General features: G+C 37.5%; 47 protein-coding genes and 1 tRNA gene (2 of these 48 only partly in view). 19 read left to right on the forward strand and 29 right to left on the reverse strand.

What is annotated here, in order from left to right:
* Both QCQ61_RS05920 and QCQ61_RS05925 read right to left on the reverse strand, forming a co-directional pair.
* A protein-coding gene (locus tag QCQ61_RS05920; protein WP_279449850.1) for an inorganic phosphate transporter crosses the window boundary here: on the reverse strand, positions 1-642 show its start. Its footprint begins 1,602 nt before the window's first position; the window shows 642 of its 2,244 coding nt (coding positions 1-642); its start codon is at positions 640-642; its stop codon lies beyond the left edge, outside the window.
* Between the two features lie 79 nt (positions 643-721).
* Positions 722-1,831, reverse strand: coding sequence for a porin (locus QCQ61_RS05925; RefSeq protein WP_279449851.1), 1,110 nt, complete (start codon positions 1,829-1,831; stop codon positions 722-724).
* Between the two features lie 491 nt (positions 1,832-2,322).
* On the opposite strand from QCQ61_RS05925, the gene QCQ61_RS05930 reads away from it, so the two are divergent.
* Positions 2,323-2,658: a toxin-antitoxin system YwqK family antitoxin gene (locus tag QCQ61_RS05930; RefSeq protein WP_279449852.1), complete on the forward strand. Its 336-nt coding sequence runs from the start codon at positions 2,323-2,325 to the stop codon at positions 2,656-2,658.
* 89 nt (positions 2,659-2,747) lie between these two features.
* Here the strand turns inward: QCQ61_RS05930 and QCQ61_RS05935 are convergent, their stop codons facing one another.
* Both QCQ61_RS05935 and QCQ61_RS05940 read right to left on the reverse strand, forming a co-directional pair.
* On the reverse strand, positions 2,748-3,761 hold the full coding sequence (locus QCQ61_RS05935) for a hypothetical protein (protein ID WP_279449853.1): 1,014 nt from the start codon (positions 3,759-3,761) through the stop codon (positions 2,748-2,750).
* 33 nt (positions 3,762-3,794) lie between these two features.
* Positions 3,795-6,569: a TonB-dependent receptor gene (locus QCQ61_RS05940; RefSeq protein ID WP_279449854.1), complete on the reverse strand. Its 2,775-nt coding sequence runs from the start codon at positions 6,567-6,569 to the stop codon at positions 3,795-3,797.
* A 173-nt stretch (positions 6,570-6,742) separates the two neighbouring features.
* On the opposite strand from QCQ61_RS05940, the gene QCQ61_RS05945 reads away from it, so the two are divergent.
* Together QCQ61_RS05945 and QCQ61_RS05950 are read left to right on the forward strand one after the other, a co-directional pair.
* Positions 6,743-8,074 carry a deoxyguanosinetriphosphate triphosphohydrolase gene (locus QCQ61_RS05945; RefSeq protein ID WP_279450237.1) on the forward strand — a complete coding sequence of 444 codons (1,332 nt, stop codon included), beginning with the start codon at positions 6,743-6,745 and terminating at the stop codon, positions 8,072-8,074.
* Positions 8,075-8,236: 162 nt separating this feature from the next.
* Positions 8,237-10,840: a T9SS-dependent M36 family metallopeptidase gene (locus QCQ61_RS05950; protein ID WP_279449855.1), complete on the forward strand. Its 2,604-nt coding sequence runs from the start codon at positions 8,237-8,239 to the stop codon at positions 10,838-10,840.
* A 50-nt stretch (positions 10,841-10,890) separates the two neighbouring features.
* Here QCQ61_RS05950 and QCQ61_RS05955 read toward each other — a convergent pair whose 3' ends face one another.
* Positions 10,891-12,669: a 1-deoxy-D-xylulose-5-phosphate synthase gene (locus tag QCQ61_RS05955; protein ID WP_279449856.1), complete on the reverse strand. Its 1,779-nt coding sequence runs from the start codon at positions 12,667-12,669 to the stop codon at positions 10,891-10,893.
* 107 nt (positions 12,670-12,776) lie between these two features.
* Between QCQ61_RS05955 and QCQ61_RS05960 the strand changes: the two genes are divergently transcribed.
* Positions 12,777-13,223: a nucleoside deaminase gene (locus tag QCQ61_RS05960; RefSeq protein WP_279450238.1), complete on the forward strand. Its 447-nt coding sequence runs from the start codon at positions 12,777-12,779 to the stop codon at positions 13,221-13,223.
* Between the two features lie 82 nt (positions 13,224-13,305).
* On the opposite strand, the gene QCQ61_RS05965 is transcribed toward QCQ61_RS05960, so the two are convergent.
* The 8 genes from QCQ61_RS05965 to QCQ61_RS06000 all read right to left on the reverse strand — a co-directional run bounded on the left by QCQ61_RS05965 (position 13,306) and on the right by QCQ61_RS06000 (position 24,442).
* Positions 13,306-13,503, reverse strand: a complete 198-nt coding sequence (locus QCQ61_RS05965) for a cold-shock protein (protein WP_279449857.1) — start codon at positions 13,501-13,503, stop codon at positions 13,306-13,308.
* A gap of 95 nt (positions 13,504-13,598) precedes the next feature.
* A complete protein-coding gene (locus QCQ61_RS05970; protein ID WP_279449858.1) occupies positions 13,599-13,844 on the reverse strand; it encodes a hypothetical protein in 246 nt (81 codons plus the stop codon).
* A 19-nt stretch (positions 13,845-13,863) separates the two neighbouring features.
* On the reverse strand, positions 13,864-15,660 hold the full coding sequence (locus QCQ61_RS05975; protein WP_279450239.1) for a chloride channel protein: 1,797 nt from the start codon (positions 15,658-15,660) through the stop codon (positions 13,864-13,866).
* A gap of 42 nt (positions 15,661-15,702) precedes the next feature.
* A complete protein-coding gene (gene aspS, locus QCQ61_RS05980; RefSeq protein WP_279449859.1) occupies positions 15,703-17,457 on the reverse strand; it encodes an aspartate--tRNA ligase in 1,755 nt (584 codons plus the stop codon).
* A gap of 290 nt (positions 17,458-17,747) precedes the next feature.
* Positions 17,748-21,245, reverse strand: coding sequence for an efflux RND transporter permease subunit (locus QCQ61_RS05985; RefSeq protein WP_279449860.1), 3,498 nt, complete (start codon positions 21,243-21,245; stop codon positions 17,748-17,750).
* Between the two features lie 14 nt (positions 21,246-21,259).
* A complete protein-coding gene (locus QCQ61_RS05990) occupies positions 21,260-22,420 on the reverse strand; it encodes an efflux RND transporter periplasmic adaptor subunit (RefSeq protein WP_279449861.1) in 1,161 nt (386 codons plus the stop codon).
* A 38-nt stretch (positions 22,421-22,458) separates the two neighbouring features.
* Positions 22,459-23,838, reverse strand: a complete 1,380-nt coding sequence (locus QCQ61_RS05995) for a TolC family protein (RefSeq protein ID WP_279449862.1) — start codon at positions 23,836-23,838, stop codon at positions 22,459-22,461.
* Positions 23,831-24,442 carry a TetR/AcrR family transcriptional regulator gene (locus QCQ61_RS06000; RefSeq protein WP_279449863.1) on the reverse strand — a complete coding sequence of 204 codons (612 nt, stop codon included), beginning with the start codon at positions 24,440-24,442 and terminating at the stop codon, positions 23,831-23,833. The genes QCQ61_RS05995 and QCQ61_RS06000 overlap by 8 nt, the downstream gene beginning before the upstream one ends.
* A 158-nt stretch (positions 24,443-24,600) precedes the next feature.
* Between QCQ61_RS06000 and QCQ61_RS06005 the strand changes: the two genes are divergently transcribed.
* Entirely contained in the window at positions 24,601-25,575 is a 975-nt protein-coding gene (locus QCQ61_RS06005) for a polyprenyl synthetase family protein (protein ID WP_279449864.1), read from the forward strand.
* On the opposite strand, the gene QCQ61_RS06010 is transcribed toward QCQ61_RS06005, so the two are convergent.
* Complete coding sequence (locus QCQ61_RS06010) at positions 25,572-26,105, reverse strand: alpha-ketoglutarate decarboxylase (protein WP_279449865.1); 534 nt, start codon at positions 26,103-26,105, stop codon at positions 25,572-25,574. The two genes, QCQ61_RS06005 and QCQ61_RS06010, sit on opposite strands and share 4 nt — an antisense overlap.
* A 113-nt stretch (positions 26,106-26,218) precedes the next feature.
* Here QCQ61_RS06010 and QCQ61_RS06015 point away from each other — a divergent pair, with 113 nt between their 5' ends.
* Complete coding sequence (locus tag QCQ61_RS06015) at positions 26,219-28,990, forward strand: 2-oxoglutarate dehydrogenase E1 component (RefSeq protein ID WP_279449866.1); 2,772 nt, start codon at positions 26,219-26,221, stop codon at positions 28,988-28,990.
* A gap of 81 nt (positions 28,991-29,071) precedes the next feature.
* Positions 29,072-30,343, forward strand: a complete 1,272-nt coding sequence (gene odhB, locus QCQ61_RS06020; protein WP_279449867.1) for a 2-oxoglutarate dehydrogenase complex dihydrolipoyllysine-residue succinyltransferase — start codon at positions 29,072-29,074, stop codon at positions 30,341-30,343.
* Between the two features lie 291 nt (positions 30,344-30,634).
* On the opposite strand, the gene QCQ61_RS06025 is transcribed toward odhB, so the two are convergent.
* From QCQ61_RS06025 to QCQ61_RS06035, 3 genes are all read right to left on the reverse strand, one after another.
* On the reverse strand, positions 30,635-31,273 hold the full coding sequence (locus tag QCQ61_RS06025) for a response regulator (protein WP_279449868.1): 639 nt from the start codon (positions 31,271-31,273) through the stop codon (positions 30,635-30,637).
* Positions 31,270-33,279, reverse strand: a complete 2,010-nt coding sequence (locus QCQ61_RS06030; RefSeq protein WP_279449869.1) for an ATP-binding protein — start codon at positions 33,277-33,279, stop codon at positions 31,270-31,272. Before QCQ61_RS06030 ends, QCQ61_RS06025 begins: the two co-directional genes overlap by 4 nt.
* Positions 33,280-33,340: 61 nt before the next feature.
* On the reverse strand, positions 33,341-33,784 hold the full coding sequence (locus QCQ61_RS06035; protein WP_279449870.1) for a retropepsin-like aspartic protease family protein: 444 nt from the start codon (positions 33,782-33,784) through the stop codon (positions 33,341-33,343).
* Between the two features lie 50 nt (positions 33,785-33,834).
* Here QCQ61_RS06035 and QCQ61_RS06040 point away from each other — a divergent pair, with 50 nt between their 5' ends.
* From QCQ61_RS06040 to QCQ61_RS06075, 8 genes are all read left to right on the forward strand, one after another.
* Positions 33,835-34,599: a TatD family hydrolase gene (locus QCQ61_RS06040; protein ID WP_279449871.1), complete on the forward strand. Its 765-nt coding sequence runs from the start codon at positions 33,835-33,837 to the stop codon at positions 34,597-34,599.
* A gap of 95 nt (positions 34,600-34,694) precedes the next feature.
* Complete coding sequence (locus QCQ61_RS06045) at positions 34,695-35,723, forward strand: asparaginase (protein ID WP_279449872.1); 1,029 nt, start codon at positions 34,695-34,697, stop codon at positions 35,721-35,723.
* 162 nt (positions 35,724-35,885) lie between these two features.
* A tRNA-Ser gene (locus QCQ61_RS06050) sits at positions 35,886-35,973 on the forward strand.
* A gap of 121 nt (positions 35,974-36,094) precedes the next feature.
* Complete coding sequence (locus QCQ61_RS06055) at positions 36,095-36,901, forward strand: MotA/TolQ/ExbB proton channel family protein (protein WP_279449873.1); 807 nt, start codon at positions 36,095-36,097, stop codon at positions 36,899-36,901.
* A gap of 12 nt (positions 36,902-36,913) precedes the next feature.
* Positions 36,914-37,339 (forward strand): hypothetical protein, encoded by a 426-nt coding sequence (locus QCQ61_RS06060; RefSeq protein WP_279449874.1) that lies wholly within the window; start codon positions 36,914-36,916, stop codon positions 37,337-37,339.
* Entirely contained in the window at positions 37,339-37,965 is a 627-nt protein-coding gene (locus tag QCQ61_RS06065; protein WP_279449875.1) for an ExbD/TolR family protein, read from the forward strand. Before QCQ61_RS06060 ends, QCQ61_RS06065 begins: the two co-directional genes overlap by 1 nt.
* 10 nt (positions 37,966-37,975) lie before the next feature.
* A complete protein-coding gene (locus QCQ61_RS06070) occupies positions 37,976-38,449 on the forward strand; it encodes an ExbD/TolR family protein (RefSeq protein ID WP_279449876.1) in 474 nt (157 codons plus the stop codon).
* Between the two features lie 160 nt (positions 38,450-38,609).
* Complete coding sequence (locus tag QCQ61_RS06075; protein WP_279449877.1) at positions 38,610-39,254, forward strand: outer membrane beta-barrel protein; 645 nt, start codon at positions 38,610-38,612, stop codon at positions 39,252-39,254.
* Here the strand turns inward: QCQ61_RS06075 and QCQ61_RS06080 are convergent.
* The 7 genes from QCQ61_RS06080 to pyrH form a co-directional block, all read right to left on the reverse strand.
* The gene (locus tag QCQ61_RS06080; RefSeq protein WP_279449878.1) at positions 39,249-39,854 is read right to left on the reverse strand and encodes a hypothetical protein; all 606 of its coding nucleotides are present in this window, start codon (positions 39,852-39,854) and stop codon (positions 39,249-39,251) included. The two genes, QCQ61_RS06075 and QCQ61_RS06080, sit on opposite strands and share 6 nt — an antisense overlap.
* The gene (rpoN, locus tag QCQ61_RS06085; RefSeq protein WP_279449879.1) at positions 39,854-41,317 is read right to left on the reverse strand and encodes an RNA polymerase factor sigma-54; all 1,464 of its coding nucleotides are present in this window, start codon (positions 41,315-41,317) and stop codon (positions 39,854-39,856) included. The genes QCQ61_RS06080 and rpoN overlap by 1 nt, the downstream gene beginning before the upstream one ends.
* Positions 41,318-41,406: 89 nt before the next feature.
* Positions 41,407-42,849 carry an asparagine--tRNA ligase gene (gene asnS / locus QCQ61_RS06090; protein WP_279449880.1) on the reverse strand — a complete coding sequence of 481 codons (1,443 nt, stop codon included), beginning with the start codon at positions 42,847-42,849 and terminating at the stop codon, positions 41,407-41,409.
* 58 nt (positions 42,850-42,907) lie between these two features.
* On the reverse strand, positions 42,908-45,295 hold the full coding sequence (locus tag QCQ61_RS06095) for an efflux RND transporter permease subunit (RefSeq protein ID WP_279449881.1): 2,388 nt from the start codon (positions 45,293-45,295) through the stop codon (positions 42,908-42,910).
* 209 nt (positions 45,296-45,504) lie between these two features.
* Entirely contained in the window at positions 45,505-46,770 is a 1,266-nt protein-coding gene (locus QCQ61_RS06100) for a DUF5686 family protein (RefSeq protein WP_279449882.1), read from the reverse strand.
* An 88-nt stretch (positions 46,771-46,858) separates the two neighbouring features.
* Positions 46,859-47,413 carry a ribosome recycling factor gene (frr, locus tag QCQ61_RS06105; protein ID WP_279449883.1) on the reverse strand — a complete coding sequence of 185 codons (555 nt, stop codon included), beginning with the start codon at positions 47,411-47,413 and terminating at the stop codon, positions 46,859-46,861.
* A 139-nt stretch (positions 47,414-47,552) separates the two neighbouring features.
* Positions 47,553-48,260 (reverse strand): UMP kinase, encoded by a 708-nt coding sequence (pyrH, locus tag QCQ61_RS06110; protein ID WP_279449884.1) that lies wholly within the window; start codon positions 48,258-48,260, stop codon positions 47,553-47,555.
* 180 nt (positions 48,261-48,440) lie between these two features.
* Here pyrH and QCQ61_RS06115 point away from each other — a divergent pair, with 180 nt between their 5' ends.
* From QCQ61_RS06115 to QCQ61_RS06130, 4 genes are all read left to right on the forward strand, one after another.
* Positions 48,441-49,835 (forward strand): T9SS type A sorting domain-containing protein, encoded by a 1,395-nt coding sequence (locus QCQ61_RS06115; RefSeq protein ID WP_279449885.1) that lies wholly within the window; start codon positions 48,441-48,443, stop codon positions 49,833-49,835.
* 307 nt (positions 49,836-50,142) lie between these two features.
* Positions 50,143-50,856 (forward strand): T9SS type A sorting domain-containing protein, encoded by a 714-nt coding sequence (locus QCQ61_RS06120; RefSeq protein ID WP_279449886.1) that lies wholly within the window; start codon positions 50,143-50,145, stop codon positions 50,854-50,856.
* A 186-nt stretch (positions 50,857-51,042) separates the two neighbouring features.
* Positions 51,043-51,750 (forward strand): T9SS type A sorting domain-containing protein, encoded by a 708-nt coding sequence (locus QCQ61_RS06125; RefSeq protein ID WP_279449887.1) that lies wholly within the window; start codon positions 51,043-51,045, stop codon positions 51,748-51,750.
* Positions 51,747-52,613: a T9SS type A sorting domain-containing protein gene (locus QCQ61_RS06130; RefSeq protein WP_279449888.1), complete on the forward strand. Its 867-nt coding sequence runs from the start codon at positions 51,747-51,749 to the stop codon at positions 52,611-52,613. Before QCQ61_RS06125 ends, QCQ61_RS06130 begins: the two co-directional genes overlap by 4 nt.
* Positions 52,614-52,707: 94 nt before the next feature.
* On the opposite strand, the gene tsf is transcribed toward QCQ61_RS06130, so the two are convergent.
* From tsf to QCQ61_RS06155, 5 genes are all read right to left on the reverse strand, one after another.
* Complete coding sequence (gene tsf / locus QCQ61_RS06135) at positions 52,708-53,673, reverse strand: translation elongation factor Ts (protein WP_279449889.1); 966 nt, start codon at positions 53,671-53,673, stop codon at positions 52,708-52,710.
* 105 nt (positions 53,674-53,778) lie between these two features.
* Positions 53,779-54,669, reverse strand: a complete 891-nt coding sequence (gene rpsB / locus QCQ61_RS06140) for a 30S ribosomal protein S2 (RefSeq protein ID WP_279449890.1) — start codon at positions 54,667-54,669, stop codon at positions 53,779-53,781.
* 175 nt (positions 54,670-54,844) lie between these two features.
* A complete protein-coding gene (gene rpsI, locus QCQ61_RS06145; RefSeq protein ID WP_279449891.1) occupies positions 54,845-55,231 on the reverse strand; it encodes a 30S ribosomal protein S9 in 387 nt (128 codons plus the stop codon).
* Positions 55,231-55,686, reverse strand: coding sequence for a 50S ribosomal protein L13 (gene rplM, locus QCQ61_RS06150; protein WP_279449892.1), 456 nt, complete (start codon positions 55,684-55,686; stop codon positions 55,231-55,233). The genes rpsI and rplM overlap by 1 nt, the downstream gene beginning before the upstream one ends.
* 283 nt (positions 55,687-55,969) lie before the next feature.
* Positions 55,970-57,671, reverse strand: partial view of a pyruvate carboxylase gene (locus tag QCQ61_RS06155; RefSeq protein WP_279449893.1) — the end only. Its footprint extends 1,751 nt past the window's final position; 1,702 of the gene's 3,453 nt are visible here — the last part of the coding sequence; its start codon lies beyond the right edge, outside the window; it ends in the stop codon at positions 55,970-55,972.

Consider the following 57,671-nt stretch of genomic DNA (forward strand, 5'->3'; position numbering starts at 1 on the left):
GGTGCCTTTTAATCCTTTCATGAATATGAAATAACTTATTGCAGTAAGCGCAAGCCCGCCAAAAATAGCGCCGAAATATTTCATCTTTTGCTCAATATGAAAGGTGAAAATAAGTCGGGACAGATATTGTACAATGGCCCCAATTGTAAAGGCGATGACGACCGAGAGAATAATTCCTATAATAATTTCAACTGCTTTTTCGGTATTTATATATTTAGTTAGTGCCGAAAATGTTTCGCCATCGGTGTGGCTAATTTTTATTAATGCCATAATTACGGCGGCACCTAAAAGTTCAAAAACTATAGATACAGTAGTAGAAGTAGGTAAGCCAATAGTATTGAAAAAGTCAAGCAGTAAGATATCGGTTATCATTACCGCCATAAAAATTATCATAATTTCATCGAAGTAAAATTCGCTGGGAACAAAGATGCCCTTTCGGGCTACCTCCATCATTCCGCTGGAAAAAACGGCTCCTATAAAAATACCCAAACTGGCAATAATCATGATGTATTTGTAAGGGATTGCTTTGGAGCCTACCGCAGAGTTTAGGAAATTTACTGCGTCGTTGCTAACGCCCACAACCAAATCTGCTATGGCCAAGGCCACCAGTGCAACTATCATTAATAAATATAGATTTTCCATTTTAATTTTAAATTAAGTTGGTGCAAATTTCCTACATAAAATAGGATTTAATGTTACCAAATTGTTATCTGTAATTAGCTTAAAAATGAAGGTCGAAACCCAATCGATATTCTATAAAATCGCGGTTACTTCCTTCGGTTGCATACGTTAAATCTGTTTGTATTTTTAAATTGTGATTTACAATATATTTAGACCCACCAATTGTGTAAAAATTATGAGTTTCATTTAACGATAACGTCGTAGAAGGTTTGATGGTTGTAAATCTTCCAGCTATTTCCCATTTGGAAGGAAAAACATAACCACCTTGAAAATTTATACCTTCTCCTGTATACACCTCGTAGTCGGTAGTTGAGCCATCGCTATTTGTGGCAATTGGATTTTTGGCATCGCGATAACTGTATTCACCCATTAGTGAAAATCCGTTGTATTTAAACAATGCATCTACCAAAACAGTACTTATATTAGTCTTGTAAAACCCAAGGTCGTTGCGCATGTAACTACCTTGGTTACTCCGTGTTTTTACTGCGTCTACATTTAAATCGTAGGTAGCGCCAATAGATAGCTTTGGTTTTTCTTCGCGATAGAGGTCGCCGCCCATATAATCACCTTTTTTTGTGAATGCTCCAAAAGGCAAAACCTCAACTCGGCCAGTATATTCTATCCCGCCAAGGTTTCCTGTAATTACATTTCTACCTTCGCCTTGCGAAACTGCAAATGCCTCTCTAATAATGAAGTTATTGAAGGGTTGAAATTCATGACGCAGTTGAAGTCCTATTTCTCTACCCAAGTTAAATACTTTTGAAAGTTTTGAGCGATCAACAAATTGTAATTTGGCCGATGAGGTAGCATCTTCACGATTACCGGGTAGTTTGGTTTGTCCTGCCCAAAGTTCTACATTATTGTAAACTTCCCACATGACTACTGCGTCATAAATGATGCGAGGTGCATTGCCAGTAAATTCTGAAGCCCCTGCTATGTCTGAATTGGAAAGCCCAATTTGCAATTTATAGCGAAGTTTTGGCGAGTAGGCAAAGCCGCTAAATTTTAACCGTGCTTTGCGGATTAAAAAATCGTGTTCTGGTTTGCCAAATTTATCACCTTCGTAATCCCAGGTAGAGATAGTTCGAAATTGAATTCGCGGGGCAAACTTTACACTAAATGTACTGTCTTTTCCTACAAATTTGAGCATTCCATCTCCAAATTTTGGGGCGCTAATTTGAGCTTGAGATACGCAAACAACGAACAATAAGCTAATTACGAATGTAGCTTTTGATAACATTGAATAAATCGTTTATAGTTTTTGTCGGTGCAAAGAACTTAATTTAACTGCAATTTAATGTTTCCGTAATGTTAAGCGTGTCTATATTTCGAATTTTATTTTATATGAAAAAAGGCTGTCCAGATTGAACAGCCTTGTTTGAAAATCTAGTCGACAAAAACTAAACGATTTCAAAAATACCCTATAAAAATAGGCTTTTACAAATAAAATAAATGTATTTCGGGTGTATATGAAGCGAAGTTTATCAAATCATTAAATTGAAAATTTTTTTAAACGCCATTAATTTCAAACAACTAAAAATCAAGTAGTTATAGCTTTAATGTTAAGTTAATGTTTCTAAATTGTTTCTTATGTGTTAATTCTTTAAATTTGATTGTTATAAATAGTAAAAATTCAACCCTATGAAAAAGATAATCAGTTTATTACTTGTTGTATTTATATCAACTGTTGTGGTTGCTCAAAATAAAAATGAATATGTAATTCACGGTAATTTAATAAAGGCTACAATTTACAACCAAGATGGAAGTTTGGCACAAACTGGCTATTACACGAAGGATAACAAACCTACGGGCCAATGGATAAGCTACGACTTGCAAGGTAATAAAACAGCAGTTGCAACTTATAAAGATGGGGAAAAAGTGGGAACATGGTTTTTTTATCAAGATGATATTTTACAAGAAGTTTCGTTTGTAGCCTCGCGAATTGCAAAGGTTACCACCCTTAAAATTGAAAACTAATTTTAAATTTTCTTATTTTAAGAATGCTATAAACAAAAAAAGGTCTCTAATTTTAGAGACCCTTTTTGTTAACGTAGACTACGTTAGTATTAGTTGCTAATCCAATTCCATCCAGTAATATCTACTTGAGTACCGTTAAACACATCGTCTTCTGGCGAAGTTAATGGTGTGTTATCTACAATTACATTTTCAATCGGGCCATCATCTTTCATATCTACATTTTTAGAGTATCCACTTAAATGGATATTTGTAAAAGTTGCACCAGATTGTTTTTTAAACTGAAGCGCCGTTCCGTCAACAGTTGAAACCGCTGTAAAGTTTATAACTTTTGGGTTGCCGTTGTCGCCATCGGCTTCAATAGCTGTTGAAAATGGTTTGGTGTGGCTTACATACGTATTGGTAATGGTGCCATTCCAGCCTTCTGTCCAGTCTACTGAGTCATCTTCGTTGTTTTCAAAGTAAAGGTTTGATGCCGAAACAGTTCCGCCAAAAAACTCAATTCCGTCATCGGCACCATCAATAACGGCAACATTCGAGATTGAAGTTCCCGAACCTACCGCGTAAAGGGTAAGCCCGTTGTATTGCGATTCTGAATTTATTTGAGCACCCGCGCCACGAATAATTAAGTAGTTAATACTTCCCGAGTTATCGGTGTCATCAGTACCGCCGTAAATTAGGCCGCCTACTTCGGCGGTTACATTTACGCCTTCGGTGGTTGTTGCTTTTCCGCAAAGTAATAATCCGCCCCAGTCACCAGCTGAGTTGCCTTCTGAGCGCATAATAACAGGGTTTGAAGAAGTGCCTTGAATATCAATCTTTCCTCCTTGTTCTACGGCAATATATCGGTCTGTTCCATTTTGAGAAACTATTACAGTTCCTGCGGGAATGGTAAGTTTAACACCAGATTTTACCAAATACGGTCCAGTAACCGAATATTGAAGGTTTGCATCCAAAATTCTATCAGATGTTAAAGCGCCATTAAGTTCGGTGTTTTCTACCGGCTCTTCTTCAATTGGAGTAAAGTCGTCATCACTGCTACATCCTACAAAGAATATCGCGTTTATTGCGGCAAGTGTAATTGCAAATTTCTTAAAGTTTTTCATTTTTTGGTTTTAATTTAAATTAGACATTTGTTGTTAAAAAGTATAGTTGATATTTAAGCCTAAGCGCGTACCACGGGTGTAAGAGAGAACCGTTTCTTTAGTTTCAATATTTGTAGTACTCGGTTTTATTAGTTGGGTTCTTTTTATTTGGGGGTTTAAAATATTTTTTCCTGAAACACCTATTTTTAAATTTTTGGTTAGTTTTTTCTTCAGAATTAAATCGAGGGTTACAACGCCATTTTCCACGATGGCATCGTTGTAATTTACATCGCCAGACGATTGGAACTCGGGGGCGCCCAAGGCGTAAATTCTATCGGAGGCATAATTGGCAGAAAGTGTTGCCTCAAAGGGATTGTTTGTATTGGTATTAAAATTTAAAGCTCCGTTTACTATCCAATCTGAAGCTCCTTGTAGGCCGGTTTCAGTTAATCCTTTGTACCGAAATGTTCTTACAAAATTACCTGCGTTGTCATACACTTCTTTTAAATCTTGTTTATGCCACATTCTTGAAGCATTTACATTTAGTTTTAAATTTGGTTGTTCGTCGCCCGAAATTAAATTTATACGGCTTTCAACTTCAAAACCGTACACAGTTGCTTCATCGCCTGCATTGAAATATGAAAATACTCCTGCCGAACCTCTGTCTTGCACTTTATTAATAGGGTCTTCAATTAACTTGTAAAATCCGGTAAGTGACAGCAATTGATCGCGCGAAGGAAAAAACTCCCACTTTAAATCGAAGTTTCTGTTTAAGGAAGCCTCAATATTTGGGTTTCCACGGGTAACTTGCCCAACTGGCGAAACATATTCAAAAGGAGCAATTTCTTTAAATTCGGGAAGTGTAGTTGTATAGCTATTAGCAAAACGGATGCTGTGCTTTTCGCTCAAATTGTATTTTATATTAAACGATGGAAATATTCGGTTGTAATCTTTTGATACATCACCAATGCGTCCTGCGTAGTTATTTACATCCCAATTCACAAAAATATTATCGGTCTGAAATCGCAATCCGGCTTGTAAGGTGAAGTTGCCACGAACACCCGTAAAATTGGCATAACCCGCAGTGCTATTTAATTCACCGCGATAAAAATCGGGCGACAGCGAGTTTCGTTTTAAAAGTCCATTGTTGAAGTTTTGTGACGTAAAAATTTCTGAAATATCATCAATCGATGAAGGGTTTACAGCGTTGGTGATGGTTTCTTCTACCCCAAAAAATTGCGAACCAAAATCGCGGCTTTTATTTCTGTGAGTAGCTCCTGCATTAATATAAAATTGATCTTTTTCTTGGTCAATAATTTTAAATACACCATTTAAGCGCGCATTGTATTCAATACCTTCAATTTTTTGAACACTTTTGCGCTGTTGAAAACCACCGGTGCGTCCAAGTTGGACAATTTGATCGTTAAAATTAACTTCGTTTCTAATACGGTTAGGCTCGTCTGCGCTTAAATAATTGTAGCCAGCGGCCCACTGCACTTCATTTTTTTCACCAAAGTTGTGCTCACCACTAAGTTGCGTTACAGAGAGCAAAGTCTTCTTTAAATTTTGGTCTCGAATAAATTGTGATAGGCCTTCTTCGGGATCGGTTTCTTCGTAAATTACGGCTTCGCCAGCGCGGCCACCCTCAAAAACTTCGTCTTCAATCTTATTAATTAATAGTGAGTTGAACTTTAAATTGTTGTTGTCATTTGCTCTAAACCTAAGGTGAAATAAGCCAGAAGTTGCTACTTCTTTTTTCCAATTTATTGCATCGGGAATCATGTCGTCTAAATAGTTTGAGCGGTATTGGGCAAAGGCGCCTTTGCTATATTCAAAGTTTTCAGACTGCCCTGCAGTAAATAAAAGGCTAAGCTTATCGCCAAGCCGCTTCCCAACACTTAAAGAAAACGATTTGTTTATAGGGAAATCTTCAATTTGTGGGTTCCAGCTTTGTGCTACAATAGCCCTACTTGTAGCAGTATTTTTGTTGTAAAAACCAAATGAAACATCTCGGTAATTTGGCGATACTTTAAAATTGTTAAATACACCATTGCTTGTAACATTGGTATTTATTGAAGTGCTTGCGCTGGCCGATAAAAGTGAGCGTTTTGAAAGTTGTTTAGTATTTATATCAATATTTCCCGAAGCTTGATCTGCCGATAGTTTTGGCGAGGTAGTTTTACTTATATCAATACTTTCAATTAAACGGGTAGGAAAAAGGTTGAGATTTATGTTTTTTCTTTCAATATTATCTGAAGGAATAGGAAGACCGTTTAAAGTGGTGGATAAATACCTATCCCCTAGGCCGCGTACAAAAACATCGCCATTACCGTCGGTTTTTGAAACACCCGAAATTTTGGTTGTGGCACCAGCAGCATTTGAAACTCCTAGTTTAGACAATTGTTCGGCGCCAATACTTTCTATAATAGTTGTAGCTTTCTTTTGCTCAAGCAATAATGCTACTTCACTTTCTCTACGTACCTGCGTTTTAATTATTACTTCATCGAGGGCAGCGGCACTCGCTTTCATGGGTACATCTATATTAGTAACATTGTTTGCAGTAACTTCTACATGGGGGATTTCAACCGTTTCGTATCCCACATAGCTAAATACTAAGTTGTAAATTCCGGGTTTTAAATTCCCAATTTTATATAAGCCGTCAAAATCTGAAGTTACGCCTATTGTAGTTCCTTTAATAAAAACGTTTGCAAAAGGTAGTGGTTCATTATTGTATTGCGTATCGGTAAGTTTTCCCGCAATTGTTCCATTTTGCTGCGCAAAGGTTATTGCGGTAACAAAGTAAAAAGTTAGTTTTAAAATTGTTTTCATTTTTGTCGTTTGATTTGTTGGTGCAAAGAAACCAGGCGTGTGTAAAAATTGTGTTAATTGGCCATTACCAATTAGTCAAGTTAGGGTTAGCTATATGTTAAGTCAATTGAAAAAAAATGATTGAATTGCCTCCTGAAAATAGTATCTTGCCTACCAAATTTTTACATATTATGATGCAATGGGAACAGCTGCTTTCACTAAAAAAGCAGGGAGATAAAAACAAAAGACTTAGGATTGAAGAAGACGAAACTCGGTTGGGGTTTGAGGTAGACTACGACCGTGTAATTTTTTCGGCGGCATTCCGAAGTTTACAGGACAAGACGCAGGTTATTCCATTGTCTAAAACCTCCTTTGTACATACGCGCTTAACCCATAGTTTGGAAGTATCGGTCGTAGGCCGCTCTTTGGGCCGAACGGTGGGTAAAGCAATTTTAAAAAAGCATCCCCAATTGCAAAATGTGCACGGGTTTCAATTTAACGATTTTGGAGCCATTGTTGCGGCGGCGGCGCTTGCACATGATATAGGCAACCCTCCTTTTGGACACAGTGGTGAAAAAGCAATTGGCGATTACTTTTTAAACGGAAACGGCAAACGTTTTAAAGATAAACTCACCGAAAAACAATATCAGGATTTAGTTGCTTTTGAAGGCAATGCCAATGGATTTAAAATTTTAACGCAGTCTAAAAATGGAGTGGAAGGAGGTCTTCGGCTTACTTTTGCCACGTTGGGCGCATTTATGAAATACCCAAAACAATCGTTGCCTCACAAACCCACCACACACGTTGCCGATAAAAAATTTGGCGTTTTTCAAAGCGACACTACTTTCTTTGAGGAAGTAGTTTCAGACTTAGGACTTTTAAATCAAGGAAACGGTAGGTATTCACGCCATCCGTTAACGTACTTGGTCGAAGCTGCCGATGATATTTGCTACACCTTAATAGATTTTGAAGACGGAATAAACCTGGGGCTAATAGATGAAGACATTGCCTTGGAATATTTAATAAACTTAGTACGCGCTACATTAAAGAAAGATGTTTATTCGGCGTTAAAAACATCGCAGGATAGATTGGCCTATTTGCGAGCGCTAGCCATAAACACTTTAATTTCAGAAGCTGCGGAAATTTTTATTGATAATGAAGAAGAAATTTTAAAAGGCACTTTTTCTGAAGCGTTACTCGACAAAAGTAAGTACAAAGTGCAAATTGCCGATATTATAAAAATTAGCATTGAAAAAGTGTACCAAAGCGCCGAAGTTACCGAAAAGGAAATTGCTGGCTACAATATATTAACGACCCTGTTGGAAAATTTTACAACAGCATTTGAAAATCTGAGCAATAATAGCGAACGACAATACGATTTACTTTTACTTCGAACAATAGATTTTCAAGTAGATACTTCGGTTTCTGTGTATAATTACTTAATGGAATGTTGCAATTATATTTCGCGATTAACGGATGGCAATGCGCTTCAAATTTTTCAGAAAATAAAAGGAGAGATGCACTAAGTATCTCTTTAGACCGATGTTAAATGTTAAATAGTGCCGATTGGGCTGATATATTGGCAATTTATGATATTTTTAGCATTCCTTTTATTTGAGGGAATTTTAACAACATTTCTAGAAAGATTATTTCTAAACTAAAACCACCTAAAATTTAATTTAAAGCTTATGAAAAAAGTTCTTTACTTACTTATCATTTTTGTTGTAAATGTAACCTATGCGCAGGATTACAACAATTTGGTAAAAACGTACCTTCAGCAAAATCGATCGATGCATTCGCTACAACCGCAGGATATTGCGGATGTAACAATTGCTTCGCAGAGTTTTTCAAAAAATATGCAGGCGCATAATGTATATGTAGAACAGCGCCACCAAGGAATAAAAGTTTTTAATTCTACCTCTCCTTTTGTAATTAAGGATGGAGCGGTTTACAGTGCTAAAGTTTCTTTTATCGAAAATATTTCGGCAAAAGTAAATAGTACTACTCCTTCTATTTCTGCGGTGAACGCGATAGCTAAAGCCGCCACTGCTTTGGGTTTACAGAGTCCTACAAATTTAAATTTGCTAGAAACTGTTTCAGACCACAGCTACATTTTCTCTAATGGATCAATTTCTTTGGAAAATATTCCTGTTGAATTGGTGTATCAAAAAATGGAAGAATCTGGCACTTTAAAGCTAGCTTGGGATCTAAGTATTTCTTTATTAGATGCTTCGCATTACTACAGCGTACGCATTGATGCTATGACTGGCGAATTGTTAGAAACAATGGACTGGGTTGTAAGTTGTAATTTTGGATCGGAAGCGCATTCACACACAAGTACCAGAAGCATATTAGAAGGTACCAAAAGTGAAGCCAGCATGCCTATTACTACTTTGGCTAATGCAACGTATCGCGTTTTTCCATTGCCACAATTAGGGCCGCACAATGGCGCAGACCAACTAATTAACGACCCTTCAGATGCGGTTGCCTCTCCTTACGGATGGCACGATATAGACGGCGTTGCTGGAGAAGAATTTACTTACACTCGTGGTAACAATGTAATTGCTCAGGAAGATAAAAATGGTAACAACGGATCTGGTGCAAGAGCAGAAGGTGGGCCAACCCTTACTTTTGATTTTCCTTTTAATCTTCCTCAACACCCGAATGCATTTACCGATGGTGCAATAACCAATTTATTCTATATGAATAATATGATGCACGATGTTATGTACCACTACGGTTTTGATGAAGCAAGCGGTAATTTCCAGGTAAATAACTATACCGGTGCCCCAGGTGCAGGCGATTATGTTTTTGCAGATGCACAAGATGGAAGCGGAATTAATAACGCAAACTTTGGAACTCCTCCAGACGGTGGTGCACCAAGAATGCAGATGTATTTATGGAGCGCTCCGGGTACTGTATTAGGTACGTTTTTAACAGTAAACAATGGGCCATTGGCTGGACAGTATTACGCCATGGATTCTAACTTTGCGCCACCACTTACAACCACACCAATAACTGCAGATCTTGTAGTTGTAGAGGATGATAACTCTGGACCTTCAACCGATGCAAATGACGGATGTGATAATATTACGAATGGTGGAGCAATAACAGGAAAAATAGCTGTTATTAGAAGAGGTGAATGTAACTTTACCGTAAAGGTGCTCAATGCACAAAACGAAGGTGCCATAGCGGTAATTATCGTTAACGATGTTCCGACAGATCCTATTGTAATGGGCGGTAATGGTACACAAATTACAATTCCTGCTCTTATGATTTACAAAACAGATGGAGAAGCACTTATTGCTTCGCTTTTAAACGGAGATACAATAAACGCTACGTTGGTTGATGATGGATCGGGTACCGATAACTTTCAACGCGATGGCGATTTAGATAATGGTATTGTTGCTCACGAATATGGACACGGTGTTTCTAACCGTTTAACGGGTGGCCGTTTATCTGCCGGTTGTCTTCAGAATCAAGAACAAATGGGTGAAGGATGGAGCGATTATCTAGGTTTTATTTTAACAATGAAACCTGGCGATACCAGATTTGACGCACGTGGAACGGGAACCTATGCACTGGGACAAGGTGTTGCGGGTATGGGATTAAGAACAAAGCCATACAGTTCAGACTTTGCGGTAAACGATTTTACCTATGACGATATTAAAACACAATCTGTTCCTCACGGTGTTGGTTCGGTTTGGGCCACAATGTTGTGGGATTTAACTTGGGACTTGATAGATGAACACGGTTTTGATGCCGATCTTTACAACGGAACAGGCGGAAACAATATATCTATGCAACTTATACTTGACGGTATGAAATTGCAACCATGTAGTCCAGGTTTTATAGACGGTCGTGATGCTATCCTTGAAGCAGATTTAATTGCTAATGGCGGTGCTAACAGATGTATTATTTGGAGAGCCTTTGCAAAAAGAGGTCTTGGTTTAAGTGCTACGCAAGGAAGCTCTAATAGTAGAGCCGACGGTACTGAAGCATTTGATGTGCCGGTAGATTGTATCTTGGGTACTTCTGATAACGGAACCTTAGAAAACAACTTTATAGTTTATCCAAACCCATCAAATGGTGAGATTACTATTAAGTCTCGTATAGATGTAGGCGAAACAACTGTTTCTATCTTTGATATGAATGGAAGAAAAGTGTTTACACAGCAACTTGAACTTCACACTTCTGCTAATGTAAATGCAAGCCAGTTGAATGCCGGTATTTACTTAATGCAAATTTCAAGTGGAGATCGTTCACAGACAACTAAATTAATTATCAACTAATTATTAGTTAGTTAATAAAAAGAAAAGAGGTTCGAAAGAGCCTCTTTTTTTTATATATACTTTTTGAGAGTTTTGTGTATTTTTTCTGAAGAAATACCCGAAAGGTCTTGTAGCTCTGCAACCGAACCGTGTTCCGGAAAAACATCCGGAATTCCTAAAATTTCTATTGGGTTTTTATAGTTATGTTTTGAAGCAAAAGTTACAATCGTAGTTCCTAAACCGCCAAGAATAGTACCATCTTCAATAGTAAGGATTGTTTTATATTGTTTGAAAATTTTATGAAGCAAGTTTTCGTCCAATGGTTTTAAAAACCGAATATCAACTAGGCCAATTTTATTTTGTTGTGAAGATGGGAGCATATCTATTGCACGCACAACATTGTTTGCCATAGTACCTATGCTCAAAACTACAATATCACTGCCTTCTCGTAGCACCGTTGCAAGTCCTATTTCAATTTTATTAAATGGTTTTTTCCAGTTTAGAATAGTTCCTTTGCCGCGAGGATATCGTATAAATATAGGTAGTTTCAACCCGTTTTGTGCGGTAAACATTATATTCCGCAATTCAATTTCGTTGCGGGGCGCAAAAATGATGAGGTTCGGAATACAATTTAAATATGCCAAATCGAATATTCCATGGTGGGTGGCACCATCTTCACCTACAATTCCAGCTCTATCCAAGCAGAAAATTACCGGAATTTTTTGTAAACATACATCGTGAATTACTTGGTCGTAGGCACGTTGTAAAAAGGTAGAATAAATATTGCAAAATACTGAAAAACCTTGCGTAGCTAAACCCGCTGCAAAGGTTACGGCATGTTGTTCTGCTATTCCTACGTCAAAGGCGCGTTTCGGAAATGCATCCATCATAAATTTTAATGAACTTCCCGTTGGCATTGCTGGTGTTATACCTATGATTTTTTCATTTTCCGACGCCAGTTCCACCAAAGTTTTTCCAAAAACATCTTGGAATTTTGGCGGCTCCATTTGCTTGCTTTTTGGTGCCAAATCGCCAGTAAGCGCGTCAAATTTACCGGGCGCGTGATACACTACTTGGTTTTCTTCGGCTTGCCGTAGCCCTTTTCCCTTCGTAGTAATTAAATGAAGCACTTTTGGACCCGAAACCGCTTTTAATCTTTCCAGTTCGGAAATTATTAAATTTAAATTGTGGCCATCTATGGGTCCGGTATAATTAAAATTTAAGGCTTCAAATATATTGTCGGCATCTTTTGCTCCCTTGCCTTTCACCTTGGTAAAATATTCCTTTAACGCACCTACGCTGGGATCTATGCCAATAGCGTTATCGTTTAATATTACCAAAAGATTTGTATCGGTAACCCCTGCGTGGTTTAAGGCTTCAAAAGCCATGCCGCTAGCAATCGAGGCATCGCCAACAACGGCAATATGCTGTCGGGTATTTTCGCCGTTTAATCGCGAGGCAATTGCCATTCCCAAGGCTGCCGAAATTGCAGTACTACTATGCCCTACGCCAAAAGTATCATAATTACTTTCGGCTCTTTTTGGGAAACCGCTAATACCTCCCAACTGCCTATTGGTGTGGAAAATTTCTTTTCTGCCTGTTAAAATTTTATGTCCGTAAGCTTGGTGGCCAACATCCCACACCAAAACATCATCGGGCGTGTTAAACACATAGTGAAGTGCAATAGTAAGTTCCACAACACCAAGACTTGCGCCTAAGTGGCCTTCTTTTGTAGCAATAATATTTATGATAAATTCACGTAGCTCTTTGGCTAACTGTGGTAAATTTTCCTTCGGAATTTTTCGCAGATCTTTTGGAAAATTAATGGTATTTAATATGTTTTTTCGCACGCTGTAAAGATACAGTTTATGGGAATTTGTTAATTGATGAATTCGTTAATTTGTTAATTCGTAATTTCGTTTTTTATAAAGCCGATTTAAAAACTGAAATCTTGAGTATAATAGATCCCTTAGACGACACTTATTTTATGAAACGCGCCTTGCAAGAAGCTGAAATGGCCTATGAAAAAGACGAAATTCCTATCGGGGCGGTAATTGTAATAAACAATCAGATTATTGCCCGTTCGCATAACCTAACCGAAACTTTAAATGATGTAACCGCCCACGCCGAAATGCAAGCTATAACTGCAGCGGCAAATTACTTGGGAGGTAAGTATTTACTAGATTGCACGCTTTATGTAACAATTGAGCCCTGCCAAATGTGTGCAGGAGCTTTGTTTTGGAGCCAAATTTCGAAAATTGTGTATGGGGCTAGGGATGAACAGCGGGGATGTATAGCATTAAATACGAGGCTACATCCAAAAACTGTAATGACGGGAGGAGTTTTGGCTGCGGAATCTTCGCAGTTGTTAAAGCAATTTTTTATAGAAAAAAGATCTAAATAAGTGTTACAAGCTATCGTGCTTTAGTACCAACAAAAAAGCCCTCCAGAAAATGAAAGGCTTTTTACAAATCTTTAGTTATTCCTTAATCGTGAATAACGCGAACTTGAGCCGCAACAGTTCCTTTTCGACCTTCTTCTTCAACATATTCTACTTTGTCGCCTTCGTTTAGCGCTTCACCATTTAAGCCGGTTACGTGTACAAAAATGTCTTTTCCAGTTTCATCGTTAGTGATAAAACCATAGCCTTTAGATTCGTTAAAAAATTTTACTGTTCCTTCCATTTTAAATAAAAAATAATTATTGATTAAGTACAAATGTATAATTTTTTGATTTTAAGTGTTAACGAAATCAAAAAATTTTGAAACATACAATGCATTTATATCTTTTTATCTTTTTGATAATCCTGCATTTTTTTTATATTTTCTTTGGTAAGCATATAGTCTTTAACACTTCTATTTTTCCATCTGTGGTAAATAAATAGTGGCATTAATAAAAAAAATCCGGCCATTAAACTAAGTCCGATAATTAAATTTCCAGTGGCCTCGTCATTCAATTTAATATAAAAGCCAGTGCCTAGACCAATGAGTACAGCAAAAAATAATACGATAAGAATGTATTTCATAGAAGAATGGTTTTCAAAATTATTTAGTTGAAAAATCTATTAGTTTTCGGCGATAAGCGGTAAGTAATTTCGATTTTGAAACGAAACCGTAATATTTTCCGTCATTTATAACCGGTAGGTTCCAGGCTCCCGTGTCTTGAAATTTTTTCATTACCTCGGTCATTTTATCTTTGTGCAAATCTATTACTCCTGGTGGATTGTGCATTAATTCGCGCGCACTTATTTTGTCGTATAACTTTTGATCGAACATAATGGGCCGCAGATCGTCCAGCAGAATTATACCTTCCAATGTATTGGAATCTTTACTGAGTACCGGAAAGAGATTTCTTTTAGATTTAACCACCGCTTGATGTACCATTTCGCCAAGGGTCATTTTGGGATAAATAACTATAAAATCGCGCTCTATAACTGTTTCAATATCCATTAAGGTTAGCACTGCATGATCTTTGTCGTGGGTAATAAGATCTCCTTTTCGTCCGAGTTCCATTGTATAAACGGAATGTGGAATAAAAAATTTTGTCAGTGAAAATGAAATGGCAGCCGTAACCATTAGCGGGATAAACAGTTCGTACCCACCGGTAACTTCGGCAATTAAAAATATAGCTGTTAATGGTGCATGAAGAACCCCAGCCATTAGCCCCGTCATTCCAACTAACGTAAAATTACTTTCTGAAACGGGATTATTCAATAGGCCGATATTATTGAGAATTTTCGCAAAACAATTCCCCATAATACTTCCCATAAATAGCGTTGGTGCAAAAATACCCCCAACACCTCCTGCGCCAAAAGTTAAGGCACTTGCTATAATTTTAAACACAACCAATCCTGCTAACAACAAAATAACCACCCAAATACTGGAAAGATCTAAATTGAAAAAATTGTTTTCCAGTGCAGCATTTGGGTTTCCTTGTACCAAATTGTTTATTATATCGAAACCTTCGCCATACAATGGAGGAATAAAATAGACCAGAATGCCAAGGCCAATCCCACCAATTAACAATCGCTTAATAGGCGATGCTATTTTTTCGAAAAAATCCTGAATTTTCGAATACATCTTCGTGTAGTAAATAGACACCATAGAAGCGACCAATCCCAGTAATATGTAAAACGGAATATCGTTAATTGTAAATTTTTCGGTAATATTAAACGGCAACAAAACGTCTGATCCTAAAAAGAAATACGAAGTAGTAATTGCCGAAACCGATGCCAAAAGAAGAGGCACCATAGAAATTAGGGTGAGGTCCAAGCTAAATACTTCCACGGCAAAAATAATAGCAGCGATAGGAGCCTTAAAAATAGCAGACATAGCTCCCGCACCCGCGCAGCCAATTAATAGTGTCCGGGTAGGTTGGTTCATATGGAAAAACCTCGCTAGGTTGGAGCTAATTGCAGCACCTGTGGCCACTGTTGGGCCTTCAAGACCAACAGAACCTCCAAAACCTACCGTAATGGGCGCGGTAATTAAACTTCCAAACATTTGAAATGGCCGCATAAATCCTTTGCGTTTTGAAATAGCATATAGAGTTGACGGAATTCCATGGCTTACTTTATGGCGAATAATATAGCGCATTGCCAAATATGCCAATGTAAGTCCGATAAGCGGAAAAATAAAATAGAATGCTGTCTGATAATGAGCAATAAGCTTTCCCTGCAATAAATTTTGAATCAGGTGGGTTAGGTTTTTTAAGATTACCGCTCCAATACCTGCCAGAAGTCCAACAGCAATAGCTAGAATAAAAACAAACTGCTTATGCGGTATGTGTTTAATCCTCCAGATTAAAAACCGGGTTAGTACGTTGCGTTTTTGCGTTGGCATCCCTAAAGCTATCAAAAAATCCTGCATTTGCAGGATTTTTATTTAAGATTTTATTTCAACTTTTAAATGAAGTTCTTCAAGTTGTTTTTTATCAATGGGCGCGGGTGCATCAATCATTACATCGCGGCCCGCATTGTTTTTTGGGAAGGCGATAAAGTCGCGAATGGTTTCCTGCCCACCTAAAATTGCAACCAACCTGTCTAAACCAAAAGCAATTCCGCCGTGTGGTGGCGCACCGTATTGAAAGGCATCCATTAAAAAGCCGAATTGAGCTTTCGCTTCTTCTGGAGTAAATCCTAAATAATCGAACATCAGCGCTTGTGTTTTTCTATCGTGAATTCTAATTGAACCACCGCCAATTTCGTTTCCGTTTAGTACTAAATCGTATGCATTAGCCTTAACTTCACCGGGATTGGTGTCTAAAAGTTCCAATTGCCCAGGTTTTGGAGAGGTGAAAGGGTGGTGCATTGCGTGGTAGCGATTTGTATCCTCATCCCATTCCAGCAATGGGAAATCTACTACCCAAAGTGGTGCAAATTCGTCGCTTTTTCTCAGACCGAGTTCTTCGGCTAAATGCATTCTCAATGCGCTTAATTGCGTACGAACTTTATTTTTATCTCCAGAAAGTACACAAACCAAATCGCCAGGTTTAGCTCCTGTAATTTCAGCCCATTTTGCCAAATCTTCCTGATCGTAAAATTTATCTACCGAAGATTTATAACTTCCGTCATCGTTACAACGTGAATAAACCATTCCTAAAGCGCCAATCTGCGGACGTTTAATCCAGTCTATTAATTTGTCTATTTCTTTTCTTGTAAAAGTGTTTCCACCGGGAACAGCAATTCCTACTACTAATTCTGCTTGATTGAAAACATTAAAATCTTTGTGCTTTGCCACGGCGTTTAACTCGCCAAATTCCATCCCAAAGCGTATATCCGGTTTGTCGTTTCCGTATTTCGCCATGGCTTCGTCGTACGTCATTCTAGGGAATTCCGAAATTTCTACGCCGTTTATTTCTTTTAAAAGATGTTTTGTTAACCCTTCAAACGCATTTAGAATATCTTCTTGCTCCACGAACGCCATTTCGCAATCTATCTGCGTAAATTCTGGCTGTCTGTCTGCGCGGAGATCTTCGTCGCGGAAACATTTCACTATTTGGAAATATTTATCCAAACCGCCAACCATTAGCAATTGCTTAAAAGTTTGGGGCGACTGTGGTAAGGCATAAAACTGACCTTCATTCATTCGTGAAGGCACCACAAAATCACGTGCTCCTTCGGGAGTAGATTTTATTAAATACGGCGTTTCCACTTCAACAAAACCTTCATTTGCCAAATAATTGCGTACGGCAATGGCAACTTTTGAGCGGAATATTAAATTTTTGCGCACCGGCTTTCTGCGAATGTCGAGGTAGCGATATTTCATTCGTAAATCTTCGCCGCCATCGGTCTCATCTTCTATGGTGAAGGGTGGAGTTTGAGACTCATTCAGAATATTTAATTCGGAAACTAAAATTTCCACATCGCCGGTAGGTATGTTTGGGTTTTTAGATTCGCGCTCAATAACGGTTCCCTTTACTTGAATTACGAACTCACGACCTAATTTTGTGGCTTTTTCAATTACTTCTTTTGAAGTTCTTTCTTCGTCAAAAATAAGTTGGGTGATGCCATAGCGGTCGCGAAGGTCAACCCACACCATAAAACCTTTGTCGCGGGTTTTTTGTACCCATCCCGCAAGGGTTACTTCTTTGTTGATATCTGCCGCGCGAAGCTGGCCGTTGTTGTGCGTTCTGTACATTTTATTCTGAAAAAAATTGAGAGGGCAAATTTAGTAAGTATTAAATGAATTGTTGTGGTTTTGCAGCGATTATTATTTTAGAGCACGGGTTGCCACGAATACGCGAATATTTTTAAAAGAAAAGCCTGAAAGTTTTTTTAATTGTTACGATTAATGGTGTTTTTTATCGTGTGGATTATTCTTTTTACTTCAAATCTGCCATTTTCATTTTTAAAACTTTACAACAAAAAACAAAAAAATCCCTTTGTGCATTACTGATACAAAGGGATTTTATATAGATGAAATGTTTATTACGCTATGCGGTTATTATAGGTAGCATCTTTTGCTCTTTGTTTTTTTAACTCTTTTAGCCTTCGTTTTTTGTAAAACCTTATTTTGGCGCGGTTAACCAGATAAAACATTACCGGGACCACAATTAAAGTTAGGAATGTGGCGAATATTAAACCGAAGATTACCGTCCACGCGAGTGGCCCCCAGAAAATAACGTTGTCTCCGCCAATGTAAATATTCGGACTGTAATCTGTAAATAACCCGAAGAAATCTATATTAAACCCAATTGCTAAGGGAATAAGACCCAAAACAGTTGTAATTGCCGTTAACAAAACAGGGCGCAAACGTGACTTTCCTCCTGCAACTATTAATTGAAAATACTGGCGTTTGGTGAGCATTTGGTCTTCATCCATTTGTAGATCAAACATTTTACGGTCAATGAGAATTTGGGTGTAATCAATAAGAACAATCGCGTTATTAACTACAATTCCAGCAAGTGAAATAATACCCATCATAGTCATAATTACCACGAAATCCATTTGAAAAACTACCAGACCAAGAAATACTCCGGCCAAACTTAAAATAACCGATGTTAAGATAATCATTGGTTTTGAGAGGCTATTAAATTGTGCTACCAGGATAAGCAAAATGCCGCCCATAGCATAAAATAGTGCCAATAAGAGAAAGCCCATATTATCTGCTTGCTCTTCTTGTTCGCCAGTAAATACAAGATTTATATCTTTTGGCAGATCATAATTTTGCAATTCAACCTTAAGATCATTTACAATTTCGGTAGCATTATAGCCTCCAATAACGTTTGAATATACGGTTATGGTTCGTTTTAAGTCTTTTCGTTTAATTGAGCTGAAAGAGGCAGTATTGTTTTTTGTAACCATTGCCGATATGGGTATCTGCACAATTTTCCCTTGGTTATTTCTAAAGGTTATAGGTTGGTTAAAAAGGGCACTTTCATCGTAACGAGATTTGTCTGAAAGCCGAACATTTATTTCGTAATCGTCGTCGCCATCTTTATAGGTTGAAGCTTCTTCGCCAAAAATAGCACGACGAAGGGTTAAGCCAATCTGCCCTGTAGAAATACCCAATTGTCCTGCTTTTTCGCGGTTAACGGTAACATCCATTTCCGGTTTACTTTTGTTAACGTCTATTTTTAATTCTTCAATTCCGCTTATGCCTAAGCCTTCAATATAAGACCGAAGGTTTTCGGCTTCGCGAAGCATTTCTTCATAATTTTCGCCAATCAATTCAATATTAATAGGGTAGCCTACGGGTGGTCCGGCAGCGTCCTTTTCTACAATAATTGAAGCCCCTGGAAAACCTTTTACCGCCTCCCGAACTTCTTCTAAAACGTCACTACTTTTTACGCCACGACGCAACTGATAATCGCGCATGGAGAGAGTTATCTTTCCTTTTTGCGGCATTTCATTGCTTTGGCCTCCATCGGTCTGTGGGTTTCCGGCCCCTTGACCCACCTGCGAAATAGCAGATTCTACCATATAATTATAGCCATCGTCTTCATATTTGGCAATGGCGTCAAAAACACGTTGTTCAACGCGTTTGGTGAGCTCGTTGGTTTTTTCAATATCGGTACCCTGTGGATATTCTATGTAGGTGATAATCTGATTGGGTTCGTTTTCGGGGAAGAAAAGTACTTTGGGTTGTACTAAATACACCAAAATAAAAGACAGAAATAATAAAATAACCGTGCCGAAGAAAAACACATAGGCTTTTTTTCCGCGCAAGGCGTATTTTAGAATTTTTTCATAGAAATTCTCTAGTTTTTTCAGTGCTTTGTATTGAAAATAATCTACGGCTCCAACCAAAAAATATTTATAAACCCAGAGCATAATGGCGGTGAGTATTGCTAAATTTCCAAAACCGCGGAATGCAGCAACATCTATTGCAAAACCAGCAATTACAAGCAATATACCAACCCCTAGCAGTATTAAACTCCAACGGATAAGTTTCTTTTTTGTCATGGGTTCTTCTTCAGTTTTCATAAAAACCGAAGTAAGCATAGAGTTAATGATCAGTGCCACAAAAAGCGAAGACGAAAGCACTACCGAGAGGGTAATGGGAAAGTATATCATAAATTTCCCGATGGTACCTGGCCAAAGACCAAGTGGGAAAAATGCGGCCAAGGTAGTTGCGGTTGAAGCAATAATGGGCCAAGCAATTTCGCCCATTCCTTGTTTGGCAGCTTTTCGTGGCGATAGGCCTTCACTCATTAATGTATAAACGTTTTCTACTACTACAATTCCGTTGTCCACAAGCATTCCCAGCCCCATAACGAGCCCAAAGAGAACCATTGTATTTAGCGTAAAGCCCAAAGCCGATAGAATAACCAGCGACATTAACATGGATAGCGGAATGGCGAAACCTACAAATAATGCATTTCTAAAGCCCAGGAAAAACATTAGCACCAACACTACTAAAATTACTCCGAATATTATGTTGTTTACCAAATCGTTTACTTGGTTTTCGGTTTTAATAGATTGATCGTTGGTTAGCGTAATGTCGAGGCTTTTTGGCAAGTAATTTTCCTGTTCTTCGGCTACAATTTTTTTAATTTGTTCTACAGCCTCGATCATGTTTTTTCCCGCCCGTTTTTTTACATCGAGCATTACTACAGGTTCCCCGTACTCGCGTGCATAGGTAGTAGGGTCTTTTTCTTGAAATTTTATATCGGCTATATCTTTTAGGAAAATAATTCCGTCATCTTTTTTAACCACCACATCTTCGAGCTCTTTCGGATTTTTAATTTCGCCGGTAATACGAATGTTTTTCTGAACGCCATTGGTGATAATATTTCCGCCAGAAATGGTGCTGTTTTCTCCCTTTATTGCATTTATAATATTGTCGAAACTAACTTGCGAAGCCGTCATTTTATAAATATCTACGGCAACTTCAACTTCTTTTTCCTCGGCACCGCGAATGGTGGCCTCTTTTATTTGGGGGAGTAATTCAATTTTATCTTGAAGATATTCGGCGTAGTCTTTTAACTGTTGTACAGGATAATCGCCTGTAAGGTTAATATTTAAAATAGGCATTTCTTCCGAAAAATTTAAGTCGAAAACGTTGGGTTCTACCTTTCCGCCATTGGTTAGGGTAGGCCAAGTAGTTTCGGCTTTTACAAGATCTACCTTGTCTTTAACCAATTGTTTTGCTACTGGAATATCTACAGACTCTTCAAATTCAACAATAATAATAGAATAATCCTGAAGGGTAGTTGAGGTAATTTCCTTTACACCGCCTACGTCTTTAAATTCTTCTTCTAAAGGCTCGGTGATAAATTTTTCAACATCTTCTGCGGAGTTTCCGGGGTTTACAGAAGAAACGTAAATTTTGGTTTCGATAATTTCTGGAAAAGCCTCGCGCGGCATGGTGTAATAGGCAATGGCACCCAGAAATAAAACAATGGCCATTACTACATAAACGGTCATTTTATTGTCGATGGCCCAAGACGAAATACTAAATTCTTTATACGGGTTTTTGCTCATGATGCAAAGGTTTCTTAGTTTTTAATGGTTACTTTCTGGCCATCGCGAAGGGTTTTTGCGCCTTCTTTAATAATGGTATCGCCTTTTTTAAGTCCCGATTTTACCTCTGTGTGGTTTTCATAAGAAAGTCCGGTTTCTAGCAATACACGTTTTGCAACCCCCACAGTATCATTTATAGGTTGGTATAAAAATGCTATGGTTTCGCCAGCCGCATTTTCCTGCAAAATATTCTCTGGAACGGTTATGGCGTTTTCTGCGCTGTAATCATTCACTTTTACTACTGCAATGAGGTTTGGTTTTACTAACCCGTCTTTATTCGGGATTTCAACCTGAATTTCAAAACTTCTGTTGTTGGGATTAATGTAGTTGCTCACTTGGCTAACGGTGCCTTCAAACTCGGCATTTATTGAAGCTAATTTTACTTTTACCTGCGTTCCTTTTTTTATGTTTTTTAAATAGGTTTCCGGAATGGCGGCCTTTACATACATATTGTTCAAATTCACCAAGCGAATAATGGGACTTTGACCGGGAATTACTACTTGCCCCTGATCTGAAATAATTTCATCTACAATGCCGCTAAATGGCGCTGTAATTATTGTTTTTCCCAACTGAGAACGCAATTGGTTGGTTACATTTTTTGCAGCTTCATAATTGGTTTTTGCTTGTAGAAATTGAATTTCGGAACCTATTTTCTGTTCCCAAAGTCGCTGTTGGCGTTCAAAAGTGGTTTTTGCCAAGGCCAATTGTGCTTCTTGTTGGGCCACTTGACTTGAAAGCCCTCCGTCATCAATTTTGGCAAGACGCTGCCCTTTTGTTACATTTTGGCCTTCCTTCACATATATGTTTGTGAGCACTCCAGAATATTCTGCATTTAGCACTACATTTTGGTCTGTAGCTACGTTTCCTTGTACTTCTACGTAGTGTTTAAAAATAGTATCTTTTATAACCTCGGCAGTTATTAGTGCAGGACGCTCTTTCTTTTCGTGGGTTTCTATATATTCATTCAGCTTGTCAATTTCACTTTTTAGTTCGCGTTGCTGCTTATTCAGTTCGGTTCTTTTGGCCTTTACGGCCGAAAGATTGCCAGAGTCAATCACGGCATCTACCGATTTCTTGTCATTGCCGCAAGAAGCAAAGATGGCGATTATTAGTAGTGATAGAAGTGCTTTTTTCATTAGTTTGAATTTTCGCTTTAAGTTGAATTTTAAAAGTTTTAGTACTGTTTTTTAATAGTTTCTGAATCTATACGAAGCTGCGGAATATTTAAAACAGTTTCAAGATTTGCTTTTTCGTTTATCACTTGCAACATAGATTGAAAATATTGTTGTTGGGCCGTGTATAACTGTGTCTGGGCTTGGCGCAAATCGAAACTGGCACCTAATCCTTCTGTAAACTTAATTTGGTTTTTGTTTTCAATACGCACTGCCAAGGCGAGATTTTTCTTGGAGTTTTTATAATTTTCAATCGCGAATTGATAATTGCTTCTGGCTGAGGTGAGATCTAATTTTATTTGTTGTTTGCTCTGTTCAAAATCGGTTTTTGCTTGCTCTAAAGCAATTTTGGCGCGTTGGGTGCTGGCGCTGCGCATTCCGCTACTAAAAATGGGAATGTTTAAACTTACTCCCAAAACCGAAGATTGATACCATTTTTGGTCGCCGTTAAAAAAACTAAAATCGTTGCTATTGGCGGAAGTACCATAATTTACAAAGGCCGAAAGTCGGGGCAGATATTTACTTTTTTCAAGACGCATTTCAAAAAATCGCTGTTCGGTAAGATTATACGCAATTTTATAATCTACATTGTCTTCAATATTTAAAGAGGCATCTAATAGCGCTAGGCTAATGTTGTTATCTGCAAGTTCATCCAAACTGTCGGTTAAAATTACCGGGGCAAATACGTCAATTCCTAAAGCGAGATTAAACATTTGCTTTGCAATTTTCTGACTACGACGGGCATTGCTTAGCTGGGTTTCAATATCGAGTAGTGTAATTTCGAGCTGTTCAACATTTTCTTCTTCTGTTAAACCATTTTCAAAAATTTTTCTAGTTTCAAATAGGTTGTCTTCAAGATTTGTTTTGTTTTTTTCGAAAATGGCCACTAATTCCTGAGCTAAGAGCACACTTCCGTAGGCGTTAATTACGCCCTTTCTTACTTCGAGCCGGGTTTTTTCGTTTGCGTTTTCAGAAAATCTCAAAAATGCTTTTGCTGCCTTTAAACCCACCAGATAACTTCCGTCAAAAATAAGTTGGTTTAGAGTAGCTACGGCATTTGCATTTTGTTTTGTTCCGAAGGTTACCGGCGTAAAAGTACCGGGTTCGCCGCCGCCAAACTCGCCGGGAATTAAGGTTACGGGCTGTTTTAAATTATTTTGATAGCTAACAGTACCGTCTATTTGTGGGAGCCCTTGTGCCGTGGTTTCCCACTTTTGCTTAATGGCCTTGGCAATATCGCGTCGTGCATTAATTGAGGTGTAATTACTATCTAGCGCAAAGGTAATGGCTTCTTGTAAACTAAAACTGTAGTCTTTATTTTGCTGCGAAAAGCCTAAAGAAAAAGTAAGTACAAAACTGAAAAATAAAAGTTTTTTAGTCATTGGTTTGATGCGCTTTAATGAATTTATTTAGTGTGTTGAATCCTTCAGATGTTACAATTCCTCTTAAATGATATTCGAGATATTCTTCGTTGGCGAATTTGATCGAAAATTTTTCGAGAGGAAAAAGGTTTTGATCTTTTATACCGTGAATGCCCAAAAAATACAATCTCGCTATAAATTCAATATTAATATTGCTTCGATAAAGGCCTTGTTCTATACCTCTGCGAAGATTATTTCGGGTGTATTCCATCATTTTTTCGAAATGGTTTGCCTTAAGGTTTCCACTTATTTCGGGATAATATTTTTGTAATTGAAATTGGGGAGAGGAGTGGTCGTTATCAATTTTGTACATTACAAACTTCTTTATTTCAAAAAGTTCTATAATCGGATTTTGGTTTTGTGAACGAATTTCGTCTATCCCATCAGTAATGCCGTGCATGACAGTGCAAGTACATTCCTTTACAAGAGCTGTTTTGTTTTTAAAATGCGTGTAAATGGTTTTTTTTGAAATTGCCATTTCGTTGGCAATATCGTCCATTGTAACACTTTTAAAACCAAGTTTTAGAAAAAGCTCAGTTGCTTTTTCAATAATTTTATTCTTCATAATCGGGTGCAAAGGTAGGTTGTGGAAACTCTAAAAACAATTATAGTTTCCTTAGTTTTATTTTATTAACAGAAACTTAACAGGCCTGCTAATTTTCCACATAAATTGTGGGCATTCGCTTAGCTTGTTTTACTTTAGCCAAAATTTATTTTTAACGCATGGAAATTTTAAAAAAATATAATACGGCGCTTCATTCCCATCTTAAAAATGCAGTTCCCGAAAAGGGGCCACGCCAACTTTACGACCCTATAGCCTATATACTTGCGCTGGGTGGAAAGCGAATTAGGCCGGCGTTAACATTAATGGTGTGCGATTTTTTTGGCACCGACTTTAAAAAAGCGATAAGCGCTGCGTTGGCTGTAGAATTGTTTCATAATTTTTCGCTAATTCACGATGATATTATGGACAATGCTCCATTGCGAAGAGGTGAACAAACGGTACACGAAAGATGGGATGTGAACACCGCCATTCTTTCTGGCGATGCTATGCTAATTTTAGCATACCGATTTTTTGAAAACTACGAACCTAAAATGTTTCACGAATTGGCAAAACTCTTTAGCGAAACTGCCTTGCAGGTTTGCGAAGGGCAGCAGCACGATATGGATTTTGAAACCCGGGATGACGTATCCTTGGTGGAATATATAAAAATGATAGACCATAAAACGGCTGTTTTGTTGGGGGCGGCGATGAAAATGGGTGCTATCGTGGCCGAAGTTTCGGAAACCGATAAAGATAAAATTTATGAATTTGGTAGAAATTTGGGTATAGCTTTTCAACTGCAGGACGATTATTTGGATGTATTTGGAAATCCAGAAACCTTCGGAAAACAGGTGGGTGGCGATATTATTTCGAATAAAAAAACATTTTTGTATTTAATGGCCGTTGGGGAAGGTTCTACAACGCAATCGGAAGAATTGGAACATCTTTACAGCATAAATCCGAAAGATCCAACTGATAAAATAAATACCGTAAAAGAACTGTTTTTGGCCTCTGGCGCTGCCGAAGCAACACAAGCCGAAATAGAAAAATATAGTCAATTAGCGTATTCGCTTTTAGATACAATTAATATTTCGGCAGATAAAAAAGAAATACTTCACGAATTTGGAAGAGATTTAATGAAACGGAAGGTTTAAAAATACACACGTACAAATGGCGCAAAAGCACTTGCGTAAATGCTTTCATCTGCATCAAAAAGCACATCGTACCGCACGCCAATTGTAAAGTTATTACTTCTAAAACCAGCGCCAAGAAATAGGGCGGGATACCAGTAATTGGTTGTTACGTCTGGGCTGCCCAAATATTTATAGGTTCGGTTTACATTTAATTCTTCAAATTCTGCCGAGAGTTGAATTTCGGGAATTACATTATAGAGAGCCAATATGCTTCCTCCTAAAATTGTTGCATTGTTATTGTTTTTTAAACTGGCATAGGTGCCATTTAGCGCCACGCCGGCAGCAAATTGATCGTTAAATTCATAAATAGCACTCGGAGCAAGTGTTCCGCTAAAAAAACCGTCGCCGAAACTAAGCCCAATTCCGCCTCCAAAACGTACGTGTTGCCAAAAATCACTTTTATTGTTCTGGCTAAAAATGGAGGAGGTTCCAAAAAGTAAAAATATTATAAAACATAAACTTCCATTGCACCAAAATTTGGACTTTCGCATTATGAATACTTTAAGATTTTCTAGCTATAAATATATAAAATCAAGTCGGGTAGTTTGTGTAATTGTTGTATTTTTGTACCGTTTTATCAAAACGACTCATTTGTACATTTATCATGGATAAATTTTCTTTCTTAAACGCGATTCACCCAACACAAATCGCAGAACTCTACGAAAAATATTTACAGTACCCAGACAGTGTTGAGCCAAGTTGGCGAGCATTTTTTCAAGGGTTCGATTTCGGTTCTGAAAATAGTGCACACGAATTTTTTGGCACTACCGAACCGGCAGAAACGCCTGAATACGATGTTGGCGCCATCTGCGCAGATGTAATTAAGGAATTTCAGGTTGTGAAATTAATTGATGGGTATAGAACCCGAGGGCACCTTTTTACAAAAACGAATCCAGTTAGAGATCGCAGAAAGTATACACCTACTTTAGCTATAGAAAATTTTGGGCTTTCGCAGCACGATTTAAAAGCAACATTTAGGGCGGGTGAAATATTGGGCATTGGCGATACTACACTCGAAGATATTATAAAACATCTTGAAAGTATTTATTGCGATTCTATCGGAATTGAATACATGTATATTCGTAAACCGAACGAAATCCAGTGGATTCAGCAAAAATTGAATGTACATGATAATCAGCCTAATTTTACTAACGAACATAAAAAGCACATTCTAAAAAAACTTAATGAAGCCGTAGCTTTTGAGAGTTTTCTTCATACAAAATACGTTGGTCAAAAACGATTTTCACTAGAAGGTGGCGAAAGTTTAATTCCAGCATTAGACACCTTAATTGAAAGTGCCGCCGAAAAAGGTGTAGAGGAGTTTGTAATGGGAATGGCTCACCGTGGACGTTTAAGTACCCTGACTAATATTTTTGGCAAAAGCGCTAAGGACATCTTTAGCGAATTTGATGGGAAGGACTATGCACAGGATATTTTTGACGGCGATGTAAAATATCATTTAGGTTGGACCTCAAAACGCAAAACCGAATCTGGAAGAGAAATTAATTTAAACATTGCTCCAAACCCTTCACACTTGGAAACAGTAGGGGCAGTGGTTGAAGGTATTACGCGCGCAAAACAAGACGACCATCATAAAGACAATCCAAATAAGGTTTTACCAATAATCGTACACGGAGATGCCGCAATTGCCGGTCAAGGAATTGTATATGAAATTGTGCAAATGGCACAGCTAGACGGCTATAAAACCCAAGGAACCATTCATATAGTAGTGAACAATCAAATTGGTTTTACTACCAATTACCTAGATGCGCGTTCTTCCATTTACTGCACAGATGTGGGTAAAGTTACGCTTTCACCTATTCTTCATGTAAATGCCGATGATGTAGAGGCTGTTGTGCATGCAATGATTTTTGCCCTAGATTTTAGAATGGAATTTGGTCGCGATGTTTTTATCGACTTGTTAGGTTATAGAAAATATGGCCACAACGAGGGAGACGAACCGCGATTTACGCAGCCAAAACTTTACAAAGCCATAGCCAAGCACGATAACCCAAGTAAAATCTATGCCCAAAAATTAATTAAAGAAGGGGTAATTGACGAGGGTTACATAGACAAGCTGGAGCAAGAATACAAAGATAAATTAGAAGAAAATCTAGAAGATTCCAGAAAGGAAGATAAAACTTCTATAACTCCATTTATGCAAGACGAATGGGAAGGCTATAATTATGCCGAAGAGGATAAAATGATGCAACCGGTTGATACTACTTTCAACTTAAAAAAGCTGGATAAAATAGCCGAAGCAATAACAAAATTGCCTGAGGATAAAAAGTTTCTCAGAAAAATTACCAGACTCGTTGAAGCAAGACGCACCATGTATTTTGAAGACAATAAGCTAGATTGGGCTATGGGCGAGCTTCTTGCATATGGGTCGTTACTCAACGAAGGGCACGATGTACGCATGAGTGGGCAGGATGTTGAACGGGGAACCTTTTCGCATCGCCACGCGGTTATTAAAGTAGAAGAAAGTGAAGAAGAAATTGTTCTGCTAAATCATTTACAGGGCGATCAAGGCGAGTTTTATATTTTTAACTCGCTACTGTCAGAATACGGAGTGGTTGGTTTTGATTATGGCTATGCTATGGCCAGTCCAAATTCGCTTACCATTTGGGAAGCACAATTTGGCGATTTTAGCAATGGTGCCCAGATAATGATAGACCAATATATTTCGGCAGCAGAGGATAAATGGAAATTGCAAAACGGATTGGTAATGCTTTTACCACATGGATATGAAGGTCAGGGAGCGGAACATTCTTCGGCCAGAATGGAACGTTATCTGCAATTATGTGCTACAGACAATATGTTTGTAACCAATGTAACTACTCCCGCAAACTTATTTCATCTTTTAAGAAGACAGTTAAAAACAGACTACCGAAAACCATTAATTGTTTTTACACCTAAAAGTTTGCTGCGCCATCCAAAGGTTGTTTCAACTAAGGAAGAATTTGCAAATGGTAATTTCCAATTGTTAATTGACGATACGGAGGCAAAAGTGGCAAAGGTAAAATCGTTGGTTTTTGTTTCAGGAAAATTTTATTACGATTTACTTGAAAAAAGAGAGGAACTTAAACGAGATGACGTGGCTTTGGTACGTGTGGAACAATTATTTCCGTTGCCAATAGATGCCATGAAGAAGATTCTCAAAAAATACAAAAATGCCGACGATATAGTTTGGGCACAGGAAGAACCAAGAAATATGGGCGCCTATTCGCATATTATTATGCATTTTGAAGAAGCCAGAAACTTTAGAGTTTGCAGCAGAAAAATGTATGCAGCTCCGGCCGCTGGTAGTACGGTTAGATCAAAAGCGCGTCATGCCAAAGTAATTGAAAACGTTTTTGATAAAAATATGGATTAGTTTTTCTAAAATTTTAGTAGAAAAACAAAATAACTTAAATTAGAAAATTGTAAACCTAGGTTTATATTAAATAACAATAATATGGCATTAGAAATGAAAGTCCCATCTCCGGGAGAATCTATCACCGAAGTAGAAATAGCATCTTGGCTAGTAAAAGACGGCGATTATGTTGAAAAAGATCAGGCAATTGCCGAAGTAGATAGCGATAAAGCTACATTAGAACTTCCAGCAGAAGCCAGTGGTATTATTACGCTAAAGGCCGAAGAGGGAGATTTAGTTGCCGTTGGCGAAGTAGTATGCTTGATAGACACAGATGCCGAGAAACCAGGTGACAATAAAAAGGAAGCTACTGATGAAAAGAAAGCAGAAGCTCCAAAAGAAAAAGAAGAAACTGCCTCTAAGAAAGCAGACTCTAAAATAGAAACACCGTCTAAACCCTCTACTCCCAACCAGGAGCAAGATAAAAAAACGTATGCCTCTGGCACGCCATCGCCGGCGGCCAAGAAAATTCTCAGCGAAAAGAATATTTCGGCAAAAGATGTAAAAGGCTCGGGGCGCGATGGTCGAATAACCAAAGACGACGCGAGCAAAGCTGCAGCGCCATCTATGGGAACCCCTGGAACAGGTAGTCGTGGCAGCGAGCGTAAAAGACTCTCTATGCTTCGAAGAAAAGTTGCAGAACGTTTGGTTTCGGCCAAAAATGAAACTGCCATGCTTACTACGTTTAACGAAGTAGATATGACGGCAATCTTTGAATTGCGAAGCCAATACAAAGAACAATTTAAAGAAAAGCACGGAGTAGGACTTGGTTTTATGTCGTTTTTTACACTGGCCGTGGTGCGAGCACTGGAACTATATCCAGATGTAAACTCTATGATTGATGGCGATGATATGATTACCTACGATTTTAAAGATATTTCTATCGCCGTTTCTGGGCCCAAAGGATTGATGGTGCCCGTAATTAGAAATGCAGAAAATTTAAGTTTTAGAGGTGTTGAAAACGAAGTGAAAAGACTTGCCATTAGAGCACGAGATGGACAGATTACTGTAGATGAAATGACGGGTGGAACATTTACCATTTCTAACGGAGGTGTTTTTGGAAGCATGCTTTCAACCCCAATTATTAATCCGCCGCAATCTGCAATTTTAGGAATGCACAACATTGTTGAGCGCGCAATTGTTCGCGATGGGGGTATTGTAGTGGCGCCTGTAATGTATGTTGCACTTTCTTATGACCATAGAATTATTGACGGTCGCGAATCTGTAGGTTTCTTGGTAGCGATAAAAGAGGCACTGGAAAGTCCCGAAGAATTATTGATGGACAACGACGTTAAACACGCGCTGGAATTATAACTTAATTAAATACTATAAAAAAATCCGGCCTGTAGAGCCGGATTTTTGCTGGTTAGCTAGTATTCAATTTTCAATTAAAGAGAATTGTATTAATTAAGTTTAGTAATAAAATTAAAACAATCGAAACAATTAACACTGTTACTGCAGGTTTCTTACCAATGAATAAGGTACGGTTGTTACCTCTTCTATTTTCTGTATATATTGAATCCTTCATAGTGTAAATATCCATTATTTAGTAGAAAGATAAAATACGTGTTAACACGTAATTTTTTGATTTGTGGATATTTGGTTCTAAAGTAGCTTGTCGTGATGTTCCTTTGCCCAAATAAGCAAGCTATTGGTTTTTGGTTCAATTTTAAGTTTTGTAATTATATTACTTCGGTGTTTTTCTACCGTTCGGTACGAAATAAAGAGTTGTGAAGCAATTTCCTTATTTGTTTTATCCTGAGCTATTAATTTTAAAATCTTTTTTTCGGAAGGTGTAAGTGTGTCTAGCTCGCTAACCTCTACGGGCACAACACCAATGAGTTCCTTTATTCTATCGCTGAAAAAGGGCGCGCCATCTTTTACGGTTTTTATACAATTTTCTATTTCTTCCAAAGCAAATTCTTTTAAGATATATCCAAAAATATTTAGCTCCTTTGCTTTTTGATACAACTCCTTTTCTTTATGAAGTGTAATTAACACAATTTTAGTTTCAATTTGGGCGCCTTTGCATTGCTTGGCAATTTCCAGCCCAGACATAAATGGCATCTGAATATCTAAAATGGCGATGTCCGGATTTTTTTGGGTTATAAGGTTGTACGCCTCCCTTCCGTCGCTACCGCTTCCTAGAAGATTATATCCTTTTTCAATTAAAAAATCGCTTAATCCTTTTAATAAAAGGGGATGGTCGTCTGCGATAATAATAGATGGTTTTGTGTTGCTCATAATGGAAATTGAAATTCTAGTACGGTGCCGGAGTCTTTTTTGGTTGTTACTTTCATCTGTCCGTTTAAAAACTTGGTGCGCTCAAATAGCGTTTTTAACCCAATAGATTTATCGTCTTGATGTTTTTCGGCAAAATCAAAACCAACTCCGTTGTCGCGTATAGAAATTATAATAGTGTTTGTGAATTTTTTTACTGAAACCTTGCCTGCTTCGGCTTTTGAATGCTTTAAAATATTGCTCAAGCTTTCCTGGATTATTCTATAAAGATTTACTTCGTCTTCTTTATTAAATAGGTTGTCTATGTTATCTATTTCGGCAGAAATAAACAAGTCTGAATTTTCATCAATAAAATTTATATTGTATTCAATAGCTTTGGTAATTCCCAACTCTTGAAGTTGAAAGGGATGCAAATCGCGCGATATGGCGCGTACTTCATCAATAGCGTTATTTACCATTTGTTTGGTTTCTGTATCGCCACTTGAAGTGAGCCTATTTTTAATTACCAATAATTGTTGGCCAATACCATCGTGAAGATCTTTTGAAATTCTTCTACGCTCACGTTCTTGCGAGATAAGTAATTCTTGGCTAAATTTTTCTTGAAGTATCTTATTGTTTTTTAAATACTTTTGGTTTCTATAAAGTAATATAAGCCCAAAACTTAGGAGTGTGGCAATACCGCCAAAAAGCATTGCTTTTTTAAAACTTTCGTTGTCTTTTTCGAGCAGTTTTATATCTGTAGATTTTGCTACAAGTTTTTTTTCTTTCTTTTCGGTTTCGTAAAGTGTTTGGTAATACGCGAGTGCGTTTGCGGTGGTTCGGTTGTAGATAGAATCTTTTAAGGCTTTGGTTGTTTTAAGATGTTCAAGGCTATTTTTATAGTCGCCCGTGTCTTGGTAGATTTCAGATAGAAGGGAATGGGTTAGCATAATTTCATCTTCAATTCCGAGCTTTTCGGCAACCTTCAGTTTTCTTTTTGTAAGCGCCAAGGCTTCTTCGTATTCTCCTATGGTTTGAAGGTATTTTGCTTTGCCGCTCAAATAGTTAAGTTCAGCAACCGAATTTCCTGAAACATTAAAATCTAAGGCTTCCAGCTTTTTATAGTATTCTTGGGCATGGTACAATAGATTTTGGTCGCAATAATATTCAATGATTCTTGAAATTATACCTATATACGTAGCTTTGTTTGAATTTTTATGATCAAATTTTGCTTCGGCCAAAAGCAGTGTTTTATATTCCAGACTGCTTTGGCCCATTTCTTTATAGTCCAAAGCTTGGTTGTAATGTTCGTTGGCTAGAAATTCATTTAGATTTAAACGTATCATTTTTTCAATAAGGGCATTGCGTTCTGCTTTGGCCTTTTCGTAAAAACCGTTCATACTAAACATATTAATAATGCCTTGCTGGGCATATACCATATATTTGTATTCTTTTTTTTCTTCGTACATGGTATATGCTTTGGTAAAATCTGCACTCGCAAGTACAAATTTTCCCATTTGTGAATAGGCTTGACCCCTAAATAAATAGGTGTCTGCAATATTTAAATAATTAGTTGAAGAAAAATTTTCGAGCGCCAGATTATAATCATTAACTGCTTCTTTAAGGTTTAGTTTTGTGTTGGCACTGCCGCGTTTTAGATATAATCCACCCAATAAAAGGCTGTCTTTTATTTTGTATTTACGAGCTAAAACACTGTTTATAACAGTGATGGCATTTAACGGATCGTTAGCAAAATTGGTTAGCGGATACTGTAAGTTCATTGCTTTTTTTGCCGCCAGCTCAACCTTATCCATCGCTAAGGCTAACTCTATATATTGGCGACTGTAATTTATAAAAGCTTCTGTATTAGTAGAAAATGTACGCTTTAATAGGCTGTCTAACGCAGTTAATTTTTGTGTATGGCTTTTTGTGGTTTTTACTACAGTTTCATAATGCGAAATATCTTGTGCGAACCCAGGGTTTAAAAACAGCGGGAAACTGAGGAACAAGAGGATTATTTTTTTCAGCACAATTGAGTTGTTTCAGAGGAAGTTAAAAGTACTCAATTTATAGCAAACATTTGCATTACAACTAATTCTTCTGTTTTACATAAAAACAATTTCGGCCATAATCTATAACAGCACGGTGCTCTTTTAAAAAATCTGCGCCAATGATCCCGTGAATTGCATTTTCATTTGCTTGCAATAGAGCTTCATTTACATGGGAAAGGTCAAATAGAACGAAATCCATCTTATTAACATGCCATTTTTTAATAGTGAAGGAGTTGCCACGCGAAAACATAGTTTCCATGTTTGTAGCGCCGGCGCCAGCGGCTTTTATAAGGCTGTCCTCGCTTATAAGTAAAAAATGCGCAGCGTTGTTTATACCCACACAACTGGTGCTTGCGCCGGTATCTAAAATAAAATGGCCCAATACTCCGTTAATTTTTGCAGAAAATAAATAATGTCCCGTGGCAAGCTTTTTTAAAGGAACGCGATAAAACCCTTTGGTTTCAATAAATTTGCGTAATTGCATCAATTTTTTTTGTGTAAAGATAGCAAACAAAAATATGTAGCTTTGCACATATGTTAACAGATACACACACCCATTTGTACAGTGATGCGTTTGCCAGCGACCGGCCTAAAATGATGCAACGCGCTTTTGATGCCGGAATAAAACGGTTTTTTATTCCCGCTATAGATTCTGGTTATACGGAAGCTATGTATGCTCTTGAGAAAGAATATCCCGACCGAGTTTTTTTAATGATGGGATTGCATCCTACTTCGGTAAAGGAAAATTTTAAAGAGGAATTGGCACACGTTGAAGAGCAGTTTAAAAAACGAAATTTTTACGCCGTTGGCGAAATTGGCATTGATCTTTATTGGGACACTTCTACGTTGGAATTTCAAAAGCAAGCGTTTAAATGGCAAATTCAATTGGCGAAAAAATACAAATTGCCTATCGTTATCCATTGTCGTGATGCGTTTGATGAAATTTTTGAAGTTTTGGAAACCGAAAAAAGTGATGATCTTTTTGGAATATTCCACTGTTTCACCGGAACTTATGAGCAGGCCGTAAAGGCTATTTCCTATAATATGAAATTGGGCATTGGTGGCGTGGTTACTTTCAAGAACGGAAAGATTGATAAATTTTTAAATGAAATTCCTTTAAAACATATCGTTTTGGAAACCGATTCGCCCTATCTTGCTCCGGCGCCCTTTCGCGGTAAGCGCAACGAGAGTAGCTATTTAGCGTTTGTCTGTAAAAAGCTTTCGGAGATTTATGGAGTTTCTGAAGAAGAAATAGCGCAGATTACGACTCAGAACTCCAAAGCGGTGTTTAAAATTTAAATACTAAAGAAAAGGTGCCACATTCCAAAAATGCTGAACTTTACGATTTGGGGTTTTAGCACTTGAAATTCTATTAATATACTATGCATGCCAATATGAAAACGCAACCAAACATACTCCTTATATATACCGGCGGAACAATCGGGATGATTAAAGATTTTGAAACCGGCGCATTGCGTAATTTCAATTTTGATGAATTGCTCAATCATATTCCCGAATTAAAACTTTTAGATTGTAACATTACAACCACCTCATTTCCAGAACCAATTGATAGCTCTAATATGAGCCCCAAATATTGGGTGGATATTGCAACTCTAATTGAAGAAAATTACGAAAAGATGGATGGCTTTGTGGTGCTTCACGGTAGTGATACGATGAGCTACACGGCATCTGCCTTGAGTTTTATGTTGGAAAATTTGGGCAAGCCGGTTGTTTTTACTGGCTCACAATTGCCAATTGGAGATCTGCGAACAGATGCAAAGGAAAATTTAATTACCTCTATTCAGATTGCTTCATTACAGGAAAAGGGCGTTTCAAAAATTGCTGAGGTTTGTTTGTATTTTGAATATAAATTATACCGCGCCAACCGGACCACTAAAATTAACGCGGAACATTTTGAAGCTTTCGCATCGCTTAATTATCCAGATTTAGTACAAAGCGGCGTTCATTTAGTAGTGAATAATGAAGCGCTTTACAGACCGAACCGACGAAAAAAGCTAAAAGTTCATAAAATATTAGAGAGCAATATTCTTTTGGTAAAAATGTTTCCTGGCATTGACGAGGCCACTATTAAATATCTATTTGACTATCCAGAATTAAAAGGGTTGGTGATTGAAACTTATGGAACAGGCAACGTTACCAATGCCAAATGGTTTATAAATTCACTTAAAAAAGTGATTAATAAAGGAATTCCTGTAGTAAATATTACCCAATGCTCTGGCGGAAGTGTAAATATGGGACTATATGAAACCAGCACGGATCTAAAAAAAATAGGGGTTATAAGTGGAAAGGACTGCACTACGGAAGCTGCTTTAGCAAAATTGATGTATTTGTTGGGTCAGAAAATTTCGGCTAAAAGCTTCAAAACCATATTTGAAACTTCACTACGGGGAGAAATGCACTAAATAAACCGCCAAAATTATTTTGTAGCGTTGTTTTTTTTTTGATATTTGGCACTCGTTTCAGGTAAATGCTTAGCTTGAGTTACGCAAGAGTAACATTTTCTCTGAATTGCTTTGAAATACTCTTTTACCGCCCCCTTAAAACGAAAGGTGGTAAATAAATTTAGAGAGGTGGCCGAGTGGTCGAAGGCGCACGCCTGGAAAGTGTGTATACGCCACAAGCGTATCGAGGGTTCGAATCCCTTCCTCTCTGCAACAAACATACAGTGTATTATAAAACTCATTTTTGAGTGTAGATTAATATTCTTGCAGATTAACTAAATTATTTTATATCTTTAAACCCTTAACTAAAAACAAACTTTAAGTCGATAGCAATGAAAAAATTATTTTCTATTATGGCGGTTGCCGCAATGGTATTTGTAGGCACATTAAACGCGAACGCTTCAACAGCGCAGACAATGCCAACTAGTTCACAAGCTTTGGTTACAGCAGCCACAGTTTCTTTTATTCAAGATGAAACAGCTCCAGCTGCAGCAGACAAAGGTTTTCACCAAGAGCTTAAAGAGCGCTTCGTGGAAGGTGGTCCTGCTTTTATGGGGATTGTACTATTGTGTTTAATTCTAGGATTGGCAATTGCTATTGAAAGAATTATCTACCTTAATCTTTCAACTACCAACACCCAAAAATTAGCTCAAGAAGTAGAAGATGCTCTTAACAGCGGTGGAATTGAAGCTGCTAAAGAAGTGTGCAGAAATACAAAAGGGCCAGTTGCTTCAATCTATTACCAAGGTTTAGATAGAGCTCACGAAGGAATCGATATTGCTGAAAAAGCAGTAGTTGCCTACGGTGGTGTGCAAATGGGACAACTTGAAAAGAATGTTTCTTGGATATCATTATTTATTGCAATTGCGCCGATGCTTGGTTTCATGGGTACTGTAATTGGTATGATTGATGCATTCGATAAAATTCAAGCTGCTGGAGATATGAACCCATCGTTAGTTGCTGGAGGTATTAAAGTTGCACTTTTAACAACTGTATTCGGTCTAATCGTGGCTATTATCCTTCAAGTTTTCTACAACTATATTATCGCTAAGATTGATAGTATTGTAAACAGCATGGAAGATGCTTCTATTACTTTAATCGATATGTTATTCGATTACAAAACCAAAAATAAAATCTAAACAAACCACAAGATGGCATTACATAAAATTTTAAAAATTGTAGCATTGCTTTTAAGCGTTGCAGGAATTATTTTTCTTGCAATGATCATCGCAAAAGGTGATACTGCTATCGTTGAATCTGGCGAAGGAGTAGATGGCTTCTTGTATGTTGCTTATATTACATTTGCTATTACAGTTGCTTTTGTTCTGCTCTTTGTAATAAAAGGAATTTTTGCAGGCAACATTAAGAATACACTTATGTCTGTAGGAGCATTTTTGCTAATTGTAGTTATTTCATATGTACTTGCAGATAGCAATCAATTGCCTACTCAAGACGGCGGAATGCTTTCCGAAAGCGGTTCTAAATGGGTGGGTACAGGATTATATGCTTTTTATATCTTAGCTATAATCGCTGTAGGATCCATGGTTTTCGGCGGAATTAAAAAAGTAACAAAATAATGGCAAGAAGAGCAACACCTGAAGTAAATGCAGGATCGATGGCAGACATCGCTTTCCTACTGCTTATCTTTTTCTTAGTAACTACTACTATTGAGAAGGACAGCGGTATAGCGAGGCAGTTACCGCCCATTGAAGAAATTGTTGACCCGCCTAAAATTAAAGAGAAGAACTTATTTATTGTTAATGTAAATAGAAACGACCAACTATTAGTTGAAGAGAAACTAATGGAGCTCAAAGATTTACGCCAAGCAGCAATAGCTTTTCTCGATAATGGTGGAGCCCCTTCTGGTAGCCCAGAATATTGCAACTATTGCAAAGGACAAAAAAATCCGGAGTCTTCGGATAATCCAGATAAAGCCGTAATTTCTGTTCAGAATGACAGACTTACCTCTTATAAAATGTACATTGCCGTTCAAAATGAATTGGTGGCAGCCTACAATTTTTTAAGAGATAGAGAATCTCAAAGACTCTACGGATGGAAATTTACCGAAAAGACCAAAGAACTTGATGAAGGAAAGATAAAAGGCGATGCGGCTCAAGAAGCACTCCAAGAAAAATTGGAAACTGTGCAAAAGCTATTTCCTATGAAATTATCGGAGGCAGAACCTAAAAAATCTGGTCAATAATAATACAACTATGTCAAAGTTTAGAAAGAAAAAAAGTAACGAATTACCGCCAGTAAGTACAGCTTCCCTGCCCGATATCGTCTTTATGTTATTATTCTTTTTTATGGTAGTAACAGTATTGCGAGATGATAATCTACTTGTTCAGAACAAGTTGCCAAAAGCAGATCAAGTTGAAAAATTGAAAAAGGACCGTTCCGTTTATATTTATGCTGGAAAACCAAGTTCACGCTACCAAGACAAGTTTGGTACGGAAGCTAAAATTCAGATAGGTGATAAATACACCGATATTACCAATATTAAATTTGCTCTAACCGAAATGCGCCAAAAGTTACTTCCTGAACTTCAGGATAAGGTAATGGTAGCTTTAAAAGTAGATGAGCAAACCAATACAGGTATGGTTACAGATATAAAGCAGGAATTACGTGAATTAAATATGCTAAAACTAATATATATTACCACTCCCGGTAATGAATTAAGCAACTAAATTCATTGATATTAATTTTAAAAATGCCTTGCGCCGCGTTAATCGGTCTAAGGCATTTTTTTGTGTCGTATATTCTTGAAAATACAAGTATCTTTGGGTTATGCCAAATGCTATTAAAACCCTTCTAACTTCGTTTCTGGTATTAGTTTCAATTCAAACTATGGCCCAGGACACCATTGTTCTGGCTAATGTAGATTCGTTGTACCGCGAAGATCAATTTTACATTGGGGTAACTTATAACTTACCTATGAGCTTGCCGAGTGGAGGAAATATCCGAGGGCTTTCAGGTGGGATTCAATTTGGGTTTTTAAGAGATATGCCAATTAATAAACGTCGAAATTTGGCTATTGCCATAGGTGGCGGTTTGGCTTTAGACCAATTTGGACAAAATCTTTTTATTGGGGAAACGAGTAGCGAAGAAACTATCTTTAGAGTTTTAAACGAGCAAGTAGATTATACCCGAAACCGTTTTAATACAGCGGTCATTGAAGCTCCCATAGAAATTAGATGGCGAACATCTACTCCAGCTAGCTATAACTTTTGGAGGGTTTATGTAGGTTTCAGAGTAGGATATGCCTATTGGTATAAAGCCACTTTTAAACAACCGGGAAATACGGTAACCCAAACTAAAATTCCAGAGTTTGATCCAGTAAGGTTGGCGGCTACTATTAGTTTAGGTTACAATACATTTAACTTTTTCGCGTCGTATAGTATTAATCCTTTTTTTAAAGATGCAGAAACTGTAAATGGGGAAATTGTAGATTTTAGAACATTAAAAGTAGGGTTAATGTTTTACATCCTATAACCAAAAACTGAAAAGAATTAATTGCGGTAATGCTCCCAAAACTAAACCGAAGCCAAGTTCAGAATACGTGTGTGCATCGCTATTTAGACGCGAAGACGCCACCCAGCCATTTACGAACAAAAAGAAACTAATAGTGACCAATAAATTTATTTTAAAATGAGCGCTCAGTCCCACCAGAAACATTAAAATGCCAGCAACGCCCATCTGGTGTAAACTAATCTTTATTTTGAATAGAACCATGATCAGGGCACTAAAAGCCGAAAATAATAGCCCCACAAAAAAATAATACAATTCGGGATCTTCATAGGGATCAAAAATCATTTTAATTATTAGCAACAGTAAAATGCACTGAATCATTAACGGAAACTTACGTTCCCGTACATCTTTTAAATAAATAGTTTCTACAACCCCCAGATTTTTTAGCAAAAAGAATACAACAATGGGTATTAAAAGTGTAATAATAGCAATGCCAAAAAGATTGGCGCGCATTATTACAGGGTCTAAATATCTTGGGGTAACAACAAAATAAAGAATGGTGCCAAGAAGCGGCATCAATAAAGGATGAAAAATATACGAAGCGGTTTTTAGAAAAAACTTCATTAAATTTCCTTTCTTAATCGCGCCACTGGTAAATCCAATTGTTCGCGGTATTTGGCTATGGTTCGTCTTGCAATGGGATATCCTTTTTCCAATAAAATTTTTGCGAGTTTATCATCGGTATATGGCTTTCTTTTGTTTTCTTCCGAAATAGTTATTTCAAGGATTTTCTTAATTTCCCTTGTAGAAACATCCTCCCCTTGATCGTTTTTCATCGACTCGCTAAAATATTCCTTAATCAATTTTGTACCGTAAGGAGTATCTACGTATTTGCTATTTGCAACACGCGATACAGTAGATACATCCATATTAATCTTGTCTGCAATATCTTTTAAAATCATAGGCTTAAGCTTACGTTCATCACCGCTTAAAAAATATTCTTTTTGATGGTGCATAATAGCGTTCATGGTTATAAAAAGTGTTTGCTGCCTTTGCTTAATGGCATCGATAAACCACTTGGCAGCATCTAGTTTTTGTTTAATGAACATTACGGCGTCTTTCTGTGCCTTAGATTTTTCTTTAGACTCTTTATAGCCCTTAAGCATATTGGTGTAATCGTGGCTTACGTGAAGCTCAGGGGCATTTCTTCCATTTAAGGTGAGTTCTAACTCCCCATCTACAATGCGTATGGCAAAATCGGGAACTACGTGTTCTACGATTCTATTATTTCCGGAATAATTTCCACCGGGTTTTGGGTTTAAACCTTCAATTTCGTGAATTGCTTCCCGAAGTTGGTCTTCGGTTATATCTAATTTTTGAATTAATTTTTTGTAGTGTTTCTTCGTAAAAAGGTCAAAGGAATCGTCTATAATATCAATAGCCAATGCTACAGATAACTTTGTTTCTTTACGCTCCAATTGAAGCAATAAGCACTCTTGAAGATTACGTGCCGCCACTCCAGCTGGATCCAACTCTTGTACTATATTAAGTACTTTTTCAACTTTTTCTTCTGTGGTGTAAACATTCTGTGTAAAAGCCAAATCGTCTACAATATCCTGAAGTTCGCGCCGTATGTAACCACTTTCATCAACGCTGCCTACCAAAAAATATGCAATATCCTTTTCTTCATCGTTTAAACGATAGGTGTTAAGTTGCTGCATTAAATATTGCGTAAACGATGTGCCTGCTGCATAGGGCATTTGCCGCTCCTCATCGTCTGCACTGTAATTGTTGGCCGATAGTTTATAGCTAGGTACTTCGTCATCGCTTAAATAATCGTCAACGTTTATATCGGTTTCAATTACTTCGTTTCCTTCATCGTAATCGTCGTTAAATTCGTCGTTTGTAAATTCGTCTTCTAAGGTGTCGCTATCTTCTTTACCGCTCTCTAGGGCTGGATTTTCCTCTAATTCCTGAAATATTCGTTGCTCGAAAGCTTGCGTAGGCAGTTGAATCATCTTCATCAACTGTATTTGTTGAGGCGATAATTTCTGGGATAGTTTAAAGCTTAATTGTTGTTTTAACATGACTTATTTTACGATATCATAAAGTTAAAAAAAACCAGCTACTAAAATAGGGAAGTAGCCAGTTTTAATACAATCTTATGCTTTTATAATTAGAATTCTGCGTTGCCCGGAGTTCTCGGGTAGGGGATTACATCGCGAATGTTACCCATTCCCGTAGTAAACTGGACTAAACGTTCAAAACCGAGTCCGAAACCACTGTGAACAGCCGTTCCGAATTTACGAAGGTCTAAATACCAATTTAGTTCCTCGGTGCTAATATCCATAGCTTCCATTTTTTGTTTTAAAACGTCGTAACGTTCTTCTCGTTGCGAACCACCAACAATCTCGCCAATTCCTGGGAAAAGTACATCCATGGCGCGTACCGTTTTTCCGTCGTCGTTAAGCCGCATATAAAATGCTTTTATCGTTGCCGGGTAATCAAAAAGAATTACCGGGCTTTTAAAGTGTTTTTCAACTAAAAATCGTTCGTGCTCACTTTGTAGATCGGCGCCCCACTCTTCAATAAGATATTTAAATTTTTTCTTTTGATTTGGTTTTGATCGTTTTAAAATATCAATGGCTTCGGTATAACTTACTCTTTTAAAATTATTGTCTAAAATAAAACGAAGTTTTTCGCGAAGCTTCATGTCACTTCGTTCATCTTGAGGCTTACTCTTTTCTTCCTCCAATAAACGATTTTCTAGAAATTCCAGATCGTCGGCACAATTGTCTAAAGCGTATTTTACAACGTATTTTATGAAATCTTCTGCCAAATCCATATTGGCGGCCAAATCGTTAAAGGCAACTTCGGGCTCTATCATCCAAAATTCGGCCAGATGGCGACTGGTATTGGAATTTTCTGCTCTAAATGTCGGGCCAAAGGTATATACTTTTCCCAGTGCCATTGCATATGTTTCGGCTTCTAATTGGCCACTAACGGTAAGATTGGTTTCTTTTTCGAAAAAATCATTTTTGAAATCTACATTTCCGTTTTCATCCAAAGGTGGATTTTTGGCATCTAAATTTGTAACGCGAAACATTTCGCCAGCGCCTTCGGCATCGCTACCGGTAATTATGGGCGAGTGCATATAGTTAAACCCGTTTTTCTGAAAATATTCATGAACGGCAAACGCCAATTTGGAACGCGTGCGCATTACGGCGCCAAAGGTATTTGTTCTAATTCTTAGGTGTGCTTGCTCGCGTAAGGTTTCGAGCGAATGTCGTTTTGGCGAAAGAATTGTACGCTTTACATCTTCGGGATTGGCTTCGCCTAAAACGGTTAATTTTGAAACTTGAATTTCTACATTTTGTCCTTGCCCTTGGCTTTCTACTAGCAAGCCATGGACTTCAATAGCGGCGCCAATCGTTACTTTTTTAAGAATTTCTTCTTCAGTATTTTCAAAATTAACAACGCATTGAAGCGTATGTATGGTAGATCCATCATTTAAAGCAATAAAACGGTTACTTCGGAAAGAACGTACCCAACCGCGAACCGTAACTTCGTGATGGCTCGGTTCACTTTTCAATAATTCTGCTATTGTTTTGTTTTGCATAGTATTAATTTAAGGGAAGCAAATATAATTTTTTTAATTCTGATTGTTCAATGGGGCATTAAACATCTTCTTTATCATCGGTTAAAATTTCTAATGCAGGTTTTTTCATTGTTTGTTTATTGGCAATGCTTCTTTCTAATGAAAGTAGGAGCGTTGGCAACAAAATTAAATTAGACAACATGGCAAAAAGCAGGGTTATAGACACTAAGGCGCCCAATGCTACTGTGCCTCCAAAGCTTGAAATGGTAAACACCGAAAACCCGAAAAACAGCACGATTGATGTATAGAACATACTAACCGTTGTTTCGCGCAATGCAGCAAAAACGGATTTCTTTATTTTCCAATTATTTACTATTAATTCCTGCCTGTATTTTGCGAGGAAGTGAATGGTATCGTCCACCGAAATTCCGAAGGCAATACTAAACACCAAAATTGTGGATGGCTTTATAGGTACTCCCACAAAGCCCATAACGCCCGCAGTAATAATTAAAGGCAATAAGTTTGGTATTAACGAAATTAAAATCATTTTAAAACTTCGGAACATCCACGCCATAAATAGTGCGATCAAGAAAATGGCGAGCGAGAGCGATAGTATTAAGTTGTTCACCAAATAATGGGTTCCTTTTTGAAATACTAGCGCTTTTCCTGTTACCGAAACATTGTAGCGTTCTTCGGGAAATACCTTTTCTATTTCGGCATTGAGATCCTCTTCTATCCTATTGAACCTATCTGGATCTGTATCTTTCATAAAGGTGGTAATACGGGCAAATTGCCCTGTACTGTCCACGTAACTATTCAGTAAATTGGTGTTGGTGTTACTGCTTTTTGCGTAGGAGAGAATAAAGGTTCTTTCCTGGCTGTTTGGCAACTGATAATATTCTGGATTTCCGTTGTAATACGCCTGTTTAGAGTACTTAACTAATTCTACTACGGATAGTGGTATTGCAAATTCCGGAATTTCTTTAATATGGTCTTGCAGTTCGTCAATTCGTTTTAGGGTAGAAAGGCTCATCACACCTTTTTTCTTTTTTGTATCTACCATTATTTCTAAAGGCATTATGCCTTCATATTCCTTTTCAAAAAAACGAATGTCGTCAAAAAAGCCTGTATTTTTGGGCATGTCTTCTATTAAACTTCCCGAAATTTTAATATTGTAAATGCCAATTATACTGGTGCATAATAATAAAACTGCCAGAATGTAAATGGTAATACGGCGCTCTTTTACCATACGTTCAATCCAGAGAACAAACGAGTTTATCCACGTTTTGTTTAAATGTTTTAAGTGTTTGTATTTTGGCACCGCCATATAACTGTAGGTGATAGGAATGATGAGCAAGCTCAATAAAAATATGGCAACAATATTAATAGACGCTACAATACCAAACTCGCTCAACAGCTCGCTTTTTACTAATATAAAGGTGGCAAACCCCGAAGCGGTTGTTAAATTGGTCATCAAGGTTGCATTTCCAACCTTTGCAATTACCCGTTGTAACGATTTGGCTTGGTTTCCGTGTAGTTTTATTTCCTGCTGATATTTATTAATGAGAAAAATACAGTTGGGAATACCTATAACAATTATTAAGGGCGGAATTAAAGCCGTAAGTACAGTAATTTCATAATGCATTAACCCCAAAAAGCCGAAGGCCCACATTACTCCGATAATAACGGTACACATAGAAATAAATGTGGCGCGCCAAGAACGGAAAAAGAAGAAAAATATAAGCGAAGTAACAAAAAGTGCCGCCCCGATAAACAACCCAATTTCATCAATAATATTTTGTGAATTGAGGGTGCGAATGTACGGCATTCCCGAGGTATGCACATCTATACCCGTCTCTGCTTCAAATTTGTTTATTAGCGGAATTAGATCTTTGATTACAAAATCTTTTCGCGCGGGTGTATTTACAATATCTTTTTTAAGATAGATAGCAGAGCGGATACTTTGCTTATCGGGACTGTAAATAAGACCATCGTAAAATGGCAGTTTATTAAAAAGTTCGTCTTTGTAAGTGGCAAGATTGGTGTTTGTAAAAACCGAATCTTTTATAAAAGGCACCAGTTCAAACCCTGTAGTATCAGATTTTTTTACCAGTTTTTGAAGGTTACCAACGGAAAGGGTTAGTTCTACTTCATTAAATTTACCAATATCTTGGGTAAGTTGATTCCAGGCTTTAAATTTTTCCGGCGTGAAAATACTTGAGTCTTTTACGCCCATAACAATTAAGTTGCCTTCTTCACCAAAGTGCGAAAGAAACTGTTCGTACTCAAGATTAACCGGATGGTCGTCTGGCAACAAATTGGCTTCGGTGTAGGTGAAGCGCATATTCTTCCATTGCAGTGCAAGCAGCACAGTTATGGCTGCAATAACTATTAAAATCCAGGTGCGGTTCCGCAATATAAAACGGGCCACCCAGCTCCAAAATCCGATGCTAAAAAGTTTGTTCAAAGCAATTTTTTAAAGAATTAGCAAAGGTAACTATTTGCTATAAGTGGGAGATTAATTTTGAGGGGTATTTTGGAATGTTGAAGGATTTTAAATGCCATTTTGTAAATTTACTTCAACCTGAAAAATGAAGATTATACATTTAATGATTTCACACATCACTAGCACGGGCGACCCGGCCATTTGCTCTAAACAGATAACCGATAACAGTTTTAAATCTGCAAATAGAAAGTAAACTTAAACGAAATATTATCTGAGAATTTTGGAAGGTTGTAATATCCGTAACGGTATGCCCCGCTAAGTCCGAACCCGAAAAGTATTTTATTTACTTCAAAACCCGTTTCGTTGTAAAGCTTGTCTAATGTATTAAAAGGGATTCCAAAATGGTTTTCTATGTTATTCATATCGCCCAATGCGTGGCGGGTAATTAACACCAATTCGGGTTTCCACTTTTCGCCGAGATTGAATCTGCGCAAGCTGTGTTTTATCTGTAGGGTTGTTAATTTATCTGAAAAGAATTCGCCAAAGTACATAGTTTCAAAACTCTGGACCCCCGCCACCGAAAAGCGCTGCAACACTTCGTCTTTGGTTGGCTGGTTGGGGTAGGAGTGAAATAGATGCGTAAGCGGTACATCGCCCGTAGCCAAAGAACCTTCCAAAAGAATATTTGTGGATGATAAGTTGGTGCGTTTTACATAATAATCTAACTTCAACCCAAATTTGGTATAGTTGAAATCGCTGTCAAACACTCCTTTAAATCCCTTTGTAATTTGTGCACTAATTTTTGGAAAGCCATCAAAATATTCTTTAGTGCCATCTTCATTTGTAAAAAAATTGGTCTTCGGACTTATTCTAACAGATACCGTCGCTTCTGCCAGGCGATAATTTGATAGGGGAATGTTGTTGTTTATAAAATAATAGTTTTCAATATTGGTTACGTTACTGTGCGCTACCCTAAATTCGCCCAAAAATTTTGGAGAAAGCTCGCTGGCAATATTCGTGAACCATTTTCTGTATTTGTAAAATTGAGTGATATTAACAAGTCGCGGTTCAAATATAGAATAGACGCGCGCATCGGTTAAATAATCGAAAGCGCCAATTTCCTTTACATCATCTGCGTAATAAATACTAACCCACGCTTTTCTTTCTTTATTAATACGGGCACTGGCACCCAAACTATATTTTGAAGTTTTGTCTTTAAATCCATAGGCGTAATACCCACCAAATTTATAGTTTTCAAAAAGTTTGTCGTTTGTTAATCCGCCAATTCCAAGTCGGAAACCTTCGTAATTATTCAGTTTTATAAGTGTTTTTAAATCTATGTCGAAAAAACCAATGGGATAGTAACCTGAGGAAAGCGGATGTTCTTTTTTATCTTGAATACTTGCAATAGAATCCTTTCCTGTTTGTATTGCCGGCACTTGAGCAGTGGCGTAAAAAGCAATACCAAAGAAGATAAGAAAAAAGATTTTTTGCATTTGCAGTTTTAGTGTTAAGCGGGTTAAATGTAAAAATAAAGCGGCTATTAAGCCGCTTTATTGTATTTAGTTTAACGTCGCACGTGTACTACACGGTCATTATTTCTTTTTCTTTGGCCGCAAACATTTCATCAATTTTCTTGATGTGGGTATCGGTCATTTCTTGAATATCTTCTTCAAGTCCCTTTTTTAAATCTTCGGAAATGTCTAAACCTTTTAAATCGTTATTCGCATTTTTTCGGTCGTTGCGTACACCAATTTTGGCTTCCTCGGCAGCTGCTTTGGCTTGTTTTGCTAAATCTCTTCTGCGTTCCTCGGTTAAGGGAGGAACACTTATAATTACGCTTTCGCCATTATTCATCGGGTTAAAGCCAATGTTAGCCAAGTGAATACCACGTTCAATTGCCGAAATCATGCTTTTTTCCCACGGCTGTATACTAATGGTCATCCCATCTGGAGTGCTAACGTTAGCTACTTGGCTCAACGGAGTTGGACTGCCGTAATAATCTACCATAACGCTGCCTACCATAGAAGGAGAAGCTTTTCCGGCACGAATATTAGCCAATTCTTTTTCTAAATGTTTTAGCGCGCCATTCATAGCTTCGCGCGTTCCGTCTATTATAAAATCTATTTCGTCTTCCATATCTCGACTTCGCTCGATAACCGCGATAGTTAATTATTAATGTTATTGTTGATGAAAATTGAATTGATCCAAAATTAAAGATTTAAAATTCAAAGTTCAATATTTTTTATTTCTTTCCCTTTTGGGCGGCACTAAGGAGCTACAAATTTACTTTAGTCCCAATCTTTTCGCCGGAAACAACTTTTAGCAAATTTCCTTTGGTATTCATATCGAATACAATTATTGGCAATTCATTTTCCTGACTCAGGGTAAAAGCAGTGGTATCCATTACTTTTAGGCCTTTTTGTAATACATCTTCAAAACTGATAAAATCAAATTTTGTTGCCAGCTTGTCTTTTTCGGGATCGCTAGTGTAAATTCCATCTACGCGGGTACCTTTTAAAATAACATCGGCACTTATTTCAATAGCTCTTAAAACGGCCGCGGAATCTGTTGTAAAATAAGGATTTCCTGTTCCACCGCCAAAAATAACTACACGACCTTTTTCCAAATGCCGAATTGCCTTTCTGCGAATAAATGGTTCGGCTACCTCATTAATGTTAATGGCGCTTTGCAACCTAGTTGCCACACCTTCGTTTTCTAGAGCACTCTGCAGTGCGAGTCCGTTTATTACAGTTGCAAGCATCCCCATGTGGTCGCCTTGTACGCGGTCCATCCCGCTGCTGGCTCCAGCCAAACCTCTAAAAATATTTCCACCGCCAATAACGATGGCTACTTCTACACCTATTTCAGTAATTTGTTTTATTTCTTGTGCGTATTCTTTAAGACGAACAGGGTCAATGCCGTATTGCTGTTCGCCCATCAAGGCTTCCCCGGAAAGTTTTAGAAGTATTCTCTTGTAGTGCATAGTGAATTTTTACAGCGCAAAAATAAAGAAAATTATTGATGCGGTGGAAAGATTTGAAGAAAGTAGTTACACCAATGAATAAATCGTTAAATATAAAATCTTTTTGCGTTTTGTGATGACATTTTCCGCTTGGTCTCGATATATAAATAATTGATTGTTTAATCCTTAAAGTTTCATACTATGAAGACAAAATTATTTTACATTTTTTTTGGAATTTCTACATTGATGATTTCCCAAAATTCAGAAAAGCTATTACCTCCATTAAATCCTTCATTTCATCCTGCCAATATTGAAAAGACCGAATGTATCACCGATTCACAAAGACAAGTAGTACGACAACAAATTGCCTTAAATAGGCAAGCAATACTCCAGAAAAACCCAAATGCATTTCAACATCGGGGTGGACATCCTTTATTTATACTGCCCATTAGGCCCAAAGCTGGTTTTGATGATTATGGTTATTACATAATCAATAACCAAGTAGATCACAATTTAACCCCAAATGGAAACCTATTGGATTATGAATGTGGCGATCGTACGTATGATTGGGGAAACGGTAATCATGAAGGTACAGACTATGTACTTTGGCCGTACCCCTGGAAGCGGATGCAAGAAGAAATTATGGAAATAGTGGCCGCCGCCCCGGGAACCATTATTGATAAACGTGATGGCCATTTTGACTTGAACTGTGTAAACAACGGCAACCCTAACTGGAATGGCATCATTATAGAACATTCCGATGGTTCACAGGCGTGGTATTGGCATTTTAAGGACGGTGCTATTACGTCAAAAAATATTGGCGACACCGTTGCAGAAGGTGAATATTTGGGCGCTGCGGGTAGCTCCGGCAGCAGTACCATTCCACATTTGCATTTTGAAATTTATGATGCAAACAATAATTTAATAGACCCTTATGAAGGCCCGTGCAACAGTATGAATGCCGAGAGTTGGTTTGTAGATCAGCCAGATTATTACGTTCCAGAAATTAATAGACTTTCCACCCATAATTCCACCAACTTTGATGATGAATGTGGCGTGGTAGAGAATACCTATGAAGAACTTAATTTTGAACCTGGAGAAACGGTTTATTTTCGAATTTTTTACCGAGACCTACAAACAGATAGCGATACCCATATTATAGTAAAAAGACCGGATAATTCAGTACTTTATGATTATGTATTTACATCGCCTTGGCCTTTTTACACAGGTGCCTATGCCCAATGGGAATACCCGGTAGATGGCAGCTGGCCAGATGGTGTCTATACCATTACTGCTGAATTTGGAGGAAACACCTATGAAACTATTTTTGGAGTGAATACAAATTTGGGTATTGAAGAGTTGGATCGTTCAAATATTTCAATATACCCAAACCCTACAGCCAACCAATTATATATTAAAGCCAATTCACAAATTGAAAGTATTATTCTTTATGACCTCTTGGGAAAAAAAGTAGTGGAAACCGCTCCTTTAGCTAAAAATGCCGAGCTAAACATAGCATCCCTAAAAACGGGCATGTACCTAGCCATTATTTCTTCCGAAGGGAAAAAAACGGTTAGAAAAATCGTGAAGGAATAAATTTCTGAAAAAAATGTCCGGTCGAGTCCTTCCACTTCGCTCAGGGTAACCTAGAGTCGAGACCTTTTTATTTTAAAACACATTAAAACCTTTGGTAGATACTTCTTCCAAAGGTTTTCTTTTTTGTAGGAAAAATAATGCAACAGTACAGGAAAACCCTGTGTAATAAACAGGGAAAATCCTGTTTTATATGTAATAATTTTAGGATAATTTTAGGAATTCAACTAACTTTAATCGACCAAAGTATGAAAACACACGCCCACACGCCACAAGGCTTCACTTACAGTCATTGAATTTTCATAAAGCAATGAAAACCTTTATAACCATATTCATCCTGGCCCTTAGCACAAACGCTTTTGCCCAAGACCCACAACTTTTTGAAAATGACTGGTATCTTCAAAACGTAATAATTGACGGACAAGATAATTTTCCACCCTCAAATGATGATGTGCCTTTTATTACTATCACCTTTATTCAAAATAATTTTTTTATTAGCACTTATGTATGTGATGCATTAGAAGGCACAGTAATTTATACTAATTCTGAATTTTTAGTTAATGGTTGGAGCATGACTCTTGGTGGTTGTTTTGGACCATTTGCACAAGAAAACACCCTTTTCCAGGGTATTTATCTTGACACTTTTTTTGTTGGTAATGTTGACGATCCCTTCAATTATAATATTATTGACGAGAGCAACAGTAAAACTTTGGTTATAACTTCCTCAAGTGGCGATGAAGCAATATATAGTAATCAGTTATTATCGATGAATAATTTTGAGATTTCCAAATTCTCCATCCACCCCAACCCCGCCCAAAACGAACTCTTTATTACAGCACAAAACACCACAGAAAATCTAAAAATCAAAATCTTCAACATAGAAGGCAAACTAGTAAGCACCCAAAACATAACGCTTCCAGACCAAAAAGCAATAGATGTCTCCCAACTTGTCAGCGGCATCTATTTTCTAAATATTGAAGAAGAAAACGGCAACACCACCACCAAAAAGTTTATTAAACAATGAAAACTCTTATAACCATACTCATATGGGCCCTTAGCACAACCGCTTTTGCACAAGTAACGAACATCCCAGATCCAAACTTTGGACATTTCCTCTTATCCCATGGGGCTATATTCAGTAGCATTGGTCTGTAACGGACAGATTCAACAATCAAAAACTTTGGCAAAACAATAGTAAAGACCCACAATCATGAAACATATAATTTTATTTCTCACAATACCTTTTTTTCAGTCAAGTTTTGCTCAAGATATAAAGCTTTTTGACAATATCTGGTATCTACATAATCTTTCTATTGGAGGTAATAATTATATACCCCCATCTAATGATGAAGTTAATTTTGTTTCTTTAAATTTCTTTGAACCAGATCAAATGGAAACGATGGTTTGTGATGTTTTATCTGCAGATGTCAACTTCACTGGTTTAGATCAGTTTAACCTTTTTAATGCAGGCTCGACTTTTGACGATTGTCAAATTCAAGCGAATACAGATTTTGAAATTTTATATTTAGATAATTTTTTTGAGGCTCATCTAAATGATGATTTTAATTATTTTATTGAAATAGATGGAAATGACGAAAAAATACTGACAATAACAAACTCTTCTAACGACCAAGCCATTTACGGCGATCACATTTTATCTAGTCAAGATTTTTACAGTTCTCAATTCGCAATCCTTCCAAACCCCGCTAAAAACGAATTGTTCTTAACTTCAAAATACACATCAGGAACCCTAACCCTAAAAATCTTCAACATTGAAGGCAAACTATTAAGCACCCAAACTTTAGAAGTTGCAAATAAAACCTCCATAGATGTTTCAAGCTTAACAAGCGGCATCTACTTTCTAAACATAGAAGATGAAAACGGCAACACCACTACCAAAAAATTCATAAAGCAGTGAAAACCTTTATAACCATATTCATCCTGGCCCTTAGCACAAACGCTTTTGCACAAATAACCCAAATTCCAGATCCTGTTTTTGAACAGGCCCTTATTGACCTTGGTATCGACAGTGATGGCATCGTTAACGGCCAGGTGCTTACAAGTGATGTAGAAACAGTCATATCACTTAATCTTAATCATAAAGGTATAGATGACATAACAGGCATTGAAGACTTTGCAGCACTGGAAATTTTAGATGTCACCGGAAACTACCTATTGGTTTTGGATGTTAGCAATAATCTCCAGTTAAAGGAACTCTATTGTAGTAGTGATTCGGCAGGGTTTAATATGCCGGTTAGTTCTTTAGATTTAACCAATAATACCAATTTAGAAATTTTATATGGTGAAAATTTAATCTTTTTGGAATCCCTTGATGCAAAAAACGGAAACAATGGCATACTCAATATTACGCTCCCCTGCGAGTTTGAGGGAGAGCCCTGCCAACTTACAGAGCTTGACTGTGTAAAAGTAGATGATGAATTAGCCGCAAACAATAACGAACCCCCATACAATGGCTGGTATTTGGCAGCAAATTTTGTTTATTCCGAAGATTGTATTTTAGGAGTCTCTGAGAATAACTCTTCTACATATTCCATCCACCCCAACCCCGCAAAAAACGAACTCTTTATTACTGCACAGAACACAGCAGGAAACCTAAAAGTAAAAATCTTTAATATAGAGGGCAAACTATTAAGCACCCAAACTTTAGAAGTTGCAAATAAAACCTCCATAGATGTTTCAAGCTTAACAAGCGGCATCTACTTTCTAAATATAGAAGATGAAAACGGCATTACAATTATTAAAAAGTTTGTAAAAGAATAGATGAGTTCTCGACTGCAATCGAACAGACATTTCACAAAAAAAGAGGCTGAAATTAATCAGCCTCTTTTGGTTTTTATTAAATGTGTTTAAAAGCTTATGCTAAAGAAACTCTTTTAAAACCAACTACTTCAACATCACCATACGATTTTACGTAATCTGCAACGCTTTTTTTGTCGTCTTTAATAAAGTTTTGGTCAAGTAATGCTTTTTCGTGGTCAAGTGTAGTGTTATCACTAATGAAACGCTCAATTTTACCTGGAAGAATCTTGTCCCAGATTTGCTCTGGCTTGCCTTCCGCTTTTAAATCGGCTTTTGCGTCTTCTTCAGCTTGTGCTAAAACTTCAGGAGTTAATTGTGCTCTAGAAATGTACTTAGGAACGTTTTTAAGCGTTTTGCCCAAACGACCTAACTCGATGTTATCTTTTTCAATAACGGCGATTCGAGCTTCAGTTTCAGAAGCAACAAATTCTGGATCAAAATCTTTATAAGATAGTGTAGTGGCTCCCATAGAAGCAACCTGCATTGATACGTCCTTTGCTAACTCCTCTGCGTTATCAACTGCTTTTGAAAGGCCAGTTAACGCAGCAATTTTATTTACGTGTACATAAGAACCTACAAATGGAGCTTCCAGTATTTCGTAACCACCAATTTCTATTTTCTCGCCAATAACACCAGTTTGCTCGGTTAATTTTTCAGCAATGGTCATTCCGTCAAAATCTGAAGCTAATAGCTCGTCTTTTGAAGAGGTGCCTAATGCGATTTCGGCCATTTTGTTTGCCATTTCAACGAAAGAATCGTTTTTGGCAACAAAGTCGGTTTCGCAATTTAACGATATTGCCACGCCTTTTGTATTGTCTGAATTTACTTTTACAGTAGCAACACCTTCACTAGATTCGCGGTCTGCTCTTTTTTCTGCAACTTTTTGTCCTTTTTTTCTAAGGATTGAAATCGCTTCTTCCATATTTCCTTCTGCTTCAACTAATGCCTTTTTACAGTCCATCATTCCAGCTCCGGTAGCTTGTCTTAGCTTATTTACTTCTGCGGCTGTTATTTTTGCCATTTTTATAAGATTTTTATGTTGAGACGCGATGCATTGCGTCTTTACTTTTTATGATTATTGATATTGAGGGCGGTCAAGGCGCATTGTGGTGCGTCTTTAAACGAATTATTCTTCTTCGTTTAAAACCTGCTTCTTAGATTTTTGACGTACAGGCTGCTTTGCTTCTTTCATTGCTTCAACGTCTTCTTCGTCTGTTGAAGGAACTTCGGCTTTAGCTTTTTTTACTGGCTTAGCTTCTTTGTCCTTTTTAGGTGCTTTTGCTTTTTTGGCCATTCCCGCTTCATCGTCGTCGTCTTCTTTTCCAGATTTTCTTTCGGAAAGTCCTTCGATTACTGCTTCAGAAACAATGCTCATAATGCTTTCAATAGATTTTGAAGCATCGTCGTTAGATGGAATTACGTAGTCAATAACGCGAGGGTCACTGTTCGTATCTACCATAGCAAAGATTGGAATTTTTAGCTTTAAGGCTTCGGCAACTGCAATGTGCTCACGGGTTGTATCTACAACAAATAGCGCAGCTGGAAGACGGCTCATATCTGAAATAGAACCTAAGTTTTTCTCTAATTTTGCGCGAAGACGATCTACGGCCAAACGTTCTTTTTTAGAAAGGGTGTTAAAGGTTCCGTCTTGCTTCATTCTATCAATAGAAGCCATTTTCTTAACGGCTTTACGGATAGTTACAAAGTTGGTTAACATACCACCTGGCCATCTTTCGGTGATGTACGGCATGTTAGCGGTTTTTGCTTTTTCAGCAACAATGTCCTTTGCTTGTTTTTTGGTGGCTACAAAAAGAATTTTGCGTCCACTGGCTGCAATTTTTTTAAGGGCTTCACTTGCCTCGTCTATTTTTGCAGCAGTTTTGTAAAGATTGATGATGTGGATCCCGTTGCGCTCCATATAAATATACGGTGCCATGTTTGGGTTCCATTTGCGGGTTAGGTGGCCAAAGTGCACACCAGCTTCAAGTAAGTCTTTTACTTCTACTTTTTTTGCCATTTTTGTTTTAGTTTACGTTCTGTGAAAGGATAGCAACCGCTTCTAAAATTGAATTTGGTTTAGATGCTAAACTAACTCCGCCAAAGACGGATAACAGCTTTTTTAATTAATAATGAATATGAACTTATAAAATGTCGTACCGCAATTAGTGCGGTACGACAAGTAATTTAAAATATTAACGTTTAGAGAACTGGAATTTCTTACGAGCTTTCTTCTGTCCGAATTTCTTACGCTCTACCATTCTTGGATCTCTTGTAAGTAAACCTTCTGGTTTTAAGATGCCGCGATTTTCGTCGTTAAGTGTGCACATAGCGCGAGAAATAGCAAGACGAATTGCTTCTGCTTGGCCTGTAATTCCACCGCCAAATACATTTACACTAATGTCGAAAGTAGTTTCGTTATCTGTAAGTACTAAAGGTTGTTTTACTTTATATTGAAGTGTTCCAGTTGGAAAATAGTTTTCCAACTCACGCTTGTTGATGCTAATGTTTCCTTTACCTTCTTTAAGGTAAACACGTGCAACAGCGGTTTTTCTTCTTCCTATTTTGTGAATTGTCTCCATTACTTGTTGTCGTTAAAGTTAATAGCTCTAGGTTTTTGTGCCTCTTGTCCGTGGTTTGCATCTGCATAAACTTTTAAGTTTCTGAAGATATCTGCGCCCAGTTTGTTTTTAGGAAGCATTCCTTTTACTGCTTTTTCAACAAGCCTTGCAGGGTCTTTTTTGTACATTTCTGTAGCGGTAAGACTTCGCTGCCCACCAGGATAACCTGTGTGGCGAATGTAGGTTTTATCGGCCCATTTGTTACCAGTAAGGTTAATTTTACCAGCGTTAATAATAATTACGTTGTCACCGCAATCTACGTGTGGGGTGAAACTTGGTTTGTGCTTACCGCGAAGTAATTTAGCAACTTCGCTTGCAAGACGACCCAATGCTTGCCCGTCCGCATCTACCAGTAACCATTCCTTTACAACGGTTGCCTTATTGGCAGATACTGTTTTGTAACTTAATGTATCCATTTAGTCTTTGTCAATTGTTAATAAATCATTGTTTTCTCACCCTAGAACAAAACGTATTTTGTCTAAGAGGGGTGCAAATGTAGTGTTATTTATTTGAAAAGCAAGGGGTGACAATTAATTTTTCTTTTGAAAAATGACTCAAGACCGCTGTGCTGAAAGACAAAAGACATATGACTAATAAAAAAAAGAATTATGAATACAGAATAATGAATGCAGAGTTATGAATTTGGAGCTAAAAGGTGATGAGTCGATTTCGATTTCAGTTTCGATTTCGATTTCCCTCTTACTCCAAAGTCACAATCAAATCATCCTTCATTACCATCGTTCCCGGTTTTAAAGAAATTGATTTTACTTTTCCAGCTTTGTTCGCCGTAATTGTGCTTTCCATTTTCATGGCTTCAATAATAAAAAGGTGATCGTTCTTTTTTATTTCCTGCCCTTTTTTCACCAAAATTTTATACAAACTTCCTTGTAGTGGAGCACCGTATTGATTGCTGTCTTGCGGATCTACTTTTACGTGAACTTCTTTTTCCACTTTAATAGATTTGTCTTTAATTTCTATAAAACGGTTTTCACCATTTACTGAAAAGAATACAATACGAACTCCATCTTCATTGGGAATTCCTACAGAAAGCAATTTTACAATAATAGATTTTCCGGGTTCCAATTCTATAATAGCTTCCTCCTGAAGCTTCATTCCATAAAAGAAATTTTCAGTAGCTAAAATGGCCACATTGCCGTATTTTTTATATTTTTCGTGGGCATCTTCAAAAACACGGGGATATAAACTATACGATAGAAAATCTTCAAATTCTATGGGTCGGGTAAATCCTTGCTGAAACTTTTTTCTGAATACTTTAAATTCTGAATCAAAATCTATCGGCTCCAAATGGGCATTGGGCCTATCGGTATAGGAAGTGTTGTTCTTCAGAATTATTTTTTGAAGTTCTTTTGGAAAGCCACCCAAAGGTTGTCCTAAATCGCCTTTAAAGAAATTAATTACAGATTCTGGAAACGAAATGGCTTCGCCGCGCTGCATTACATCTTCGGGCGTAAGGTTATTGGTTACCATAAAAATAGCCATATCGCCCACTACTTTTGAGCTTGGCGTAACTTTTACCAGATTTCCGAACATTTCGTTTACCTGCGCGTACATTTTTTTTACTTCGTGAAAGCGATCACCCAAACCGAGGGCTTCGGATTGTGGACGTAAATTTGAATACTGCCCCCCGGGAATTTCATGTTGGTAAACCTCAGCAGTTCCCGCTTTTAAGCCGGATTCAAACGGATAATATTTTTCACGAACATCTTCCCAATAATTTGAAAATTCGTTCAATTTATTAATATCGAATTTATTTTCGCGCGGTTGGTTGCGCATCATTTCAACTATTGAATTAAAGTTGGGTTGGGAGGTAAGTCCCGAAAGCCCGCCCAAGGCCACATCTACTACATCTACCCCCGCTTCAATGGCTTTTAAATAGGTGGCAGATTGAATGGAGGAAGTATCGTGCGTATGCAAATGCAACGGAATTTTTACCGTGTTTTTTAACGCTGCAACAAGTTCTGCCGCGGCATACGGTTTTAAAAGACCCGCCATATCTTTAATGGCAATCATATGCGCGCCTGCATTTTCCAGATCTTTGGCGAGTTGGGTATAGTATTTTAAAGTGTATTTTGTTTCTTTCGGATCGAGAATATCGCCGGTATAACTAATGGCGGCTTGCGCAATGCCGCCCGTTTTATTGCGAACGTAATTTATGCTCGGCTCCATGGCTTTTACCCAGTTTAACGAGTCGAAAATTCTGAAAATGTCTATTCCGTTTTCCCAGGAGGTTTCAATAAATTTTTCGATTAAATTATCGGGATAGGCTTTATAACCCACGCCATTTGAACCACGAAGTAACATTTGGAAAAGTATATTCGGCATCAATTTGCGAAGCTCGCGTAATCGTGTCCACGGACTTTCATTTAAAAACCGAAGGCAG

Origin of the sequence: Aequorivita marisscotiae, from assembly GCF_029814825.1 — a bacterium.
Taxonomy (GTDB): Bacteria; Bacteroidota; Bacteroidia; order Flavobacteriales; family Flavobacteriaceae; genus Aequorivita; species Aequorivita marisscotiae.

Bases quoted from the DNA above. Each gene is read 5' to 3' on its own strand.
- aspS (WP_279449859.1), bottom strand. From the start codon at position 17,457: ATGTACAGAACGCACAACAACGGCCAGCTTCGCGCGGCAGATATCAAC.
- QCQ61_RS05985 (WP_279449860.1), bottom strand. From the start codon at position 21,245: ATGAGCAAAAACCCGTATAAAGAATTTAGTATTTCGTCTTGGGCCATC.
- QCQ61_RS06070 (WP_279449876.1), top strand. From the start codon at position 37,976: ATGTCAAAGTTTAGAAAGAAAAAAAGTAACGAATTACCGCCAGTAAGT.
- QCQ61_RS05970 (WP_279449858.1), bottom strand. From the start codon at position 13,844: ATGAAATACATTCTTATCGTATTATTTTTTGCTGTACTCATTGGTCTA.
- QCQ61_RS05990 (WP_279449861.1), bottom strand. From the start codon at position 22,420: ATGAAAAAAGCACTTCTATCACTACTAATAATCGCCATCTTTGCTTCT.
- tsf (WP_279449889.1), bottom strand. From the start codon at position 53,673: ATGGCAAAAATAACAGCCGCAGAAGTAAATAAGCTAAGACAAGCTACC.
- QCQ61_RS06065 (WP_279449875.1), top strand. From the start codon at position 37,339: ATGGCAAGAAGAGCAACACCTGAAGTAAATGCAGGATCGATGGCAGAC.
- rpsI (WP_279449891.1), bottom strand. From the start codon at position 55,231: ATGGAGACAATTCACAAAATAGGAAGAAGAAAAACCGCTGTTGCACGT.
- QCQ61_RS06055 (WP_279449873.1), top strand. From the start codon at position 36,095: ATGAAAAAATTATTTTCTATTATGGCGGTTGCCGCAATGGTATTTGTA.
- QCQ61_RS06040 (WP_279449871.1), top strand. From the start codon at position 33,835: ATGTTAACAGATACACACACCCATTTGTACAGTGATGCGTTTGCCAGC.
- rpsB (WP_279449890.1), bottom strand. From the start codon at position 54,669: ATGGCAAAAAAAGTAGAAGTAAAAGACTTACTTGAAGCTGGTGTGCAC.
- QCQ61_RS06035 (WP_279449870.1), bottom strand. From the start codon at position 33,784: ATGCAATTACGCAAATTTATTGAAACCAAAGGGTTTTATCGCGTTCCT.
- QCQ61_RS05925 (WP_279449851.1), bottom strand. From the start codon at position 1,831: ATGCTCAAATTTGTAGGAAAAGACAGTACATTTAGTGTAAAGTTTGCC.
- QCQ61_RS05945 (WP_279450237.1), top strand. From the start codon at position 6,743: ATGCAATGGGAACAGCTGCTTTCACTAAAAAAGCAGGGAGATAAAAAC.
- QCQ61_RS06080 (WP_279449878.1), bottom strand. From the start codon at position 39,854: ATGAAGTTTTTTCTAAAAACCGCTTCGTATATTTTTCATCCTTTATTG.
- QCQ61_RS06025 (WP_279449868.1), bottom strand. From the start codon at position 31,273: ATGAGCAACACAAAACCATCTATTATTATCGCAGACGACCATCCCCTT.
- QCQ61_RS06000 (WP_279449863.1), bottom strand. From the start codon at position 24,442: ATGAAGAATAAAATTATTGAAAAAGCAACTGAGCTTTTTCTAAAACTT.
- QCQ61_RS06045 (WP_279449872.1), top strand. From the start codon at position 34,695: ATGAAAACGCAACCAAACATACTCCTTATATATACCGGCGGAACAATC.
- QCQ61_RS05965 (WP_279449857.1), bottom strand. From the start codon at position 13,503: ATGGAAGGAACAGTAAAATTTTTTAACGAATCTAAAGGCTATGGTTTT.
- pyrH (WP_279449884.1), bottom strand. From the start codon at position 48,260: ATGCACTACAAGAGAATACTTCTAAAACTTTCCGGGGAAGCCTTGATG.
- QCQ61_RS06075 (WP_279449877.1), top strand. From the start codon at position 38,610: ATGGCCCAGGACACCATTGTTCTGGCTAATGTAGATTCGTTGTACCGC.
- QCQ61_RS05995 (WP_279449862.1), bottom strand. From the start codon at position 23,838: ATGACTAAAAAACTTTTATTTTTCAGTTTTGTACTTACTTTTTCTTTA.
- QCQ61_RS06005 (WP_279449864.1), top strand. From the start codon at position 24,601: ATGGAAATTTTAAAAAAATATAATACGGCGCTTCATTCCCATCTTAAA.
- QCQ61_RS06060 (WP_279449874.1), top strand. From the start codon at position 36,914: ATGGCATTACATAAAATTTTAAAAATTGTAGCATTGCTTTTAAGCGTT.
- QCQ61_RS06125 (WP_279449887.1), top strand. From the start codon at position 51,043: ATGAAACATATAATTTTATTTCTCACAATACCTTTTTTTCAGTCAAGT.
- rplM (WP_279449892.1), bottom strand. From the start codon at position 55,686: ATGGATACATTAAGTTACAAAACAGTATCTGCCAATAAGGCAACCGTT.
- odhB (WP_279449867.1), top strand. From the start codon at position 29,072: ATGGCATTAGAAATGAAAGTCCCATCTCCGGGAGAATCTATCACCGAA.
- rpoN (WP_279449879.1), bottom strand. From the start codon at position 41,317: ATGTTAAAACAACAATTAAGCTTTAAACTATCCCAGAAATTATCGCCT.
- QCQ61_RS05950 (WP_279449855.1), top strand. From the start codon at position 8,237: ATGAAAAAAGTTCTTTACTTACTTATCATTTTTGTTGTAAATGTAACC.
- QCQ61_RS05935 (WP_279449853.1), bottom strand. From the start codon at position 3,761: ATGAAAAACTTTAAGAAATTTGCAATTACACTTGCCGCAATAAACGCG.
- QCQ61_RS05940 (WP_279449854.1), bottom strand. From the start codon at position 6,569: ATGAAAACAATTTTAAAACTAACTTTTTACTTTGTTACCGCAATAACC.
- asnS (WP_279449880.1), bottom strand. From the start codon at position 42,849: ATGCAAAACAAAACAATAGCAGAATTATTGAAAAGTGAACCGAGCCAT.
- QCQ61_RS06015 (WP_279449866.1), top strand. From the start codon at position 26,219: ATGGATAAATTTTCTTTCTTAAACGCGATTCACCCAACACAAATCGCA.
- QCQ61_RS05975 (WP_279450239.1), bottom strand. From the start codon at position 15,660: ATGCCAACGCAAAAACGCAACGTACTAACCCGGTTTTTAATCTGGAGG.
- frr (WP_279449883.1), bottom strand. From the start codon at position 47,413: ATGGAAGACGAAATAGATTTTATAATAGACGGAACGCGCGAAGCTATG.
- QCQ61_RS06115 (WP_279449885.1), top strand. From the start codon at position 48,441: ATGAAGACAAAATTATTTTACATTTTTTTTGGAATTTCTACATTGATG.
- QCQ61_RS06120 (WP_279449886.1), top strand. From the start codon at position 50,143: ATGAAAACCTTTATAACCATATTCATCCTGGCCCTTAGCACAAACGCT.
- QCQ61_RS06010 (WP_279449865.1), bottom strand. From the start codon at position 26,105: ATGCGAAAGTCCAAATTTTGGTGCAATGGAAGTTTATGTTTTATAATA.
- QCQ61_RS05930 (WP_279449852.1), top strand. From the start codon at position 2,323: ATGAAAAAGATAATCAGTTTATTACTTGTTGTATTTATATCAACTGTT.
- QCQ61_RS06100 (WP_279449882.1), bottom strand. From the start codon at position 46,770: ATGCAAAAAATCTTTTTTCTTATCTTCTTTGGTATTGCTTTTTACGCC.